At 59.0% G+C, this 57,671-nt stretch carries 50 protein-coding genes and 1 tRNA gene (2 of these 51 running past the window's edge); 25 read left to right on the top strand and 26 right to left on the bottom strand.

Features of this window, described 5'->3' with window-relative positions:
• On the bottom strand, positions 1-594 hold the beginning of the coding sequence (gene bglX / locus K3175_RS05035) for a beta-glucosidase BglX (protein ID WP_221542230.1). The gene continues 1,755 nt to the left of window position 1, outside the view; the window shows 594 of its 2,349 coding nt (coding positions 1-594); it begins with the start codon at positions 592-594; the stop codon falls past the left edge of the window.
• Positions 595-682: 88 nt separating this feature from the next.
• Positions 683-3,037 carry a TonB-dependent receptor gene (locus K3175_RS05040; protein WP_221542231.1) on the bottom strand — a complete coding sequence of 785 codons (2,355 nt, stop codon included), beginning with the start codon at positions 3,035-3,037 and terminating at the stop codon, positions 683-685.
• Positions 3,038-3,536: 499 nt separating this feature from the next.
• On the opposite strand from K3175_RS05040, the gene K3175_RS05045 reads away from it, so the two are divergent.
• Together K3175_RS05045 and K3175_RS05050 are read left to right on the top strand one after the other, a co-directional pair.
• A complete protein-coding gene (locus tag K3175_RS05045; protein WP_221542232.1) occupies positions 3,537-6,242 on the top strand; it encodes a glycoside hydrolase family 2 TIM barrel-domain containing protein in 2,706 nt (901 codons plus the stop codon).
• A gap of 51 nt (positions 6,243-6,293) precedes the next feature.
• Complete coding sequence (locus K3175_RS05050) at positions 6,294-6,788, top strand: hypothetical protein (protein ID WP_221542233.1); 495 nt, start codon at positions 6,294-6,296, stop codon at positions 6,786-6,788.
• A gap of 162 nt (positions 6,789-6,950) precedes the next feature.
• Here K3175_RS05050 and K3175_RS05055 read toward each other — a convergent pair whose 3' ends face one another.
• The gene (locus K3175_RS05055) at positions 6,951-7,724 is read right to left on the bottom strand and encodes a glucose 1-dehydrogenase (protein ID WP_221542234.1); all 774 of its coding nucleotides are present in this window, start codon (positions 7,722-7,724) and stop codon (positions 6,951-6,953) included.
• Between the two features lie 22 nt (positions 7,725-7,746).
• Complete coding sequence (locus tag K3175_RS05060; RefSeq protein WP_221542235.1) at positions 7,747-8,034, bottom strand: hypothetical protein; 288 nt, start codon at positions 8,032-8,034, stop codon at positions 7,747-7,749.
• A gap of 442 nt (positions 8,035-8,476) precedes the next feature.
• Here K3175_RS05060 and K3175_RS14270 point away from each other — a divergent pair, with 442 nt between their 5' ends.
• A complete protein-coding gene (locus K3175_RS14270; protein ID WP_221542236.1) occupies positions 8,477-9,118 on the top strand; it encodes a DUF421 domain-containing protein in 642 nt (213 codons plus the stop codon).
• Between the two features lie 178 nt (positions 9,119-9,296).
• Here the strand turns inward: K3175_RS14270 and K3175_RS05070 are convergent, their stop codons facing one another.
• The gene (locus tag K3175_RS05070; RefSeq protein ID WP_221542237.1) at positions 9,297-10,001 is read right to left on the bottom strand and encodes a hypothetical protein; all 705 of its coding nucleotides are present in this window, start codon (positions 9,999-10,001) and stop codon (positions 9,297-9,299) included.
• Between the two features lie 56 nt (positions 10,002-10,057).
• Here K3175_RS05070 and gntA point away from each other — a divergent pair, with 56 nt between their 5' ends.
• The 5 genes from gntA to K3175_RS05095 all read left to right on the top strand — a co-directional run bounded on the left by gntA (position 10,058) and on the right by K3175_RS05095 (position 13,285).
• Positions 10,058-10,822 (top strand): guanitoxin biosynthesis heme-dependent pre-guanitoxin N-hydroxylase GntA, encoded by a 765-nt coding sequence (gene gntA / locus K3175_RS05075; protein WP_247710654.1) that lies wholly within the window; start codon positions 10,058-10,060, stop codon positions 10,820-10,822.
• A complete protein-coding gene (locus K3175_RS05080) occupies positions 10,819-11,397 on the top strand; it encodes a DUF1989 domain-containing protein (RefSeq protein ID WP_221542238.1) in 579 nt (192 codons plus the stop codon). Before gntA ends, K3175_RS05080 begins: the two co-directional genes overlap by 4 nt.
• Positions 11,398-11,401: 4 nt before the next feature.
• Positions 11,402-11,683 (top strand): hypothetical protein, encoded by a 282-nt coding sequence (locus tag K3175_RS05085; protein ID WP_221542239.1) that lies wholly within the window; start codon positions 11,402-11,404, stop codon positions 11,681-11,683.
• Positions 11,680-12,171 (top strand): hypothetical protein, encoded by a 492-nt coding sequence (locus K3175_RS05090; protein ID WP_221542240.1) that lies wholly within the window; start codon positions 11,680-11,682, stop codon positions 12,169-12,171. The genes K3175_RS05085 and K3175_RS05090 overlap by 4 nt, the downstream gene beginning before the upstream one ends.
• A gap of 118 nt (positions 12,172-12,289) precedes the next feature.
• Positions 12,290-13,285: a glycosyltransferase gene (locus tag K3175_RS05095; protein ID WP_221542241.1), complete on the top strand. Its 996-nt coding sequence runs from the start codon at positions 12,290-12,292 to the stop codon at positions 13,283-13,285.
• Here the strand turns inward: K3175_RS05095 and K3175_RS05100 are convergent.
• Positions 13,278-14,165 carry a glycosyltransferase family 2 protein gene (locus K3175_RS05100; RefSeq protein ID WP_221542242.1) on the bottom strand — a complete coding sequence of 296 codons (888 nt, stop codon included), beginning with the start codon at positions 14,163-14,165 and terminating at the stop codon, positions 13,278-13,280. The genes K3175_RS05095 and K3175_RS05100 overlap by 8 nt on opposite strands.
• On the bottom strand, positions 14,162-16,204 hold the full coding sequence (locus K3175_RS05105) for an HAD-IIB family hydrolase (protein ID WP_221542243.1): 2,043 nt from the start codon (positions 16,202-16,204) through the stop codon (positions 14,162-14,164). Before K3175_RS05105 ends, K3175_RS05100 begins: the two co-directional genes overlap by 4 nt.
• 105 nt (positions 16,205-16,309) lie before the next feature.
• Here K3175_RS05105 and K3175_RS14325 point away from each other — a divergent pair, with 105 nt between their 5' ends.
• Positions 16,310-17,365: a glycosyltransferase family 4 protein gene (locus K3175_RS14325; protein WP_345719315.1), complete on the top strand. Its 1,056-nt coding sequence runs from the start codon at positions 16,310-16,312 to the stop codon at positions 17,363-17,365.
• On the opposite strand, the gene K3175_RS05115 is transcribed toward K3175_RS14325, so the two are convergent.
• Positions 17,302-18,066, bottom strand: coding sequence for a Crp/Fnr family transcriptional regulator (locus K3175_RS05115; RefSeq protein ID WP_221542245.1), 765 nt, complete (start codon positions 18,064-18,066; stop codon positions 17,302-17,304). The genes K3175_RS14325 and K3175_RS05115 overlap by 64 nt on opposite strands.
• A 295-nt stretch (positions 18,067-18,361) precedes the next feature.
• Here K3175_RS05115 and K3175_RS05120 point away from each other — a divergent pair, with 295 nt between their 5' ends.
• Positions 18,362-21,523 carry a helicase-related protein gene (locus K3175_RS05120; protein ID WP_221542246.1) on the top strand — a complete coding sequence of 1,054 codons (3,162 nt, stop codon included), beginning with the start codon at positions 18,362-18,364 and terminating at the stop codon, positions 21,521-21,523.
• A gap of 58 nt (positions 21,524-21,581) precedes the next feature.
• Here K3175_RS05120 and K3175_RS05125 read toward each other — a convergent pair whose 3' ends face one another.
• Positions 21,582-22,289 (bottom strand): helix-turn-helix transcriptional regulator, encoded by a 708-nt coding sequence (locus K3175_RS05125; RefSeq protein WP_221542247.1) that lies wholly within the window; start codon positions 22,287-22,289, stop codon positions 21,582-21,584.
• Positions 22,290-22,361: 72 nt separating this feature from the next.
• Between K3175_RS05125 and K3175_RS05130 the strand changes: the two genes are divergently transcribed.
• Positions 22,362-22,925, top strand: coding sequence for a glutathione S-transferase family protein (locus tag K3175_RS05130; protein ID WP_221542248.1), 564 nt, complete (start codon positions 22,362-22,364; stop codon positions 22,923-22,925).
• A 251-nt stretch (positions 22,926-23,176) separates the two neighbouring features.
• On the opposite strand, the gene K3175_RS05135 is transcribed toward K3175_RS05130, so the two are convergent.
• Complete coding sequence (locus K3175_RS05135; RefSeq protein ID WP_221542249.1) at positions 23,177-23,551, bottom strand: YidH family protein; 375 nt, start codon at positions 23,549-23,551, stop codon at positions 23,177-23,179.
• Between the two features lie 277 nt (positions 23,552-23,828).
• Here K3175_RS05135 and K3175_RS05140 point away from each other — a divergent pair, with 277 nt between their 5' ends.
• From K3175_RS05140 to K3175_RS05155, 4 genes are read left to right on the top strand one after another with little or no spacing between them, the layout of a single operon-like run.
• On the top strand, positions 23,829-25,922 hold the full coding sequence (locus tag K3175_RS05140; protein ID WP_221542250.1) for a catalase: 2,094 nt from the start codon (positions 23,829-23,831) through the stop codon (positions 25,920-25,922).
• A gap of 17 nt (positions 25,923-25,939) precedes the next feature.
• Positions 25,940-26,596: an SRPBCC family protein gene (locus tag K3175_RS05145; RefSeq protein WP_221542251.1), complete on the top strand. Its 657-nt coding sequence runs from the start codon at positions 25,940-25,942 to the stop codon at positions 26,594-26,596.
• On the top strand, positions 26,596-27,789 hold the full coding sequence (locus K3175_RS05150; protein WP_221542252.1) for a zinc-dependent alcohol dehydrogenase: 1,194 nt from the start codon (positions 26,596-26,598) through the stop codon (positions 27,787-27,789). Before K3175_RS05145 ends, K3175_RS05150 begins: the two co-directional genes overlap by 1 nt.
• Positions 27,786-28,574, top strand: coding sequence for an SDR family NAD(P)-dependent oxidoreductase (locus K3175_RS05155; protein ID WP_221542253.1), 789 nt, complete (start codon positions 27,786-27,788; stop codon positions 28,572-28,574). The genes K3175_RS05150 and K3175_RS05155 overlap by 4 nt, the downstream gene beginning before the upstream one ends.
• Before the next feature lie 296 nt (positions 28,575-28,870).
• Here the strand turns inward: K3175_RS05155 and K3175_RS05160 are convergent.
• Positions 28,871-28,947 (bottom strand) — tRNA-Arg (locus tag K3175_RS05160).
• 60 nt (positions 28,948-29,007) lie between these two features.
• On the opposite strand from K3175_RS05160, the gene K3175_RS05165 reads away from it, so the two are divergent.
• Positions 29,008-29,733 (top strand): queuosine precursor transporter, encoded by a 726-nt coding sequence (locus K3175_RS05165; protein WP_221542254.1) that lies wholly within the window; start codon positions 29,008-29,010, stop codon positions 29,731-29,733.
• A 17-nt stretch (positions 29,734-29,750) separates the two neighbouring features.
• Here K3175_RS05165 and virB11 read toward each other — a convergent pair whose 3' ends face one another.
• The 9 genes from virB11 to K3175_RS05210 form a co-directional block, all read right to left on the bottom strand.
• A complete protein-coding gene (virB11, locus tag K3175_RS05170) occupies positions 29,751-30,788 on the bottom strand; it encodes a P-type DNA transfer ATPase VirB11 (RefSeq protein WP_221542255.1) in 1,038 nt (345 codons plus the stop codon).
• Between the two features lie 7 nt (positions 30,789-30,795).
• Entirely contained in the window at positions 30,796-31,920 is a 1,125-nt protein-coding gene (locus K3175_RS05175; RefSeq protein WP_221542256.1) for a TrbI/VirB10 family protein, read from the bottom strand.
• 2 nt (positions 31,921-31,922) lie between these two features.
• A complete protein-coding gene (locus K3175_RS05180) occupies positions 31,923-32,687 on the bottom strand; it encodes a TrbG/VirB9 family P-type conjugative transfer protein (protein ID WP_221542257.1) in 765 nt (254 codons plus the stop codon).
• The gene (locus K3175_RS05185) at positions 32,684-33,856 is read right to left on the bottom strand and encodes a TrbL/VirB6 family protein (protein ID WP_221542258.1); all 1,173 of its coding nucleotides are present in this window, start codon (positions 33,854-33,856) and stop codon (positions 32,684-32,686) included. The genes K3175_RS05180 and K3175_RS05185 overlap by 4 nt, the downstream gene beginning before the upstream one ends.
• A complete protein-coding gene (locus K3175_RS05190; protein WP_221542259.1) occupies positions 33,853-36,285 on the bottom strand; it encodes a VirB4 family type IV secretion/conjugal transfer ATPase in 2,433 nt (810 codons plus the stop codon). The genes K3175_RS05185 and K3175_RS05190 overlap by 4 nt, the downstream gene beginning before the upstream one ends.
• Positions 36,275-36,559: a VirB3 family type IV secretion system protein gene (locus K3175_RS05195; protein ID WP_221542260.1), complete on the bottom strand. Its 285-nt coding sequence runs from the start codon at positions 36,557-36,559 to the stop codon at positions 36,275-36,277. Before K3175_RS05195 ends, K3175_RS05190 begins: the two co-directional genes overlap by 11 nt.
• A 1-nt stretch (position 36,560) precedes the next feature.
• The gene (locus tag K3175_RS05200; RefSeq protein WP_221542261.1) at positions 36,561-36,866 is read right to left on the bottom strand and encodes a TrbC/VirB2 family type IV secretion system protein; all 306 of its coding nucleotides are present in this window, start codon (positions 36,864-36,866) and stop codon (positions 36,561-36,563) included.
• A 4-nt stretch (positions 36,867-36,870) separates the two neighbouring features.
• Positions 36,871-37,503 carry a lytic transglycosylase domain-containing protein gene (locus K3175_RS05205; RefSeq protein WP_247710655.1) on the bottom strand — a complete coding sequence of 211 codons (633 nt, stop codon included), beginning with the start codon at positions 37,501-37,503 and terminating at the stop codon, positions 36,871-36,873.
• A gap of 158 nt (positions 37,504-37,661) precedes the next feature.
• Positions 37,662-37,994 (bottom strand): hypothetical protein, encoded by a 333-nt coding sequence (locus K3175_RS05210; protein ID WP_221542262.1) that lies wholly within the window; start codon positions 37,992-37,994, stop codon positions 37,662-37,664.
• A 291-nt stretch (positions 37,995-38,285) separates the two neighbouring features.
• Here K3175_RS05210 and K3175_RS05215 point away from each other — a divergent pair, with 291 nt between their 5' ends.
• Positions 38,286-39,863: a hypothetical protein gene (locus K3175_RS05215; RefSeq protein WP_221542263.1), complete on the top strand. Its 1,578-nt coding sequence runs from the start codon at positions 38,286-38,288 to the stop codon at positions 39,861-39,863.
• A gap of 91 nt (positions 39,864-39,954) precedes the next feature.
• Positions 39,955-42,705, top strand: coding sequence for a TonB-dependent receptor domain-containing protein (locus K3175_RS05220; protein WP_221542264.1), 2,751 nt, complete (start codon positions 39,955-39,957; stop codon positions 42,703-42,705).
• Between the two features lie 173 nt (positions 42,706-42,878).
• Here K3175_RS05220 and K3175_RS05225 read toward each other — a convergent pair whose 3' ends face one another.
• The 4 genes from K3175_RS05225 to K3175_RS05240 form a co-directional block, all read right to left on the bottom strand.
• Entirely contained in the window at positions 42,879-43,544 is a 666-nt protein-coding gene (locus K3175_RS05225) for a response regulator transcription factor (RefSeq protein WP_221542370.1), read from the bottom strand.
• A 98-nt stretch (positions 43,545-43,642) separates the two neighbouring features.
• Positions 43,643-44,668, bottom strand: coding sequence for an aldo/keto reductase (locus K3175_RS05230; RefSeq protein WP_221542265.1), 1,026 nt, complete (start codon positions 44,666-44,668; stop codon positions 43,643-43,645).
• 10 nt (positions 44,669-44,678) lie between these two features.
• A complete protein-coding gene (locus K3175_RS05235) occupies positions 44,679-45,656 on the bottom strand; it encodes an NAD(P)H-dependent flavin oxidoreductase (protein ID WP_221542266.1) in 978 nt (325 codons plus the stop codon).
• Positions 45,657-45,712: 56 nt separating this feature from the next.
• Positions 45,713-46,252, bottom strand: a complete 540-nt coding sequence (locus K3175_RS05240) for a flavin reductase family protein (protein ID WP_425594825.1) — start codon at positions 46,250-46,252, stop codon at positions 45,713-45,715.
• Positions 46,253-46,499: 247 nt separating this feature from the next.
• Between K3175_RS05240 and K3175_RS05245 the strand changes: the two genes are divergently transcribed.
• The 5 genes from K3175_RS05245 to K3175_RS05265 all read left to right on the top strand — a co-directional run bounded on the left by K3175_RS05245 (position 46,500) and on the right by K3175_RS05265 (position 54,470).
• Complete coding sequence (locus K3175_RS05245; RefSeq protein WP_345719317.1) at positions 46,500-49,550, top strand: TonB-dependent receptor; 3,051 nt, start codon at positions 46,500-46,502, stop codon at positions 49,548-49,550.
• 111 nt (positions 49,551-49,661) lie between these two features.
• A complete protein-coding gene (locus K3175_RS05250) occupies positions 49,662-51,224 on the top strand; it encodes a tryptophan halogenase family protein (protein WP_247710656.1) in 1,563 nt (520 codons plus the stop codon).
• A complete protein-coding gene (locus K3175_RS05255; RefSeq protein WP_221542268.1) occupies positions 51,225-51,944 on the top strand; it encodes a SapC family protein in 720 nt (239 codons plus the stop codon).
• A complete protein-coding gene (locus K3175_RS05260) occupies positions 51,937-52,968 on the top strand; it encodes a cupin-like domain-containing protein (RefSeq protein WP_221542269.1) in 1,032 nt (343 codons plus the stop codon). The genes K3175_RS05255 and K3175_RS05260 overlap by 8 nt, the downstream gene beginning before the upstream one ends.
• Positions 52,965-54,470 carry a tryptophan halogenase family protein gene (locus K3175_RS05265; RefSeq protein ID WP_221542270.1) on the top strand — a complete coding sequence of 502 codons (1,506 nt, stop codon included), beginning with the start codon at positions 52,965-52,967 and terminating at the stop codon, positions 54,468-54,470. The genes K3175_RS05260 and K3175_RS05265 overlap by 4 nt, the downstream gene beginning before the upstream one ends.
• A gap of 291 nt (positions 54,471-54,761) precedes the next feature.
• On the opposite strand, the gene K3175_RS14375 is transcribed toward K3175_RS05265, so the two are convergent.
• Positions 54,762-55,220 carry a T6SS immunity protein Tdi1 domain-containing protein gene (locus tag K3175_RS14375; RefSeq protein ID WP_221542271.1) on the bottom strand — a complete coding sequence of 153 codons (459 nt, stop codon included), beginning with the start codon at positions 55,218-55,220 and terminating at the stop codon, positions 54,762-54,764.
• A 323-nt stretch (positions 55,221-55,543) separates the two neighbouring features.
• Positions 55,544-55,723 (bottom strand): hypothetical protein, encoded by a 180-nt coding sequence (locus K3175_RS05275; RefSeq protein ID WP_221542272.1) that lies wholly within the window; start codon positions 55,721-55,723, stop codon positions 55,544-55,546.
• Positions 55,724-56,314: 591 nt separating this feature from the next.
• On the opposite strand from K3175_RS05275, the gene K3175_RS05280 reads away from it, so the two are divergent.
• Together K3175_RS05280 and K3175_RS05285 are read left to right on the top strand one after the other, a co-directional pair.
• Positions 56,315-57,376 (top strand): LacI family DNA-binding transcriptional regulator, encoded by a 1,062-nt coding sequence (locus K3175_RS05280; RefSeq protein WP_221542273.1) that lies wholly within the window; start codon positions 56,315-56,317, stop codon positions 57,374-57,376.
• A protein-coding gene (locus K3175_RS05285) for an MFS transporter (protein WP_221542274.1) crosses the window boundary here: on the top strand, positions 57,363-57,671 show its start. The gene runs 891 nt beyond the window's last position; the window shows 309 of its 1,200 coding nt (coding positions 1-309); the start codon lies at positions 57,363-57,365; its stop codon lies off the right edge, out of view. Before K3175_RS05280 ends, K3175_RS05285 begins: the two co-directional genes overlap by 14 nt.

Genomic DNA, 57,671 nt, shown 5'->3' on the forward strand with positions numbered 1-57,671 from the left:
CTGCGCACGGGCGAGTGCAGAGGCCAGGAACGGGTCCTCGCCGGGGCTCTCGACGATGCGGCCCCAGCGTGCGTCGCGTGCAATGTCGAGCATCGGCGCGAAAGTCCAGTGGACGCCGACCGCACGTGCTTCTGACGCCGCCACAGCCTGCGCGCGTTCGAGCCCGGCCGGATCCCAGGATGCGGCATTGGCAATCGGCACCGGGAAAATGGTGCGTAGTCCGTGCACGACGTCGTAGCCCACGATCAGGGGGATACCGAGCCGCGTTTCGTCCCTGGCCACCCTTTGCAGCCGGTTGATGATGGTCGGGTCGGTGACGAACAGCAGCGATCCAACCTGGCTGTCGCGAACCTCGGCCGCGAACTGTTCATACTCGCCGAACATGAATTGCTGAGAGACCTGGCCGGCCTTTTCTTCCAGTGTCATGGCCTGCAGCAAGGCTTCCGCCCTAGCCTCGGACGAGAGGGATTGGTCCATCCATGCCCGATCTTCAGTGACCTGCGCTTCCACAGGTTCGGTTGCCGAGACGGATGACGTGACCGCTATCGCGGACGCACCGGCGAGAACGCATGCGGCAAGTGATATCCGGACCATATCGTCGGTTTCCCTTTATTCATTGTTCGCTCAAGCAAGCATTTGTCGGGCGATGAGGCGAAAAGGCCGCAGCGCCCGCGCAATCGGCTCAGAAGCTAAAGCGTGCCCGGATCCCGGCGTAGCGGCGCGCATCGCGGGGCAATGTCTGGGCAACGAGGCCCGCGCTACCGCCCGCCGGCGTGCCGAGGGCCGAAGCGTAGGATTTGTCGAAGAGATTGCTCACGAACAGCGCTATCCGCATACCTCCACGTTCGTTCTGGTCGATCCCGATGCTCGCGTTTACCAGAGCATACGCGTCTTGCACCAGCAGAGGATTGGCGAGGAGGCTGTAACTGACATCGCTTTGATAGTTCACATCCGCCTGGACGAAGGCATCGAATGGCATCGAAGGCATGTAGATGTCATATTTGGCGCCCAGGTTGAACTTCCATTCGGGAGCATTGCTCAACCTCTCGCCGGCGAGATCCTGCAGTCCCGTAGGCGAGCCCGCCACCGGCAGGCAGCCCTCGGCTTCCGTCTGACCCGTGTAACATTGTGCATTGGGGAACTTTAGAATTTTGGCATCAGTGTAGCTGATACCGCCATCTATCCGCAGGGCCTCGATGGGCCGGGCCTCGAGCTCCACTTCGATGCCGCGGGTCCGTACCGAACCTACGTTGTTGAGCTGAAGCTGGATCGTCCCGTCCGGCAATTGGACACCCGACTGCGCCTGAAAGTTGCTGAAGTCCGTCCAGAACGCAGCAACGTTCAGCTGCACACGATTATCGAGGAAACGGCTCTTCAATCCGAGTTCGTAGGCGTCCGAGGTTTCAGGCTTGACTGGATCGGCGGCCCGGGCTGGAGTGAAGCCGGTCGAGATATCGTAGCCCTGCCCCTTATAACCGGTCGAATAGGACGCATAAGCCATCACGCCATCTGACAGGTCTTGACGAAGGGCGATCTTGCCAGTGACGACGCTGTCGGATGCCTCTCCGACGCACAGGCTGTTGCATCTGGCATTGTTGGCTGGCGGAACCGCTGGGGCGACATTGTTGATGTAAGTGACGTCGATCTTTTCATGGTTGGCGCGCAGGCCGACATCGACATGCGTGCTTTGTGCAAGATCAAAGCTGACCTGGCCGAAAGCGGCGTAACTTTTCGTGCCGTTTGACGAATTCCACTGCGCGACTGCCGGTCCTGAGGGGCCGCGATCGAACGTCCGATCGGTCTCACCGTTCGCGTAGAACAGCCCAGCCACGTAATTGACCGGACCGCCGCCATTCGACGCCAGCCGCAGTTCCTGCGCGAATTGGCTGGCCATATAGCTGCTCTCAGCCACAATGCCGTTGGGCAAACCGATGACGGTGCCGACGATATAATCAAAATCTTCGATGAAGCGGAAACGCCAGTCCTGATAACTGGTAATCGAAACCAGGTCGACAGAACCGAGATCGACTGTCACGCGTCCGCTCACCAAGGCCGATTTGCTTTTGTTGAACAGGGGGCCGTCGAAGGCAGTGTCGAAATTGTCCTCGCCGGGCGTAATACCGACCAGCGTATTGCTAAGCGGCGAACCATAGATCGCAGAGCCCGCAGGAACGGTCCGGTAAGTTCGTGCGGTGCCGTCGCTTTCCGAAACGGAGTACGTGCCGGTCAGGTCGATCTCCACGATCGGCGACGGCTCGATCGCAAGCCGCCCTCGCACGCCGTAACTCTTGTCGTTGTTCAGGCGCCGCCCATCGTAAACATTATCGATGTAACCCGCGCGATCGCCATAGAAGCCATTGAGACGGAAGCCGACGCTGTCGCCAATCGGACCGGAAACAACGCCATCGATGCGGTATTGTTCATCCGTCGTCACCGTGCCGGTTACCGCACCGGTTAGATAGCGGGTCGGACCTTCAGATACGATGTTGAGCGCCCCGGCAGATGCGTTCTTACCGAAAAGAGTGCCCTGCGGCCCGCGAAGAACCTCGATTCGGGCGACGTCGCTCAATCCGGAAAACGCTTGCGCCTGCTGCAGCAGCGCAACGTCATCGACAATGACGGCAACCGACGGCTCGATCGCCGTCGAAAATGCGATTGTGCCGATCCCGCGCAGATTGATCGAGTTGTTGGTTGGAACGTTACCTTGGGTCACGGTCAGGCTCGGCGCGAGCCGGGGCAGATCGGAGACTGTGGCGACATTTCGATTCACAAGAGCGTCGGCGCTGATGGCGGTGACCGCGACCGGGACGTCTTGAAGATTCTGCGAACGCTTTTGCGCGGTGACAACGATGACATCCAGCGTGCCTTCAGGGGCAGTCCGGTCATTAATGACCGACTGTTCGCCCGCCTGATCGGACGCGTCTTTGTCGCTGGCCTCATCCGGCGTTTGCGACGGAACGATGGCGCCGCTTTGCGCCGCGACCGGAACGGCACTCATAAGTGCGGAACTAGCCAGAAGTGCCGATAGAATTCGCATCGAATCTCTCCCAAGGATCGTCGCGTATCTCGCGATCTGGTCTTACCGATTATTTCTTTTGGTAGACCATGTCAAGCGCATGACCGAAGCGGCCTGATAAATGGGAGCCGGCTGACAGCGCCTTGGGCCGTGGGGGCGAGGAGAGCGCCCACGAGTTTTCCAACTCCCGCCTCATCATCTAACCATTGGGACTCCTGTTTTCCGGGTTCCACTCAAAGGGTAACGCAATAGGAGAACGAAGCTCTCGACCTCCCGCCATTTCCTACAGACCCAAACTGGATCGCGCACCTCAGGGCCATATGGGGCGCATGGTTTCAACCCCATCCCGGCTGTCACAGCAGTCGTAATCGGTAAGGCGTAATCACAGAACCGCCCTGCAGTGCAGGGATTGCGATCGTCTACTCGAAGTAAAGGTCCACACGGACCACCCAAATCTTGATACCACTGGCCAGACCGATTCTGAAATGCTAGCGGAGTGGTATTGGGGAAAGGAAGCCGTATGCGTAGCACCTTGATGATATTGCTAATGGCGGGCATCGCCTGTCCGGGCGTTGCCGCGCCGCCGCAATCGACGGAAACAGAGATCGTCTCGCCAGCTCCTCGCGCTCTGACAGTGCTTACCGATGGCTGGGTATTCAAGCAGGGCGATCTCGTCGGCGACCCGTCGTCCCCATCCTTCGACGACAGCGCGTGGGAGGATGTAACGATCCCCCACACCTGGAATCGTGTAGGTTATTACAAACCCGATCCGCAGGCGCATATTCATCGCCCCGAGACGATCGACAAGTCGCAAGGCGTCGGTTGGTATCGCCTGGAGTTCAGAACCCCACCCCATGCATCAGAAAAGCGTGTGTGGCTTGAATTCGATGCGGCCAGCCGGGTGGCAAGTGTCTGGGTGAATGGAAAGAAGCTCGGCGAGCATCGCGGCGGATTTTCCCGGTTTCGTTTCGATGCGACCGAGGCCCTCGATGCCTCGGGGGTGAATGTCCTTACCGTTCGCACCGACAACAGCCCACCCGACGGCCAGACCGAAGCGACGGCGGATGTGTTGCCGCTCGCCGGCGACTTCTTCGTCCATGGCGGGCTGTATCGTCCTGTTCGACTGGTAGTCGTAGACCCGGTGCACATCGATCTTTCGGATTACGGCAGCGCCGGATTCTCCGCAACCACGATCGCTGCGAGCGATACGGAGGCGAAAGTCGCGGTTGTTGCGAAGGTCGCGAACCAATCGGCCAAAGCTGCGCGGGTACAGGTTTCTGTGCGGTTGATCGACACCGACGGCCGCGCTGCGGCGCACTCTGTCAACGCGCTCTCCATCGGTCCGAACGCCAAGGGTGATGTGAAGACGATGCTCTCCGTCGCCGACCCGCGGCTGTGGCAGGGAACAGAAGACCCTCATCTTTACGATCTGGTCATCGAGGTGGCAGATCATCGCGGTCGCGTGCTCGACCGGATCAGAAAACCCTTCGGTATCCGCACAATCTCTATCGATCCCGACAAGGGCCTCTTCCTGAACGGTCGTCATGTGACCGTGCGCGGAGTCGGATATCATCAGGATCGCGAGGGCAAAGGTTGGGCAGTCGGTGCCGCCGACACCGAACAGGATGTCGCCATCCTGCGTGAAATGGGTGTGAATGCCATCCGCCTCTCGCATTATCAGCATGGCCAGGTCATCCACGATCTTGCGGATCGCTACGGACTGTTGCTCTGGGACGAAATTCCGCTCGTATCCGTATGGACCCGGCGCGGCGAACTGGTTCCGCGTCCAGCCTTGGTTGAAAATGCGGCGCAGCAGCTACGCGAGCTGATCCGCCAGAACCGCAATCATCCCTCAGTGGTCACATGGGGCATCGCCAACGAGGTGGATTTCGGAAATTCCTTCCCAGCTTTTCTGACCGGATTCCCCGAGGGGCAGGCTCCCGATCCAATGCCGCTGCTCGAAATGTTGCAGTCCGTGGCACAAGAAGAGGATGCGAGTCGCCCCACAGTACTTGCCACCTGCTGCGAAGGGCGATTGTTCGATGACGGCGTTGATATTCCGACAACCGCTGCGGCGGCCGATCTCGGAGGCGCCAACCGCTACTTCGGCTGGTATTTCGGCAAGCCCGGAGACTTGGGCCCACATCTCGACCAGCTGCGCGCCTTGCGCCCCGAGCAGCCGCTATCCGTAAGCGAATACGGCGCGGGCGGTGCGACCACGATCCATACCGACGATGTCCTTGGCGGGCCGATCGATTCGCGTGGGATCAGGCAGCCGGAGGAATATCTGGGCTATATTCACGAGGAAGCGTGGAAGGCGATCGACGCTCGACCCTATCTGTGGGCCACATGGCTGTGGAATGCATTCGACTTCGCCACCACGATCCGCACCGAAGGCGATGCGCAGGACATCAATACCAAGGGTCTCGTCACTTACGACCGCGAGATCCGTAAGGATGCCTATTATTTCTACAGGGCCAATTGGTCGGATGCGCCGACCGTCCATATCAACGGCCGCCGCTATGTCGACCGCGCCTATCGCGTCACCGACATACGTGTGTACAGCAATGCTCTGGAAACGCAGCTAACGCTCAACGGTCGCTCGCTCGGAAGCAAGCGTGATTGTCCGCAGCGCATCTGCGTTTGGTCTGATGTCACGCTCAGCCCCGGCAAGAATATGGTGGTCGCGCGTGGAGATTTCTCAACTGGCGCAATCGCGGACGAAGTGAGCTGGTCGCTATCGCAAGACTCGGCGCTGGCTTTCCGTATCGATTCCGGCGCCATCGTCGCAGCACCCGCCAAGGTTCGATACGGATCGGATGCCTTCTTTAACGGGGGTGCGACTGGTTCGCTCGATCAACCGGCAGATTATGGCAAGCCTGCCGTACCTGCGACGATTTCGGGGACAGAGGAAACGGCCATCGCGGCGACTTACCGCAGCGGGCAATTCGAATACACAATCCCTCTCACGCCCGGCCGGTATCGCGTCCTGCTGACATTCGTCGAGCCTGCCGCCGGGCCGGGGGAGCGGATCTTCGATGTGCGAGCGAACGGCGAGACTATTGTCAAAGCGCTGGACATTGCGCGCGTGGCAGGCGGTACGAGTATCGCGATCAAGCGGTCGGTGGAAGTGTCTGTCGCGAACGACACTCTGACGCTTGGATTTGAGCCGTCAAAAGGTGAAGCGATCGTGTCGGCGATCGAAGTCATTCCAGCAGATCTGTGAACAGAGCTTTCGCATGAAGAACATTGGGACGCTCGGCGAGAAAAGTTCCGCTTGGACTTAGAAAACGAGTTTGGTCTCCAGTTTGAAGATGCCGACGTTGGTCCGAGTGCAAGCCTGCCGGCGTTTGTTATGTTCATCACTGCCAATTGGGAATGGGTCGGCCCAAGTGCACTCGCCATATTCTTCGGCGGCAAACGCGTCGAGGATAGTTGGAATTGGTGGGTTGCCAAAGCCAAGATAATTAAGAGAGTAGCGGATAAGAAGCAGATAAAGCTTAATCGCAATGGCGCGGCTATACTCGCTGTAAACGCAGTGATGCGTGACTTCTCCGATACGCCTTTGGAAATAAAGCTACTTCGATATGGGGTCGCTCACATGGGCGAACCAGACAATCTCAAAGCCTTCGAGATAGAGAACGAAATAAAGGGGTCGACTGACACGCTTTACCTTGGCTTTATCAAACATATCTTCGAGATCGAGGCCGACGGTAATGTGTTTCGGGCCCAAGTAGATGGCGCTGAGGTGGAAATCAGTCGTGTCGACTGATGAGCCGTTTCCAGACCGGCGACTTATGCGAGAAGCTGCCATTCGCGCTTCGGTGCCAGTGCGGACCTTTCTCACTCGCCGCGCGCACCACACTCGGGCGCGAGGGCCCAGGCGTGTGATCATTCAAGAAGGCGCGCACCTGAAGGTACGCGCCTTGCTCGATTAATATTTGTAGGACTGCCCACCATCGATCGTGATGACAGCCCCGTTAATGAAACCGCTCTCTCCCGACAGAAGAAACGCAACGAGCGCGGCGACCTCTTCCGGTTTGCCGAACCGCTTCATCGGGTTGGGCTCCACGAACTCCTTGCCCGCCTCTTCCCAGTTATCGCCGGCCATCTGCCTAAGCGATCCTTCGACCATCGGGGTCATAATCGCACCGGGGGCGATGGCATTGATCTGGATACCGTACTGACCATACTCGATCGCACTGTTGCGGGTCAGGCCAACGACGCCGTGCTTGCTCGCGGCGTAGCCTGACTGGTTGCCGACCCCGCGAATACCGCCAACCGATGCGGTGTTGACGATCGTTCCGCTGCCCTGGTCGCGCATAACTTTCAGCACTTCAGCCATTCCGTAGAACACGCCATTGAGGTTAATCCCGACGACCTTCGCGAATTCGTTGTTCCCGAAGTCCTCGGTGAGGTTCTGCCGCCCCTCGATCCCGGCATTGTTGAAAAAGCCGTCGATCCGGCCGAACCGGTCCAGCGTTTTCTTTACGTATTCGCTCACCTTGTGGGCGTCGGACACATCGGCGGCTACGGTCAGCACCTCTGTTCCGTCCGGCAACCCGGCCGCTGCATCTTTTAGGCTGTCCTCCTGCAGGTCCACCAGAACAAGCTTGGCGCCTTCCTCCGCAAGACGATGGGCGGTCGCCAGGCCGAGGCCCGAAGCACCACCGGTTATGATCACGACCTTGTCGGTAAAACGTTGCATGTCAGTTCCTTTCTCGAATGCATCAAAAGTAGATGTAATGGGCCGGCACGTTCGCAGAAAGAGCAGCCGCTTCTGCTGCCTCAGCGCAGGCCGAGAGTTCGGCATCGGACCCTAACCAGGTTATGGAGAGCGAAGTCTTGAAGTGGGTGAGTCTCAGCGATTTCAGGCTTTGGCAGCCTAACGGAGCCGCCCCGGCGAGATACAGCAGTGGCACGATCTGCATAAGGGTCGGTGCCACCCGGGCGTACTCAAGGTTTTCGAGCAAACGCAGCGCGGAAATCGAACTGATAGCCCAAGGGGTGGAGGGCATCGATCGAGAGCTATAGCACCGGGGTGTCGGCATCGGCATATAGATGCGCGAGCATCAACGAGGTTCCGTCCTGCGTCGTCAAACCGCGAGGAAAGAGCCGCGAGATACCGACGGCCACCAGCGAAATGGTAGCGGAGGAGGAACTCGAACCCCCGACACGCGGATTATGATCCCAAGGACAACGCTAGATAGACGCGTCAATGTAGTCGGTTCACTACACGCAAGCTCCGGCAGCCAGTGGGCCGATCGCGGGTGTCCGTTGATGAGCCAGCGGAGCGAGCGATAGCGGGCGCAATTGCGCGAACAATCTATTCTTGCCGGTCCGCTACCCAGTTAATCAATTAGGCGCGGCCTCCGTCAATTCCTATCACTCGCGGTATTCAGAAGCACCCAGCGGTGACGGTGGGACCTAGGGCGCTAGACCTTCCGATGCGAAGGTAAGGTGAGCGAAAAGCGGAACTTCGAGGTGTTTTGCTATTTGCCGGGCCAAGCAGGTGTTTTCGAAAATAGCAGCGAAGGAAATCAACGTAGGTTTGGATTAACAGATTACCCCGATGCAATCCTGCGCGGGTCAGCGCTCGGCATTCTAACGCTGATTTGGGTAATCCTTGTGGTGCGGGTAATCGGTCTTCGAACGTTTTCTAAGATGACCGCTTTCGACTTTGTTATTACGCTTGCTACCGGTTCGCTCCTGGCATCTGCTGCTTCCGTCACGGAGTGGACTGCGCTTGTCCAAGCGTGCAGCGCGATCTTGGCGTTGCTTACTGCTCAAGTGGTTTTGGCAATTCTTCGGCGTGATTCGCGAACCTTCCAGCTCCTCATCGAAAACGATCCCGTCATGTTGATGCACGATGGCAAGATCCTCGAAGGTGCGCTCGCGAAAACGCGTGTTAGCGAAAGCGACGTTCTCTACGAGATACGCTTGCAAGGTATCCAAGACATATCCGATGTACGAGCCATGGTTTTGGAGAGTACCGGCGCTATCTCGATCATATCGGGCAAGGCTGACCCAACTGAGGAAGTCATGAAAGAAGTCGATCGCTGCTATAGTCCGGAAAAGCGTCATACCGCTCGCCGGGATTAATACTCGCGGCAGCGGATGGCACTTAGAGGTGCTGCCTTGGCCAATTGGATGTACGTAAGTCGCGGAGAATCTGACCAGACTAGGCTGATCTAAGCAGTCACCGCTAGATGCCCTACGATCCGCCAACCGTCTCTCGGCTGTAGTTTCGAGAAACAAATCTTCCGGGCCCGCAGATTCCTCACGCAATTATGGTATTATATTGAAATCGTTCTTCGATGTCCTCATCGAGGTGTCGCGATAAATGCCAGTGGTCTTTTGCATTCAGCGTCTCGTAGGAGGAAGCAGTGAAGGCCTTTTTCCCCTGCCCTTTGTATGAGGTCACCGGCTTGAACGTGCCTCTAATGCTGGTTCTCGAAGCGGAGCCAATGCGTGAAATCAAGCTGGCCGGATCCGCCACTAGCTCGGCGTGACTGACCAAGAGATGGCCGCGTGCGCGCGACGCGGCGCGAATCCAATTTTGTAATTTGGCAGTTCGCATTGCGATGGCATTGGCGAATGGGCCGCCGGATTCGGGACACAGTTCCTCCAAGATCGGGGAGCCGAATTTCGGATGCTCCCTATCGATACCCCAAAAGTCTTGATCCCAAACAGTGCGCCATTCCGCGCGTATGAATTGGCCGAAGGTCATGGCCTTGAGGTCCGGATGTACATGCCAAGGAGTCGCGTACAAGCTGCGAAGCCAATGGTCGACGCGCCGCGCAATAACGATGACAAAGACATCGTCCGGAATGGTGATCTCGGGTGAAACAAGCCAATGCTTGAAACCGTATTCCTCGGTAAACTGGAGTTCTTTAAGGTTCTGTTCGAGTAACTTTATCAGCGCGTTAGTACCGCTACAGCGCTGACCGTAAACTTGAAAACGCCTGAATTTTCCCTTCTGCAATCTTGATCTCCGTAGTTGCAGGATGCGCCTTAGCCTTCGGCTGCACAGGGTTCTGCTTGATCGATGTTGTATGGCCGAAACGAATTGGCCGGAGGATCGTCGGGCAGGCGATGATAGGCCATACAGAAATTCAAAACGCCGCGATTGGGGCTGACGAAAAGCCTGCACTGGTCGATACATTGCGCGAGCACATCTCCGAGGATGGATTTCCATGTGTCGGGGCCAAGTCCGCTCTCGCGACGGGGCGACTGAAGGTATTGACCGCCCGGACGCTTACCAGTGCATGGAACGACCTGGAAATCCACGAAGCGTTGCTCGATTGGAGCAGCGCCTATGCTGAAGATCCTAGCGGCCTTCGCAGTCTGGCCGTGGTCTTTTCTGGCCCCAAAGACCTGAGCGAAGTGCAGTTCGAAAAAGCGATGTGGGAACGGCTCAATTCGCTTGCTGCAAAAGACGGCTGGCGCGGACAGCGCTACGATCCTCAAGTCAGCAGCGATCCAGCGGATCCTCACTTCTCTATGAGTTTCGGGGGGAAGGCTTATTTTGTGGTCGGAATGCATCCAGGCGCGTCTCGAAAAGCGCGCCGCACGCCGCATCCAACGCTTGTCTTCAATCTGCATGATCAGTTCGAGGCGCTACGGGCATCGCAGCGCTACGAACGTATGCGAGAAACCATTCTGAAGCGGGATATAAAGCTGGATGGGTCGCTGAACCCCATGCTTTCGCGTCATGGCACTGTTAGCGAAGCACGTCAGTATAGCGGCCGTGCAGTTTCAAAAGATTGGGCCTGCCCTTTTTCGGATCCAAGGACCAAATCATGACTCGCATTCCACCACGTACAGGCACTGCGATCGAAATCGCAAAGGGGCAGGTCCTCACTGTGACGGATCCGGAGGGTGGCCAGGTCAGCGACCTGCTGGCGGTGTCGCGTTCTGATCCACTGGAAATCTTATCGAACGGCCGGACCTTTGACTACGAGGAGCGGATCATGCTCACCACGGGTGCGCGCCTTTGGTCGAACAGGTCGAACCCGATGCTCACCATCGTGGAAGATACCGCCCCGGCCCATGATTTCCTGCTTACGCCGTGTTCCGAAGACACTTTTCGGCATTTCTATCCGGACAAGCCGATCCATCGAGGTTGTTTCGGAAATCTGGCGCACGCGCTCGCTCCCTACGGCGTGGCTAGGGACGCCATTCCCACGGCTTTCAACGTATTCATGAACGTGCCGGTCGCTGGCGATGGTACAATTTCGGTCGACCCGCCCCGGTCCACGCCAGGCACATTTACCCGCTTCCGAGCCGAGATGGACCTTGTGATCGGGCTCACCGCTTGCGCCGCATATGCATCGAACGGGGGGACATTCAAACCCATCGACTTCACCGTGAGCAGCTGACGCGATGCTCGATATTCTCGAATGGTACGGCGCGATTGCGGCCGTCATTGCTGCCTTGATCGTCGCATCGAATGTGAGCAAACGTGTTACAGGATGGGCCTTTGTTCTGTTCGTTTCATCGTCGCTCGCACTCACGGCATGGGGCTTCTTGAGCGAAGATGCCGAAGGAATCGGTTGGCAGAACATTGCGTTGCTGCTGATCAACCTATGGGGTGTTTATCGCTACCTCGGCCCAAGGAAACACCCCCGCCGAGGGACTGACGCAAAGACCGGGGACGTAGCATGAAAAGGATTGCGACGACCCTTGGACCAGCAATCGGAATCCTTCTGGTGGGATTGGCTGGCCATTTCGCGTCCGGCGCAATCTATTCCTCTTTGGAAGCGCGGAAGATGATCGCCGCGTTATCCAGCCCAGCGCTTTATCTCGGCAGTGCGATCGCTTCGAGCGCTGCTACAACGCTTGCTCTCATGCTGACCCTGCTGGGGCTGGTGCGCCGTGCTAACGCCGAATTCGATCCCCTGATGTACAGGCAGATTTACCGGATCGCCGCTCTTTCGACGGTGCTTCTGGCCGGGGCTGTCGTGATGCTGCTGCTGATGACAATGCCGATTGGCGAATTCGAGGATGTTCCGGCTCGTTGGTTTCCGATGCTCTACAAAGTGCTGTACTGGATAGTCGTGATCCTTAGCGCCGGTTTGGTGGCGATGGTCTCGATGCTGTTTGGCACTGTGCGTTCGCTGATCGCCAAGCTCACCCCGCATGACGATGTCTGACGGAGTTCTACCTTTGCTGAAGCCTATCGTATTCTTCGCACACCATCAGGGTCGCGGTCATGCAAATCGGATAATGGCAATTCTCGAGCACTTGCCTGAGGAACGGCCTGTTATCATCATGACCGCCGACCCGGCACAGTTCGACGACCGGCCACGCAAAGCGACGATGGTCGAACTCCCAAACATGATCGGCGCGCCTTCGCGCAGCCCGGCGCTGCACGATCAGCCGACGCCCGAAACGATGCACTGCGTCCCGCTTGGCGTGGAAGAAATGCGCCGCCACATGGGTGTGATTGCGCAGACCCTGTGCGAGCATGACCCCGCATTGTTCGTCATCGACGTTTCGGCAGAAATCGCGATGTTGTCCAGAATCATGAGCGTGCCAGCGGTGACCATCAGGATGCACGGGGAAAGAGACGACAAGGGCCATGTTGCTGGTTACGAAGCCTGTGTGGGGATGCTCGCTCCGTTCGACGAGCGGATCGAGCAGGCGAATTACACCCACCGCCTACGCGAACGGACGTTCTATACCGGTGGCCTTTGCACGACGAAGGCGCCGCTGCGCGGGCGGCAAGAAGCGCGCGAAACGCTCGGCTTGCCGGAAGACAGGCGCATCACCTTGGTGATTGCGGGCGGCGGTGGCTCCGGCACGCCTTACGCGCCGCTGACCGTAGCCGCGAGAGCCGAGCCGGACACGCAGTGGCTGATCGCCGGTCCCGTTCACCGCGAAGGGCACGAAACCGATTTCGGAAATTTGCGCGAATTGGGGTGGATCGACAATCTAACTGACTATCTTTGCGCCGCTGACCGCGTGATTGCGTCGGCGGGCGATAACACGGTCCATGAAATCGCGCGCGCAGGAAAGCCGTTTTTATGCATTCCCGAGTGGCGCTATTTCGATGAACAGCAGGCCAAGGCGCGCGAACTGGCGCGGTTGGGTGCGGCAACTTACCGCGAGACTTGGCCAGCCTCCATTCCCGAATGGCAACGCGCGCTCAACGAAACGGACGCGCTCGACACCGCAATCCTCAGTTCACTGCATCACGATGATGCCGCACTGAAAGCTGCGGAATGGCTGGAGACTCTCGCGACCGACCTTTGGAGGGTTAGCTGAACAACACGTCGTCGCCTTGCCGGGAGGCGGCTATTTCGGCAGTCGTTGGGGATCGCATGATTTCAAGCCGGTCTGCGGTTCGCGTTACCAGACCGCGCCGTTCGAAATCGTCCAACCAGTAGCCCATGCACCATTTGCCCCACCGGCTATGGTACAGTCGCGCATTGCGCACAATTGCATCGAAGTGCTGCATCGGTGGCCGGTGGACGTAATGATGCTGATGGAAACAGACGGTGCCGCCGATCCAATACATGTTCGCGCCACTTAGCCTAAGGCGTTGGCCCAGATCGGTTTCTTCAGCGCCGTAGCCGACGTAATCTTCGTCCATGCCACCTGCTGACCGCCAGACGGAGGCTCCCATGATGAACGCCAGACCCCATAATTCGCCGAAATCAGCTATTGCGACAAAACTGGTATCGTTTAGCGGGCGCTTGCTGGGGTGGCGAACACCCCTCTCGGCCAGAAGATTGTAATCCGGCGCCCCGTTGTTCTTACGCCAGCCCTCCGAGTTCCCGGGAAGATATCGCACTTCAGGGAGGAATACGCCCTGTGGGTCGAAAGCATGACCTTCTGCAGCCCGGCGGACAAAGTCCGGATCGGGAATGCAATCGACATCGAGGAATGCCAGTACATTGCCATCCGCCATATTCGCAGCTCGATTACGCGCTGCCGCGAGCGGCATCGGCTCGCCTTCCACCCGCACATACCGAACCGGAAAGGCGCCCTTCGTTTCGATATTGGGCGCGTCATCCTGCATATAAGCGACAACAAGTTCGTCCGGCGGAAACCGCTGCGCGTCCAGACCGGCCACCAAATGGTCCAAGTGCTGCTGGCGCCCGCGTACTAACGTCAGCACCGAAACGGATCGATAGGTGCTCACCAGCTGCCCTGTGCCTGATAGTGACGCACACCCTCAAGCACGCCTGCGGCGAAATGGCCCTTTGCCAGATAGGCGTGGGATAGTGACGGTTCCTGCGCGAGGCCGTCGCTTGAATTGCCAACCAGGATCGGGAAGGGGCAGGCCCGCAACATCGTCAGATCGTTGCCACTGTCTCCGGCAACCACCACCCGCGACTGGGTAAGGTTCAACCGGTCGGCTACATAGGCGACGGCGTGCCCCTTACTCGAGCCCTCGGCCAAGATATCGAGATATCGTCCGTGACTCGCTACGATCTCAACCGCTATTCCGGCAGTCCGAAAAGCACGCTCGATTGCTTGCGGATCACGTCCGTCCAGGAAGTAGCTTGCCTTTCCGGGATGCTGTTCCAGCAAGGCCTGTGGCCGCAATTCCAAATCCCGCGCAAGGGCCCGCACCTGTTCATCCCTCCAGCTGCTTTCGGTCTGTCGACGCCAGTCGCAATCCTCGCGAAACTGTCGGGCTTCACGGTCATACCAATGAATACGCGTACCGACGCTGCTGATGATGACATCGGGCGTCGGCACACCTTCTGATGCCAGGATAGCTTGCGCACTGTGAAAACTGCGACCCGTGGCAATGCCGAGCGCAATTGTGCCTGCATTGTCAGCCTGCCAGTGGAGAAACTCGTGCAAGGCGTCGCGATCGCCCAGCAGCGTATTGTCGATGTCGCAGCACAGGATGCGCTCCCACCGGGGCATTGGCGCGCTTGGTTCGATAAGCTCGGCAATGAGGTGGTGGTAAAGATCACGGTGCGCTTCCCAGTCATAGGCGCTGACAGCGTCGAGCCCGGCTGAGGCATAGCGGATCCATTTTCGCTTATCCGTCACGATTCCGAGGCAGGCGTCGGCGATTGCGGCCGGATCGCGTGGACAAACAAGCTCGCCGTTACGGCACCGTTCGATTATGTCGTTCGGGCCCCCGCTATCGGTTGCGACCACCGGAAGCCGGGACGCGGCTGCTTCCAACAATGTAAGACCGAAAGGCTCGTTGAGCGCCGGGTTAACGAAGACGCCGCCACTTTCGCGCGCCAAAGCGTAATAAGCAGGAATGTCTGTCTGTTCGTGGTTCTTGGGATAAGCGACTTTACCATACAGATCGAAGCGGTCCACGGCCTCGATCAGCTCCTGCATGACCTCGCGGCATTCTTGCTCCAAATCGCCGATAAGTGATCGGCAACCAGCCACGATCACCAGATTAGCGGTTTCGCGAAGCTCTTTGTCGGCACCAAAGGCCTCGATCAATGCCAGCAGGTTTTTCTTTCGCACCGGTCGAGCGATAGCGAGAAGCATGGGCTTTGCGGGATGGCGCAGGAAATGGTCGAGATCTGCCCGCACCTTCTCGCTTGGAACGGCGGATTGGAAGCGGGTCAGATCGCAGCCGGGAGGGATAACCCGGATGCGTCCCGCCTCGATAGTATCGTAATGCGCATATTGTGCCTCGGCCTCGTCGCGCGAGCTTGCAATGACAGCGTCGGCCAGCTCCAGCGCTTGTGATTCTATTTTGATCCGCTGCCGAAGTGATGCATCAGCGCCTCCGTTCACCTCGCGTTTCACCGCTCCAAGAGAGTGGCCCGTGAAAATATACGGTATTCCGCGCTGCTCCTTCGCGTGGCGCGCGAGGACACCCGCATCGGCATAATGCGCGTGAATGATGTCCGGGACACTGCCCGTTTCATCCAGATATCTAAGAAAGGCAGCGCATAGTGCGTCATGGCGTTCGTGCAGACGCTCCTTGGGAAGATAATCAGGATCGTGATCGTCCAGACGGATAAGACGTATTTTCCCGCGGCTCTCCGCGCATTGCGCTTCGAACCGCCTACCCAGCTGGGCGTCTGTGAAGCCGCGCGTGACGATATCAATGCGGTCGATGGACGGATCGCGTGCGCTCGCGCAGGCCAGCTCCAAGAGGTAAGTAATGTGCCCCCCGGTGTCGGCGTTGATCCCGTAGGGAACATCCGACAATGTGAGGCAGCCCTGCAGGGCGATATGACAGACAAACATCGACGAACTCCAGGTATGTTATTACCGAGTGGTTCGAAGCCTCCCAAGTTCCTGGCAAACAGGGTGATAAATGTTGTCTAAGTGCGAATAGCCCACGTCGCTCCCGTGATACATCCGGTCCCGCCGCAAACCTATGGCGGAACGGAGCGCGTCATCGCTGACCTCGCCGATGCTCAGGTTGCGCAAGGGCATGACGTAACGGTGTTTTGTCCCGCGGACTCTGCATTGGATGGCCTGACTAAAGTCGGAGATTACCATTCGCTGAGCTGGCATGAACGACATGCCAGCAATGTTCCGGCGGGTTTGCCAGCGGTGCTCGAAGCGCAGCTACTCAGAGATCTGCTGGAGCATGGCGGCGATCACGACGTGCTACACCTGCATGGGTCGGCCCATGCGAGTGCGATCGCCGGAAAACTTGGCCTTCCGGTCTTCCGCACGATCCATTGGCGTGCGGACGAGCTTGACCATCATGAGCACTTCCGGGCCTTCCCCGATGAACGCATTATCGCCATTTCGCATTCGCAAGCGAAGTCTGTGCCATCGGCCAGTCTCGCCGGTGTGGCGCATCACGGCATGCCCTCATCCCGCTACCGGCTTGGCGATGGTCGGGGCGGCTATCTTGCATTTCTGGGCCGCATGACCGACCAGAAGCGGCCCGACCGCGCAATCGAACTGGCCCGTTCCAGTGGCCGAGTGCTGAAACTTGCCGGGCCGATCGATCCTGGCAATCCCGCTTATTTCGAAACAGTGGTCAGACCGAAGCTGGACGATGCCACCCATCATCTTGGCAATGTCAACGACGAACAGAAGCAGGACCTTCTGGGCAATGCCGGGGCCTTGATTTTCCCGATCGATTGGCCCGAACCCTTCGGCTTGGTGATGATCGAAGCGATGGCTTGCGGAACACCTGTCATCGCCTGGCGCGAGGGTAGCGTAGCCGAAGTGGTGGAAGATGGGCTGACCGGCATTGTGGTCGGCAGTCTCAAAGAAGCGACCGAGCGTTTGGATGAAGTGTTTACCCTTGATCGGCAGCGTATCCGCGACAGGTTCGAAGAGCGTTTTTCAAGCGCGCGGATGGCCCGACAAATTCTGGATATTTACCGCGCCGCCCCGCCGTCGCGATCTTCGAAGGAATCGAGCGCGAGATCGCCTTCTCCATAAAGGTAATCTCCGCGAAACTCGCCCAAGCGCTTCAGCTCTGCCTCATTAAGTATTTCGATCCGGCCGTCACCGCCAAGTTCCAAAATACCGCGATCCTTCAGATTGCGGAAACTCCGATTGGCATGAACTGGGGTTATGCCGCAGGCCTCGGCATAGTCGCGCTGCAGCAATTGGACGGGTAGATTGTGGCCGTCGTAAAGACCCACGAATTTATGCCTTTCGACGATTTCGCAGATCAAATGGGCAATTCGGCCCTCGGCATTTAGCCTTCCGAGCCGGAAGATCCACTCACGGTGCATGGCAGCATCGAGTAGCGTGGAAAACCAGAGTGCGCGTGCAAGATGCCCCGACCTGTCAACCAGTTCGGCGATGGCGGAATGCGGCACCTCTGCCAAATGCACATGGCCGAGGGCCGCCGTGCTATGATCCAGCCGTTTCATCGGAAAACCGTGAAGGTCCACGAAATCGCCCGGAAAATTGAGACCGACTAGCTGCCTCTCCCCATTTCGGTCATCAAGATGGCGAAGTACCGTGCCTTCGATGATGTAATAGGAATGCTCCACCCGCGTGCCGCGTTCGACCAGTGTTTCGCGCGGTTTGAGCCGGATGGTGCGCTTGATTGCTTCTTCGAGCCAGACCTTTTCTCGAGTGCCCAATTCGTGGCGGAGTCGACCTTGCAGGAAAAGCTTCGTGTGCAACATTTAATTCCTGTAACTTTTGGAGCGTGATCGTGCGGCTAACCGAGGCGGTTAAGGGTGTCAAAGCGCTATTCTGCCCAGCCCGCGACATAAGTCGAGAGGCAAAAGCGGCGGACCCGGGAGCCGTACGATACGGGCGAGTGCCGCTCTTACCTAGACACCCGCAGACGCCACTTGGCGCGAATAAATCGCACATTCTTTCTGTCCAACCCAACGACACGCGCAACGAATAGTCGCATCCGGTCGTTGTTGGCGAGCCGGAAACTTTTGCGCAGCCATTAAGAACAGGAAAAACAGCGTGCACAAGCCACTTGATGCGCAAACGGGCCTCGAAATAGATGGGCTCTGCGCCAAGGTTTTACGGGTCCTTCGCGTGGTAGGCGACGACACCGTGCTTTATCTTGCCGATGATGAAACCGAGGCGGAAGGACTGGCGCTCCTCCTTAAGCGATTGCTTCCGGATACACCGGTCATCCACCTCCCTGCCAGTGACACTTTGCCCGGCGAGGATGCCCCTGCTTCGCCCTCTAACGTTGGTCGCCGCGTTACTGCGCTGCGCCGACTGCGGGCGCTCTCGGCGGACCTAAGGTCTTCAGGCGCGATTGTGGTGAGCAGCGGCGAGGCGGCTGCGCGACGCTACGCTCGTCCGGAAGCTTTCGATGCCGAGCCCCCGGTAGTCCGCGTAGGCGATAGCATCGATGTGGACGCCTTCCTCGCCGAGGCGGTCACAAACGGTTATTTCGCCGACGATCGTATCGACGAGCCAGGCGAGATAGCCGTGCGCGGCGAAGTAATCGACCTGTACCCTGCCGATGCAGGCGGGCCGGTGCGCATCGATATTGTCGACAGCCATATCGGTGCAATCCACCATTTCGATCCGGTCACGCAGCGCCGTGGTCAAGCCTGCGATGCAATAGAGATTGGCCGCGCCGCAGAGCCCGAAGAGGCATTGGAGGCGACCATGCTCGCCCACCTTTCTACAGGAACCGTGTTGCTGTCCCGCCGCGCCGAGAAGCGGCGCAAGCGGTTCGTGCAATTGGCTGAGCGGACGGCCCAAGAGATGAAGACCGAGGTCGACGCCGTTTCGGACGAGCGCTGGGCAGCGGCGCTCGAGGATTGGCGAACCGAAAGTGATCTGGACGAAGCGGGTGGCAACGCCATCGCATCGGTACCGCGCTTCGCGGAGAAAAAATCGATAGCCCGGGCGTTTACCCGTTTTCTCGCCGCCGAACGGGAAGAAGGGCGCGCCATCGCTTTGATCGGGAGTGAACGCGATTTGCGCTTCCTGCGTATCCGGCTGCAAGGAGCGCTGTCCGACGCTTGCGAGATTGGCGACATTCGCAAATTGGAAGAGCGGGACGCAGGGGACGTCGTGACCCTCTGCGCGCCGCTAGACCGCGGAGCCAGTGATGGGCGGATGACCCTGATTGCTGCCGCGGATATTCTAGGCACGCGCGCCCTGATCCAAGAGAATTCCACTCCGGTGCAACCTGTGGGGCTTGGCGGTGCAGAAATACGCATCGGTGATCTCGTCATTCACGAAAGTCATGGTTTCGCCAAGGTGTTGGGCCTTGAACCGGCTCCCGATGGAGATGGCGAGATGATCGCTCTGGAATATGCCGATGAGGCCCGACGCCTCGTGCCAGTGCGCGACGCCGGATTGCTATGGCGCTACGGCGGCGACAGTGACAGCGTCACGCTCGACAAGCTTGAAGGCAAAAGCTGGAACAAGCGCCGCGCGGAGATCGACAAAGCGATTGCCGAGACTGCGACTTCCCTGATCGATCTTGCAGAGGAACGCGCAAAGCTTGAGGCGCCGGTGATGGAGCCTGACGGTGCCGCTTACGAGCGCTTTGTCGCCGGCTTTCCCTACAGCGAGACTGCGGATCAGGCGCGAGCAATCCGCGAGGTGCGCGATGATCTGGCGGCCGGCAAACCCATGGAACGCCTTGTCGTCGGGGATGTCGGTTACGGTAAGACCGAGGTCGCATTGCGCGCGGCGGCCATCGCTGCCCTTTCGGGTTATCAAGTCATCGTGGCGGCGCCGACCACTGTGTTGGCGCGCCAGCATCTGGAAGAGTTCACTCGCCGCTTCTCCGATACCGGCGTGAAGGTTGCAGGTTTGTCGCGACTATCGAGTGCTGGCGAGAGGAAGAAGGTCCAGACAGGGTTGGCCGACGGATCGATCGGCGTGGTTGTCGGCACCGCAGCGGTGGTTGGCAAGGCCATTAGTTACGCCAAGCTCGGTCTGGTTGTAATTGACGAGGAACAACGCTTCGGTGCGGCGGACAAGGCGAAGCTGCGCGGTCACAAGGGCATCCACCTGCTTGTGATGAGCGCAACACCGATACCGCGCACGCTGCACCGCGCCATGATCGGCCTGCAACAGGTTTCCGTCATCGCAACCCCGCCTGCCCGTCGGCAACCTATCCGCACCACGGTGAGCGAAGTCGACGATACAGCGATACGCCTCGCGCTGCGCCGCGAAAAGGCCCGCCGGGGGCAGAGCTTCGTGGTCGTGCCGCGTATTGCCGATCTCGCCGATATGCGGACGATGCTCGAACGACTAGTGCCTGACCTCACGCTGATCGAAGCGCATGGAAAAATGCCGGGCGCTGCACTCGACGAGGCCATGATCGACTTCGCAGGCGGAAAGGGCGATATCCTGCTTGCAACCAACATCATTGAAACCGGGCTCGACGTTCCGCGGGCGAATACGATGATCATCTGGCGCTCGGACCGCTTCGGCTTGGCTCAGCTGCATCAGTTGCGAGGGCGCGTGGGCCGCGGGCGGCGGCGTGGCCAGGTCATCCTTGCGACCGAGGGAGATGAGATCGGTGAGGCAACGGAGAAACGTCTGCGCACACTTTCCACCTTCGACCAGCTCGGCTCGGGCTTTGCCATCGCTGGAGCGGATCTCGATCAACGCGGAGGCGGCGACGTTCTGAGCAATGCGCAGTCCGGGCATATGAAGCTGATCGGCGTCGAACTTTACCAGCACCTGCTCGAAGGGGCGCTTCGCAGCGCACAGGGCGAGGAGCAACGCCAGTGGCAGCCCGATATCCGCACTGGCGAAGCCGGCGGTTTCCCGCCAGAATGGATCCCGGAAGAGGAAGTTCGTCTCAATCTCTACGTCCGTCTCGCGCGGCTTCGGGATCGTACGGAACTCGAAGCGTTTGAAGACGAATTGCTTGATCGGTTCGGACCGCTGCCCGAGCCCGCTTCAGCGCTTGTCGATCGCGCGCGCCTGACGATGCTGGCATTCGAAATGGATATTCGCGCTATTAATGCTGGTCCGGCTGCGATCGCGCTCACACCTGCCGATGAAAAATCACCTGCGTTTCACGCCGAAGGGCTAGTTCTGAGCGACGGACGCTGGCTGGCCAAGGATGACGCACCCTACGCCAATCCGACAAAGGCCGCAGTGACGGTGTTAGAAGCTCTCGCCGAAAGCGGCTAGTATTAGGCTGGAAGTCTCTCTTCCAGAGCCATTCAGTTCTCTTCGGATCGAAGAGTTTCTATGCCGCCTGCTCCGCTTCCCATTCCGCCATACGCAGGGCAACGTACCGTCTAAGCATCTCGACCCGGCGTGGACGGAAGCTCGTGGTACCCTTGGCAAGGGCGGTCATACGAGCAACTTCGAAAGTGCGATAATCCTCGCGCAGCAAACACCAGCCTACGATCATGAGCGTGGTCGGACTATAGGACAGCCCGAGCGGCAGAATTTCCCGCTCGGTGAGGCGGTTCTGCTTGTCGCGATAAGCGAAATGGACGCTCATTTCGTCCCAACAGGCTTCGCGTAACAGCTCTATGTCGATGGTAATGTCGGGTCGGTACACTGCGGGTCGCCACGATCTCATGATGGCGTGCATGGATTGACGTGACTGGCGGTCAGGCAGGCTGGCGATGATCCGGGCCAGCGCATCCTTTCCCGCTCTGGTAAGCCGCTCGTCACCCAACTGATCGAGACTTCCCACCGCAAGCATGAGCGCTTCGGTTTCGAGGCGGGAGAAGCTTTGAGGGGGCAGCGCGGGGTCTTCCGTCAGCGTGTAGCCATATCCAGCAGCGCCATCGATCAGCACACCGCCAGCGCGCAAGGTGGCGATATCGCGGTAGAGTTGACGTGTCGAAATTTCAGTCTCGACTGCCAGCCGGTCGGCGGTGACGGGAGCGGGCAATCGCCTCAGTGCGGCGAGCAGACGCATCAGCCTGTCCTGTCTGGCCATATCTGTTCCTGCCTCAATCTGTCAGGAGGCTGAGCCTATCGCTTCGTCTCCATCAACGAAAGGAGTATTCCGATGACCACCCTCTATCATTCGCCTCAATCGCGATCCGACACCGTCGTAGATCTCGTCCGCCTGCTCGGCGCCAAGATCGAAATTCGCGAAGTGACGATCGCGCGGCAGGACGGCACCGGAGGCCCCGATCCAGATAATCCGCATCCGGAGAAGAAGGTGCCCTATCTCGTCGATGGGAGCGAGCACATTCGCGAGCGCGGGGCGATTGTGCTGTATCTCACCGATGCCTACCCCGCAGCGAAACTGGGGCCGACCGTCGGCGAAGAGGGGCGCGGAAGCTATCTGTCGTGGCTGGCATGGTATCAGGGCGTGATGGAACCGCTGCTGATCCTGAAATGGGCCGGCGTATCGCATCCCGCCATCGAGTCTGGCCTGCGTGACGAGGCCACCATGCTGGAGCGTCTGGCCGAGCCGCTCCGCTCAGGACCTTGGCTTCTAGGGGAGCGGTTCAGTGCAGCGGATATGCTCTGTTCGTCGCCGTTCCAATGGTTCAAGGAATTGCTGCCAGCCGATCCCACCATCCGTGACTGGGCTGAGCGATGTGCTGCGCGCGTAACGCGGTAGCGGCTCTCAGGTAAAAGAACGCAACTTCTTTCAAACATACGGCAAGGGCAGCAAGGCTTGAATCTTTTGACAGCCTGCCATGCGAGATCGCGCGGATTTCTGGAGGAAGTTCAAGCGCTGCCTTTGTCGATGTTGAAAACATCCCCGCGTCTTAAATTACTGAGCGCAGCCGCCTCGAATCGCCGTGTAAGCGCTGCTTTCCAGTTTGTGTGCAACTTGGATTACTTCGGCCGCTAAATTTCCAGTCAGCGCTAAATTAAGAACCAGATGCCGAAGAGCAAAACCAAAGAGCCGAACCCCATCAGGGAAGCGACCAAGCGCAAATTAATTCGCTTGAGAGGTTGGACCGAGTGAGCATCCAATCTTTTGAGCACGCTGCAGGAACTTCGTTCGGCAAGATAGAAGACAACCATACCGGACAATATGAAACAGGTGGCTATTGCTCTGGGAAGCCACGCAGGTTCCATTTTGCCGAACAGAGCGTTGAACCCCAGACCGATGCCCACCGCTGCGAGGCCAGTGCGCATCCAGCCCGCGAATGTGCGTTCGTTGGCTAGGACCGTACGATCTTCCGCGAGATCGGTTCGTTGACCAGCAAGATCATTAGAACTGGCAACGTCATTCATTGGGGAAAGCCTCGATACCGAAGCGACGAACCTATAAGCCACTTGGCAACAAGGCAATCGCCATATGTTAAGTGTGGATCCTGGAAAATGAAACACGAATAGATCAGTGCAGAAAAAATTCCTGCTGGTGATGAGAGTCATTATTTATTTCAAAAAAGCGGTTAACATATGTTAATTAGTAATGAGAATTGGTTTTAATCAAATTTAATATTTCAAACTTGGCAACTTAATTTAGCCGACTTCGTTTGGGAGCCATACCCGTAACGGAGCGTCGCGTATGACCAAAGATTTCGAATTGTCCAAAGGGGGCGCCAACCATCAGAAGCCTCGAGGCGACGACGATGTAATGACGACGGCACAAGGCCATCCGATCGCGGATGATCAGAATTGGCTAACTGCAGGCCCGCGCGGACCGCAGCTGCTCGAAGACCAGATCGCGCGTGAGAAAATCTTTCATTTCGATCATGAGCGTATCCCCGAGCGTGTGGTTCACGCCCGCGGCTATGGTGTGCACGGCCATTTCGAGCTGAAGAAAGCGATCCCGCAGTATTCGCGTGCGCGGATTTTTAATGAAGAGGGCGTCAAGGTGCCCACCTTCACGCGCTTCTCGACGGTGGCGGGCAACAAGGGTTCGCCCGATCTGGCGCGCGACGTGCGCGGGTTCGCTACCAAGTTCTATACGCAGGAGGGCAACTGGGACCTCGTCGGCAACAATATCCCTGTGTTCTTCATCCAAGATGCGATCAAGTTTCCCGATCTGATCCATGCCGCCAAGCCCGCGCCCGATCGCGGCTTCCCGCAGGCGCAGACCGCGCACGACAATTTCTGGGACTTCATCAGCCTTAGCCCCGAAGCGATGAACATGGTCATGTGGATCATGTCCGACCGCACGATCCCGCGCTCGTTCCAGTTCATGGAAGGCTTCGGCGTCCATACCTTCAGGCTGGTGAACGAAAAGGGCGAAAGCCACTTCGTCAAGTTCCATTGGAAGCCCAAGTTAGGCCTCCAGTCGGTGGTCTGGAACGAGGCGCTCAAGGTCAACGGGATGGATCCCGACTTCCATCGCCGCGACATGTGGGATGCCATCGACGCGGGGGACTTCCCGCAGTGGGACCTCGGCATTCAGGTGTTTGACGAGGAATTCGCCGAAAAGTTCGAATTCGACGTCCTCGACGCGACCAAGATCATTCCCGAGGAACGAGTCCCGGTGGAGATCATCGGCACACTGACGCTCGACGCGAATGTCGACAATTTCTTCGCCGAGACCGAGCAGGTGGCATTCTGCACGCAGAACCTGGTGCCCGGCATCGACCATTCGGACGATCCGCTGCTGCAGGGGCGCAATTTCAGCTATCTCGACACGCAGTTGAAGCGGCTGGGCGGCCCCAACTTTACGCATCTGCCGATCAACGCGCCCAAGTGCCCGGTGCGCCACTTTCAGCAGGACGGCCATATGGCGATGACCAACCCCAAGGGTCGGGTGAATTACGAGCCCAACAGCTGGGGCGATGGCGACGGTGCCGGGGAGGATCGCGGCCCGCGCGCCTGCCCGATGAAAGGCTTCCAGAGCTATGAGGCTCCGGTCGCAGGCCCCAAGATGCGCGTGCGCAGCAAAACCTTCGCCGATCACTACAGCCAGGCGCGTCAGTTCTACGTCAGCCAGACCCCGGTCGAGCAGACGCACATGGCCAACGCGCTGACCTTCGAGCTTTCCAAGGTTGGCCGCATGAGCATTCGCAAGCGGATGATCGGCCACCTGCGGCACATCGACGAAGGACTGGCGCAGGAGGTAGCCGACGGGATCGGCCTTCCCGAACTGCCCGAGAAGGTACCGGCGGCGCGCGACCCGATCACCGATCTGGCCGAAAGCCCCGCGCTCTCGATCCTCAAGAACGGCCCCGGCAATTTCAAGGGCCGCAAGCTGGGCATCTATATTGCCGAGGGAGCAGATGCGAATGTGGTCAAGGCGCTGAAGGATGCCGCGACCAGCGCAGGCGGCATGGTCGAGATCGTTGCGCCGCACGTGGCCGGCGCCAAGCTTTCCGATGGCACCATGATGGAAGCCGACGAGAAGATCGATGGCGGTCCTTCGGTGACCTACGATGCGGTGGCCGTCGTGATGAGCGAGGCTTCGGCCAAGCGCTACAACACCGACAAGCCGAGCATCGACTTCGTCAATGACGCCTTCGCCCATGCGAAATTCGTCGCCTACGTCCCCGCGGTCCAACCGCTCTTCGAGACGGCAGGCGTGTGGAACTGGATGGACGACGGGTTCGTCGATGTCTCCTCCGGCAAGGACGCGGCCAGCGCCTTCATCGAGAAGTGCGGCGAACTGCGCTTCTGGGACCGCGAGAGCGTGAAGCAGGACTAAGTGGGAAGGACACCGACATGAAAAACAATCGAGAAATCGGCATTGCGGGCAGTGTAGCCGCCGCGGGTGTGGCGCTGGGCGCCGTGGCCTTTGGCGCCTTCCTCTCCCGCCGGCATGACGGTGGCAACGACGATGCGCCGAAAATCGCCCGCCGAAAAAACCAGGGCGAACACACGCTGGTTGGCCGCACAGTCACCATCCGCAAGCCTGCCGCCGAGTTGTATGCCTATTGGCGAGACTTCGGAAACCTGCCCGAGTTCATGGAGAACGTCGAGCAGATCACCAAGCAAGGCGGGACGAAGGGCCGCGCGAACTGGACGATCAAAGCACCCGCCGGGACGACGGTCGATCTGAAAACCGAGATCACGGATGATGTCGAGAACGAGCGGATCGCATGGGCATCCCTTGAAGGCTCGGATATCGAGACCACCGGCGAGGTGACTTTTACGGAAGCTCCCGGCGATCGCGGCACCCGCGTCTCGCTGCGGATCGAATACGACGCACGGGGCGGCGCCATCGGGCGCGGGATTGCCAAGGCCTTCCTTCGCGAACCCGAAGTGCAGGCCCGCCACGACCTCAAGCGTTTCAAGATGCTGATGGAAACGGGCGAGATCGCCACGTCCGCCCATCGCAAGAGCGAAACGCGTAAAGCAAAACAGCAGGAGAACGGATAATGCGTGCACTCACATGGCACGGAACGCACGACGTCCGCGTGGACACAGTTCCCGATCCCGAAATCATCAATCCGCGCGACGCAATCCTCAAGATTACCTCGACGGCGATCTGCGGCTCGGACCTGCACCTGTATGACGGCGTCATCCCCGGCGTGGTCCCAGGCGACGTGCTTGGTCATGAATTTATGGGCGAGGTTGTCGAGACCGGGAAGGACAGCACTCTGAAGAAGGGCCAGCGCGTAGTGGTGCCCTTCACGATCAGCTGCGGCGGCTGCTTCCATTGTCAGATCAAGCAATATTCCGCGTGTGAGAATTCAAACCCTGCCGAAAAGCAGGACATGTCCGCAACGCTCTACGGTCATCCGATGGCTGCGCTGTTCGGCTATTCGCACCTTACGGGGGGCTATTCGGGCGGTCAGGCGGAATATGTCCGGGTGCCGTTCTCAGATGTCGGGCCGATCGTGATCCCCGACCATTTGGAAGACGAGCAGGTGCTGTTTCTGTCCGATATCCTGCCGACCGGCTGGATGGGAGCGGAGAATGCGGATATCCAGCCTGATGACACGGTCGCCGTCTGGGGCTGCGGCCCGGTTGGGCTGTTCGCGATCCAGTCTGCAATCATCATGGGCGCGAGCAAGGTGATCGCGATTGATCACTATCCGCACCGGCTGGAACTGGCGAAGCAACTCGGCGCGGAAGTGATCAACTTCAAGACAACCGACGTGCGCGAAGCTTTGATGGAAATGTCAGGGGGGATCGGTGTCGACGCAGTCATAGACGCAGTCGGCATGGAAGCACACGGCTTCGCGGTCGATAATATGCTCGACATGGTGAAGCAGACCATAGGTATCGGGGCAGACCGAGCCGCTGCGCTGAAGCAGGCGATATTGGCAGTGCGTCCTGGCGGACGCGTCTCGATCCCCGGCGTCTATGGCGGCATGACCGACAAGTTTCCGCTCGGCGCGCTTATGGAAAAGGGTCTTCAGGTCAAGTCGGGCCAGACCCACGTGCAGCGTTATACCAAGCCGTTGCTCGAAAAGATCGAGGACGGGACAATCGACACCACTTTCCTGATCTCGCATCGCCTCCCGCTGGAAGATGCCGCTCGCGGTTACAAGAACTTCCGCGAGGAACAGGACAGCTGGACCAAAGTGGTCCTCAAGCCCGAAGTGGAAAAGGGAGAAACAGTATGAGCAAGAATCCGATCGCCAAACTTTCGGGCTTCGTAGTGGTGACTGGCGCGTCAAGCGGGATCGGTTTGGAACTGGCTAAACTTGCCGCCAAGGACGGTTGCGATCTCTTGCTGGTAGCAGACCGTGATCTCGCGCCTGCAGAGGCGTCGGCTCGCGAATCCGGGGCAAAGTCCATAGAGACCCTCGAGGTTGATTTGGGAACAGCGGCTGGCATCGACGAGCTGATTGAGAAGATCGGCGATCGTAATGTCGACACGTTGATTGCCAATGCCGGGCACGGGCTCGGCGATGCGTTTCTTCTTCAGCGGTGGGACGATATCGCACATGTGATCGATACCAATATCAAAGGCACCATCTCCTTGATCCACAAGGTTGGCTCGCGGATGGTGCTTCGGGATAAGGGGCGGATCCTCGTCACCGGGTCGATCGCGGGGGACATGCCAGGCGCGTATCAGCTGGTCTACAACTCGACCAAGGCTTTCGTGAACGACTTCTGCGTGGGTCTCGCGAACGAACTTAAAAACACGCCCATAGTAATTTCCTGCCTCATGCCTGGAGTGACCGACACGCAATTCTTCAAGCGCGCAGGAATGGAAACGACGAACGCAGGGCAGATGGAAAACAAGGCAGACCCGGCCAAGGTCGCCCAAGATGGCTACCAGGCGGTGCTCAAGGGCGAAACGCAGGAAGTCAGCGGGTTCCTCAACAAGGTGCAAGACCTTTTTGCTGATATCCTGCCCGGCGAACTGGTGGCCAAGATGCACGAACGCTTGGCTAAGCCCTAACCTTGAACGAAAAAACAAGTCCGCTTCGGGCCGTGAAAAATCCGGGAGATCAAGATGCGGCAACTTTCGCTATGCTTACGAGATAAGGTGCGGCTGTTATCGACGCTAGTCTGAACCAACGACAGCTTTCGAGCGAAAGTTGCGACCACTGAATGACCGAAATGGGGCGCAGAGCGGTCATTTGACCTCGGTCACTCAACGAACAATCGCTCAGGCTCTACGCATTTCTGGGAAAAGGCCACACCAAGGTTATAGCTGGGTCACGGTCAGCTTGTCCAAGGGGATCGAACGGAAAGTGGCGCGCCCGGCAGGACTCGAACCTGCTGCCTCAAGATTAGAAGTCTCGCGCTCTATCCAGATGAGCTACGGGCGCGCTGCGCTGTTCCCATAACGTGGGTTTTCCGATGCGCCAATCGGCGATATCCGCTTAGCTATGGAAAATCGCGCCATCACCGTCGGGCAGGAGCAGCTGTCGTTCCGATACTACGACCTCGTCATGGCGGCATTCGTAACCATCCTGCTGCTTTCCAATCTGATCGGCGCATCAAAGCCAAGCTACATAACCCTGCCCCTCATCGGGCAATGGTCCTTGGGTGCCGGGGTGCTCTTCTTTCCCGTTAGCTACATCATTGGCGACGTGCTGACCGAGGTCTACGGCTATGCCCGTGCCAGGCGCGTCATCTGGACAGGTTTTGCGGCCCTGCTGTTCATGGCCTTCATGGCATGGATCGTGGTCCTGCTTCCGGCTGCAGAAGGCTGGCCGGGTCAGGAAGCCTATGAATTCGTGTTCGGGAACAGCTGGCGCATCGTGCTGGCCTCGATGGTCGCGTTCTGGGCCGGCGAGTTTGCCAACAGCTTCGTCCTGGCCAAGATGAAAGTCTGGACAGCGGGCCGTCATCTCTGGATGCGGACGATCGGCTCGACAATCGTCGGCCAAGGCCTCGACAGCCTGATCTTCTATCCTCTGGCTTTCTGGGGGCTTGCAGGGTGGCCGGTGGACCTTCTCTGGCAGGTCATTCTATCGCAATGGCTCATCAAGACGCTGTGGGAAGCGCTGCTGACGCCCGTAACCTATCTCGTCGTGAGCAAGCTCAAGCGGGCAGAGCGCGTCGAGATTTTCGACGAGCACACCAATTTCTCTCCTTTCGCGTCACGCTGATCGACAGCGCACCGCTCTCAGAAGCCTTGGGCGAGCAACTCCGCGCTTTCCGCGATGTGGGCGATGCCGCGTTTCCCGTTCGCATCGCGGCTCAACTGCACCACGACATCGATCACGCTGGCGGCATAGGCAATGGTGTCCGAGCGGGTGAGTCCGATACCAGTCTGCATCACCATCAGCGAAAGCTGTTCGAGCGCGCCGCGCAGCGAATTGGCATGGATCGTCGAAAAGCTGCCCGGATGGCCCGTGTTGATCGCGCGCAGGAAGCTGACGCTTTCCGCGCCGCGCAATTCACCTAGCACGATCCGATCGGGCCTGAGGCGCAGCGCGGCCTGCAGCAGTTCATTGGCGGTAACCTTCGCTTCGCCCAGCTCCCCTTTGACGGCGACCAGCCCTACCCCGTTCTCGCCCGGCAGCTTGAGCTCGGGCGTGTCCTCGACAAGCACGACCCGTTCCTGCCGCGGGATTTCCCCCAGCATGGCGTTGAGGAAAGTGGTCTTCCCGGTGCTGGTGCCCCCCGATACGAGAATAGTGCGACGCTGCCTGACGGCTTCGCGCAGAAAGGCGATGGGCTGTGCCTGCGGGTCGGGCATCTCGCCGCGACTATGGGGGGTTAGTGGCCCGGTGTCATAGGCATCGAGCGGCAGATCCAGCTGGCGGTGCCGGCGAATTGCCATGGCCCAATGCTTGCGCGCAGCGGGCGGCCCGCAGAACTGGACGCGGGCACCGTCGGGCAAGGTCGCACCCAGAAGCGGGTGTTCGCGATTGATACCCTGATGGCTGACCCGGGCGACCTGTTCGGCCAGCCGCTGGATCAGGCGGTCATCGATATCGGGCCGGGAGATTTTCTGCATCCCACCAGCCGCGGCATCTTCCACCCAAACTTCACCCGGGCGGTTGACCAGTATTTCGGTGACGGTGTCGCGTTCAAGCCATTCGGCGAAGGGCTTGAGATAGGCGTCGAGATAGACGCTGCGTTCGCCATGCAGGTCCACATTCGGCGCGTCTTCGTCCGGGAAATCATCCGGATGAAAAGGATGGATATCGGCGCCCATGGCCAGATCAGCTGACCCGGCTGAAATCGAGATCGCGCGCGGTGAAGATGCGGATCGGCTCGCCTTGGCGCACGCGCACGGTAGGCCCACGTTTCCCGTCCTGCTCGGCAGCCGAAGCCGCGGCCGAAGAGCTCGCACCGCCCAGCACCACGCCCCCTGCCCCGCCCGTCGCCAGCGAGCCCAGCCCGCCGACAACCGACAGCAGCATTGCCGACCCGAAGCGTTTGAAGAAGCCGCCTCCGGTGACCTTGCCTTCTAGACCGGTGGTGCCATCGAAGCCGATGGCCGGCGAAGCGAGGTTCACCGAAGCACCATCGGGGCGAATCAGGCGCGTCCAGATCACGTAAGCACGCTTCTGGCCGTTCTGCATTCCGGACTGGTATTGGCCGATCAGGCGGCTTGAGCGCGGGACAAGCGTTTTCGTGCCATCGAAGCTGCGGACGTCCTGACTGACGACCGCCCGGACATAGCCTGGGACATTGGTGTCGATGGCCGTTTCGAGAATGGCCGGAATGAGCGTGCCTTGCGTCACCGTGGTGGACGGATTGCTCATGGCCTTGGCCTGCGCCGGGGCGCCGCCCACGCCGCCCACGCGGCTTGCAAAATCGGTCGCCGACCCGGCAGGTGCCGCTGTTGCGGTGCCGGCAGCGGCTTCGGCAGCCTCCATCGGTCCTGCGGCCGCGCTGCTGGAACCGGCATCGAATACCACGGTCGGGCTATTGTAAGGATTGCCCATTGGCTGGGTCTGTGCCTGAGGCGGCGCTGCATATACGGGCGATGGCGCCGGATCGCGCATGGCTGTCTGCTGCGCCGCGGTCGGCGGATCGACCTTGACCGGCTGCGGCGCGGCAACCTGCGCCGGAGCAGGAACCACGGCCTGCTGCTGACCGCCGACGCCCTCCTGATCCGGCAGGCGGGCGGAACTCATGCTCCAGAGCGTGATCGCCCCCAGCCCGGCAACAATCGCAATTCCTGCCACCATGCCCATGGCATCGCTCTTGCCGCCGGGCCGTGCCACCGCGGGGAATGCATTGCGCTGCGCAAGATCGATGATTTCGGCATCGCTGTCATCGCGAGGATCGATATCGTTAGCGACTGTCGTCGATTGCGGGATTCGATTGGCAAGACGCATGATCAGTTACCCCTCTGGGCGAGATTGCTGCTGGTGGTCGTGGAGGCGGAAGCGCGTTCGGGCCCGGCGTTGATCAGCAAGGCGCTGTCCTCGCCGGATCGCAGGACGATGGTGCGCGGCACGCCTTCGATCACTATGGTATCACCGCGCACAGTGTAATTGACGGGACCTTCGTCACCCTTGGAATTGGTTACGAGTATGGCAGGCACCTCGCGTCCCGCCGGCCAGGTAAGGAAAGTCGCTTCGCCATCGTCGAAAGCGCGCTCGGGCAAGAGCGCAGGCGCGCCGTCCCCATTCCACGCGAAATTCAGATCCGCAGGATCGACGGATGAAAATGGGTCGATAGGGGTTTCAGGTTCTGCCGCCTGCGCCAGTTCGGCCTTTCGTGCCTCTTCTTCAGGGTCGACCGGATAATCGAAGCGCAGCACATAGATCGGCTTCGTATTTGGGCTGGCCACCAGATCAAAGAGATAGGTGCGCTTGCTGGTGACTACCGTCAGATTGGTAGCGGCACGCGCTTCGAGTGGCTTCACGAAAAGAATATTGGCCCGCTTGTTGGGAGTGACCTGCCAGGTTTGCGAATTGCCGATCGCGACATTCTCGATCGTCTCGTCGTCGCCGAAGACGATGCTGGCCTGCACATTGACCCGGCCGGGCAATGTAAAAACCTGCATCTCATCATACATGACCTGCTTCAACCGCGTGTCGGCAAGGGCCGGCGTCGCGAGCAGCGAAAGGGAGAGCGCGGCAAGCGCTACGCGTTTCATGAGCTTTTCTCCGTAGAACCGAGACTGCGGGGAGCTGCCGCTTTGAAGCGACTGCCGATTCCCATCGTTCGGCTTGGGCTGGTACCGGCAGCGCTCTCCTGAGCGCGACCCGGGGCCGTGGCATAAATCTTGGTCGTGCGCGCCGCTTCACTGGCGCCGCGGTCGTTCGCCGCTGTTCCCGTCGCCACCGCCGATACGTCGATGCGGCGGGCATGATCGCTCGCCTGTGTGGCGGCCTGGGCCTGAACGAGGGGTTGGTAGGCCGCAGCTACCGCGGGCGCAGCAGCGGGTGACGCGGCCTCGCCTTTTTCGCCTGATGGAACAAGCCCGAAAACAGTCCAGCCCGAAACCATCGCCCCGGCGACTTTGAACACCATGATCATCAGCGCGACATGGACTGCCCCGATCATGAAGAATGCCATACCTGCTTGTGCGGGGACTGTACCCGGATTGGCGGTCAGGGCACCAAGAACTGGCACGGACAGCTCCAGCATGATCGAGCCGCCGAGAACGGCGAAGAGCGGCGCGAGAGCGCACATCACAACGCCCTTCAGCCAGCCGGTAAAGAGCCCGCGCGTGCCGTTGAACAGCGCGAGGACAACGAATATTGGCCCTAGCGCGACAAGAATACCGAGCGCGATCTTCGTGGTAACCAGCAGGCCCACGGTACCGAGCATGAACAGCATCGCTCCCAGCCACATCATGCCTTGCGGGGAAAAAGCGGAAAAGTCGCTTTGGCTGCCGCTGGCTTCCTGGATCGCCATGAAAACCACGTCGATCTTCTGCGCGAAAACATCGGTTGCCGATCCCTGAGTTCCGGTCAGAATTCCAGCCAAATAGTCCGGTGTTCCGATCGCCAGGTTCCAGACCACGCTCTGGTAGGCGACCCAGCTCGTCGCAAAAGTCAGGACCAGACCCAAGGTCATCATTCGCGGGACCAGGGCCCGCACCCCGATATTCGTGCGACCGGTCAGAAGGAGGAAACCGAAGATGGCGATATAGAGCGTAAGGACGATCGTCAGCGTAGTCCCCAAGGCGCCCCCCGGGGCGAAAAGCTTGCCGAAGGCCTGAGCGCTCGCTTCACCCGCTACACAATCAACGCCGCGCAGAGCTGCTGCGACGCCGTTACCGACCTCCTGGGCCGCTTGCTGGCATCCTTGACTGGTCATTCGGCAGCCTGCCCGATCTGAATGTCTTCACCACGCGCATCGTCGGGTCCACCCGGCCACGCCGTGCCTGTGAGCGCAGGATACCAGTCGGCCGGAGCGTCTCCCATTGCATTCCGCAGCAGGTCGAGGCGGCGGACCGAGCTTTCCCGGCCCGAAAGCAAGGTGAGTACTTCCGGAGCACCGGAAAGGTCGAGCCTTACGACCACGCTTGCATCGGGCTGCCGCACCAGGAAGCACCGGCTATGTGCAGGCAATGTCCGGATCAGCGCGAGTTCGTGGCTGGTCAGGCCGAACCCGTCGCAGTAATCTTCCGGTCTCGCCCGGCTGTTTGGCATGAAAACCATGGTGGCAGTCTGTTCGACCAATGCGGTGGAAATACGGCTTTCCAGCGCATCGCGGGCGCTTTGCGTGGCAAATCCGACCAGCGCATTGCGCTTGCGCAGCGTCTTCAGCCAGTCGCGGATACGAGCGGCAAAGATTTCATCGTCGAGCGCTTTCCACCCTTCGTCGATGAGGATCATGGTCGGCTTGCCGTCCAGACGCTCCTCGATCCGGTGGAAAAGATACATCATGGTCGGCGTGCGCAGCTTGGGATTCTCGAGCAGCGCCGTCATGTCGAAGCCGAGAACGCGTGCGGTCAGATCGAGCCGGTCGTCCGCATTGTCGAAAAGCCAGGCGTTCTCCCCCTCTCCGATCCATGCGGCAAGGCGGTCCGCCAGGTCTCCCGGTTGCGGCCGGCGCGTGCCCGAAAGCAATTCCTTGAAATGACGCAGGCGGCGGAGCGACGCATCATTGGCATAGGCTGCATCGACTGCTGCGGCGATGGTGGCGTGTTCTTCCGGACCGTCGGCCTTCAGCAGGACGGACAGCCAGTCGCGCAGGAATGCCTTGTTGCCAGGCGTGTCCGGCAGCGCCATGGGATTGAAGCCCGTGGGTTCCCCCGCGCGAATACTGTCGTACCGGCCGCCGATCCCACGAACGAAAAGCTCCGCCCCGCGGTCCTTGTCAAACAGGATCGTCCTCGGACTGAACTTCTGGGCCTGAGCCGCCAGGAAGTTCATTACCACCGTCTTACCCGACCCGCTCGGCCCAATGACCGAAAAATTGCCGAGGTCCCCATGATGGAAGTTGAAGAAGAACGGGGTGGCGCTGGTGGTCTCGAGCAGCGTCACCGCCTCGCCCCAATGGTTGCCCTGCGCTTGTCCAAGTGCGAAACCGTGCAGTGAACCGAAACTCGCCATATTTGCCGACGAGATCAGCGCTCGCCGCACGAGATAGCCCTCGTTGCCCGGAAACTGCCCCCAGAAAGCGGGTTCGAGATTGGTGTCTTCGCGCACTGCGATCGCCCCGGTATCGGCGATGGCGGCAGCGCAGGCAGCGGTCGCATCGTCCAATCTGCCGAGGCTGCTTTCCTTTACCATCACGGTGAGGTGATGATCGCCGAAGCCGACCGCACCGTTACCGAGCGCATCACGTGCCGCCATCATGTCGGAGCGCTCTGCGGCGGCTTCTTCGTCGGCACTCTTCAGGCGGCGAATAGCCAGATCCATCCGCTCGCGCGCAGTCTGGCGTTCTGCCGGCGCATAGCTTTCGCAAACGACCATTTCAAAAGGGAGGCGCAACAGCCCGTCGAGCAATCCCGGGCTCGTGGCCTCCGGATAATCCTTCAATCCCAGGATCGCACCGAAATCGGCCGAGCCGGAACCGCGCATTTCGATCGCATCGAGACCGAAGCTTACGCGCCGGTAAGGTAGCATCATGCCTAGGTCGACGGTGTCGGAAGGCCTGCGAACGGGCCGCATCTCGCCATTGTACAGCGCCGAGAGCAATTCCAGCATCTCAGAATTCACGTTGCCTTGCGGTCCGACATAGTCGCCCAAGACTGTCGCTCCGTAAGCGGTCAGCGAAGCGACAAGGCCCTGCGAGGCCGCACGCAAACTCCGGAGGTCCTTGGGATCGGCTTCCAAGCGGTCCTTACGACCTTTAGTCTTCTTCGAAATCCGCTCGACCAGTCCCGCCTTTCCGCGTGCCGGACGTCGGATCAAGGTGATGAATTGGTCGTTGACGAAAAGCTGACCGGACCCAAGCCGTTCTTTCCATCGCGCATCGATATGGCGACTGATAGGATCAGGAAATTCGGCATCCAGTTCGACCGAAACGCGGCGCCGAATGACGTGGTGATACATGACGAAGCGAGCATCGAGAGTGCTTCGAAGCATGACTTCCCGGGTGGCCGCATGTGCGTTGAGAGCATCGCTATCTTCGGTCTCGAAAAGCAATCCGGGCACTTGGATCGCAGTCATGAGGCTGCCGTCGCGCATGAGGACCGTGTTTTCGTCTACGAGCTGCGAATAGGGCAGCCGATCCCCCGCACGGGCTTCTTTCGAACCCCACGCCGCGGGACCGAGCCACTTGGTCTTACGCGGCATAGGAATTGCACCCCCAGCGCTTGTAATTCTTGACCCGCGGACATTTCGACACCTTGGTCATCCAAAGATCAAAGATCCGTGGCTCGCGCAGGCATGCAAAATAACCGATGCCGTGCATTACGAGCGCGGCGAACAGCGCCCAGAAACTGCCGGTGATCAGAAAAATCTCTGTCGTCACCACCCCGTTGATGATGAAGTAGTTGAACGTGACGCCCGCAAACATCTGCGGTCGCGTCAGCGCTCTATGAACGGGATGGCGAACAAGGGCAGTCATGTCAGGCTGCCACTCCCTGGATGCCCGCGACGATGGAAGCTGCACCAAACAGGATAAACACACCGATGATGACGGTCGCGCCGAAGCGCCAGTTTAGCCTTCCTGTCAGCATCATGAAGCCAACTGCAGCAACTGCCATCACGGCGACTGCTGTTGCGACATTGCCCAGCAATGTGCCCTGCAACCAGCCAAGTGCATTCACTATCGGCCCGGATCCCGCCGGATCTTGCTGGACGGCCTGAGCCATCGCAGTTGACGGACTGACGAGGGCAACAACAATAGCCAGCTTGGCAAGGTACGATTTCAAACTTCTACTCCCGTGAGTGATCTGCGAGGCGACCCAGAATGGAAGCCACGTAAAGCTGTGTTTCGCGAATGCGCGGAATGCCGTTGGCACGCTCGACACGCCCAGGCCCAGCGTTGTAAGCCGCGAGTGCCTTTTCAAGATCGCCATCAAAGCGATCAAGCTGCTGACGCAGGTAACGGGCTCCTCCCTCAAGGTTGGCGAACGGATCGCTTGGGTCCACTCCCAGTTCGCGTGCAGTTCCCGGCATCAATTGAGCAAGACCCTGCGCCCCTGCCGGAGAGCGGGCATCGTGTCTCCACCGGCTTTCCTGCCAAACCATTGCCTCGATCAGCAATGGTGACAGATCGAACCGCGCGGAAAGTTCGGCGACTTTGACCCGATAAGCGTCAGGTACGCGGGCCGCGTGGCGGGAGGGATCGCCAACGATATTGTCAGGAACATAGATTTCTGCCGGCACATCCGCGATTGCAGCCGTATCGCGTGACATTGAATTTGGGAAAGCAGCATCGGTCGCGTGCGCTCCGGCGATCCAGCGCGCACCTTCCGAATTTATCTCCATGACATCCGCCTTCACTGGGAAAGCGGTGAGCGCCATGCAAGCAGCAAAAGCCAGCAGCGCCCAGTGTGCGCGAATCATTTCGTACACCCTCCGTACGGCCCCACTGGCTATTCTACATGACAACGGGGTGACAAAAAGCTGAATATACGAAGTTATCGTTCTCCAAAAAAGAAATTGGCCCGCAACCTCTCAATAGAGCGCGGGCCAAGGCGGAGTAAGCTCTTAGAGCTTGAGAACTAGCGTACGGCCAGTGTCTCCATCGATCCAAATTTTCCAACTTCAAGCATAGCCAATCCGCGGCGCGCCAGAACCCGGGAATCCACCCAATCCCCGCTCGCTGTTTCCAGTTCATAGCGCTCTGCATTTCTCGCAGCAGCGTCGAACCGCTCCTTTGCCGCCTCATACTCCCCTACCCGGGCCAGAGCCACAGCGAGATTTATCTGCCTCGCGGGATCGGTAGAAGGCAATTCATCACATTTTTGAATGGCTTCGATGGCCGCGCGGTTTTCACCGACAACCAATTCTCGGTAACCGATGTCGTAATCGGTAGCGGGCGCGGAAACCACCATAACGGGCCCCTCCGCCAAAACGAAAAACGCCGCTGCAGCTACGATGGACATTGTCATTCTCCCAAACTTCTGAGCCCTTTCTATCCACAGCAGCACCTCGACTGCAATAAAAACGTAACATTGTCATATTTCTGCAATGTCCGGGAGTCGCGCCATTCACCTTGCGAAAGTGCAACATAACGGTCACGAAACGACACAAACTGTCACACAGGCGTCCTAGCTGGCGAGTCGCGATCAACGAATTCGCACTTCGAATTTCGACTCATCCGGTTTTTTGAGGGGACCGAACCCGTGAAGACACTCCACCGTTCGCTTATCATCGGCACATCCGCCTTGGCTCTTGCTGGCTGCGGCGCCGACGAAATCGTTTCGCCGGGCACAGGCGGCGACGTGATCATCAATCCCGGCAACGGTGGTGGATCGCCGACCCCGACCCCGACTCCGCCAACCACGGAAAAAGTAACTCCGGCAGCTGGCTGCCCGACGATCAGTGATCCGAAGGGTCTTAAGGACGACAAAACCATTTCGGGTCCGACAGGCGAGTATCGCGTCTGCACCATGCCGGAACGTTTCACCGCTAGTTCCACACTGCCCTACATCAAGGGGGTACTTTATCGCATCAACGGCCGCGTTGATGTCGGCACAGATGGCGGCCCCGCAGCCGATGACAGCGATGGTGTCGCTGATACAAATGTCGAGCTGACCATCGAGCCTGGCGTGATCGTTTTTGCATCCGGATCGAGCTTCCTGAACGTCAACCGCGGAAACACGATCGAAGCCAACGGCACCGCCGATCGCCCGATCATCTTCACAAGCCGCGACAATGTTCAAGGGCTCAACACCGACAGTTCTTCAGGTCAGTGGGGCGGCGTTGTCCTTTCAGGCCGCGCGCCTGTCACTGATTGCATCGCGTCTGGCGCAACTCCCGGGACCGTGAATTGTCAGCGTCAGGTGGAAGGCGCAGCTGACCCCGCGATCTTTGGCGGCGAGACAGTCGATGACAGTTCGGGCAGCATGTCTTACGTCCAGATCCGTTATTCGGGCTTCGTACTTTCGGGCGATAGCGAGCTTCAATCGCTTACGACCGGCGGCACTGGCACCGGCACCGAACTTGATCACATCATGAGCTTCAACAGCTCGGACGATGGGGTCGAATTCTTCGGCGGGTTCGTCAATCTGAAGAATCTGATTGTTGTTGGTGCAGAAGACGACGGTCTCGATACTGACACGGGCGTGAAAGCGAATATGCAGTACGTGCTGGTGGTTCAGCGGCCAGGCGCCGGTGACACGATCATCGAAGCTGACAGCGACAACGCTTTCAACGACAGCACACCCCGTCAGCAAACTCGTATTTCGAACGCGACGTTCGTTCACCAGAACGCTCTCGATCAGGCGATCCGAATTCGTGGCTTTGCCGACTATTCAATCGCCAACTCGGTCCTCGTTTCGAATCAAGGCACGGCCTGCCTCCGCGTCGACGGGCAGGAAGAGCTTTTCCGTGCCGCAAACGGATCGATCGATGAAGCCGGCCCTGTCACCTTCGACAGCTTCGCGCTGGATTGCGATACACCGTTCCGCGATAGTTCGGGTGCAACTGCTGCCGAGATCGAGAGCGTTTTCGACAATGGCGCGAACAACAACTCGAACTTCACCAACACTCTTCAAGCTCTCTTCGTCAACGGCAGCAACGAAAACGGCGTTCCGGTATTCGATGTGACGACCTGGAGCGACTTCTTCGAAAACCCTGCACACATCGGTGCAGTCTACGATGAAAACCGCGACTGGGTGAATGGCTGGACCTGTAATTCCAGCACGATCTCCTTCGATAACAGCGTTACGGCCTGCACGAGCCTGCCCGTCTACGATTGATCTCGATTGCATTCGCCGGGGGCGCGCTATTTCGCGCCCCCGGCATTTCAACATTTCCAAGCTTTTGACCTGATCTGAGGGGGTCGTTCACATGTCATCCGGCAAGCAGCTTTCTGCACTGCTCCTGCTCTCCACCGCCCTGACTTTCCCCGCCGCTGCGCTTGCGCAGAGCACGGGCGCCGAGGGCCCTCCTCCAACCGAGGAAGAGGTCCCCGACGAAGCACTCGCACAGGGTGTCGATGCAGCGAACGAAGGCGTCCCCGGCGAGATTGCCGATCAGCAAGCTGCGCCGGATATTTCCATTCCTGGCGGGACAATCGTCGTAACAGGGCGACGCAACCGGGATATTACCCGCGCTTCGCCTCAGGTCGTGACGGTGCTTGATACAGCCACCATTGCCCGGACCGGCGAAGGAGATATTGCCGGTGCGCTTGGTCGCACTACTGGCCTGTCCCAGCAAGGGAACGGGCTGGTCTACGTCCGCGGCCTGGGCGATCGCTATTCGCTGGCCTTGCTCAATGGCCTACCGCTTCCTTCCCCCCAGCCTCTATCTCGTGTCGTGCCGCTCGACATCTTTCCTACCAGTGTCGTAGCCTCAAGCCTCGTACAAAAGACGTATTCTGCCAATTTTCAGGGTGAGTTCGGTGGTGGCGTCATCAACCTGACAACGCGCGCAATCCCAACCGAGAGCTTTCTAACTGTGAGCGGCTCGCTGTCAGGCGATACCGAGACGACCTTCAGTCCCGGCTATACATACTACGGTGGCGATTATGATTGGACCGGCTTCGACCAAGGGCGCCGCAGCGTAGAAAATTACGGTGCACTGCAGGGCTTTCTCGATAGCGGCGCACGGATCAATGATGAAGGCGTCGACACTCGCGCGATCCTGCGCGACATCAATGATCCCAACCTCTATCTGGTGCAGAAAGTCGGAGATTTGCCAGCCAATTTCTCCGCTGGCCTTACAGCGGGTACGGCATTCGACGTCTTCTCGGACGGCCGGTTTGGGATCATCGCGACCGCTTCCCTCAGCAACAAATGGCGGAATCGCTTCATCACCAGGCAAACGGCAGTGAACGAAGAGCTGGAACTCGATACCGATTTCCGAGAACTCGCCACGGACAATCGCATGCTCTTCAATGGCATGCTTGGCTTCGGGCTGGAGGTCGGAGAACACAAGTTCCGGTTCACCAATCTCTTCATCCGGGATACTCTTAAACGCACGTCGCTTGAGCAAGGAACCGATTTCCAGGACGGTGACGACGAACTTATCCAGAATACAGCGTGGTTCGAACGGCAACTACTGAACAGCCAGTTCGTCGGCGAGCTCGAGTTCGGCAAGCTGTCGATCGATCTACGAGGCGGATACGCACAGACCCAGCGAGAAGCGCCATTCGAATGGAAATTCGAATATGTGCGGACGAACAATGCGAACGATCCCTTTGGCGACACCTATCTAAACACCCTTGATCCGCAGCGCGGAGGCGCAATCGTAAGCTTCTCCGACCTTACCGAAGACCTTTGGTATGGCGGTATCGATGTGGGCTACGAAGTAACCGACTGGCTGAACGCCACTGTTGGCTACGCTTATACGGACACCGAGCGTTTCTCGACCCGGCGCGAGTTTGATATCCGTGCGTCCTCCGCATTTCCCGATGCCTTCGGAGCCTTGCGTCCCGATAACCTGCTGGGGGACGCACTGATCGACTTCGGATTTGATCGTGAAGCGCAGCTTGCGGGCGGCCTCAGCCCCTATGAATTGAATATTTTCGAAACCACCCAGTCCGATCCGGCATTCGAAGCCGCGCTCCGTATCCACGCAGGGTATGGCAAAATAAACATCCGGCCGCTGGATCGGCTCTCACTCGATATCGGTGTGCGCTACGAGGACGCCGTACAATCGGTGGATCCGGTGGAAGTTTTTGCCGAACCACTCAATTCAGGTAGCGGAACCCTTCTCAAAAATGACTATTGGCTGCCCGGCGCAACACTGACGTGGGAGTTGACGGATAACCTGCAGTTCCGCGCAAGTGCATCGAAGACCATCGCTCGGCCGCAGTTCCGCGAGTTGGTTTACCAGACCTATTTCGATCCTGAATCCAATCGCCAGTTCAACGGCAACCCGCGCCTCGTGGACAGCCGCCTGAAAAATTACGAAGCACGCCTCGAATATTATACCGGCGGCGGCGGTCGTGCCAGCGTGGCGGGGTTCTACAAGGAAATCGAGAATCCGATCGAGATTTTCACAAGCTTTTCGGATAACGACATCATAAGCGGCTTTGCCAATGCACCCAAGGCGGAGCTGTACGGCGGTGAAGCCGAACTGCAGTATAATTTCGATCTCTCGGACATGGGTGACTGGCTCGCCAGTCAGCAGCTCGTCGCGGTGGCGAACTATACGTACACCCAGTCGAATATCGAAGTCGGTTCCGATGACATAGCGCAGGTGTTCCCTTTCGCGGATCAGCCGGCGAGCAATTTCTTTGATGACGGAGTGCCGCTCACGGGACAATCCGATCATCTTGTGAACTTGCAACTGGGCCTCGACGATCTCGACCGTCTCAGCCAATTTACGTTTCTCCTCAAATATGCGAGCGAGAGAGTAAGCAGCCGCGGCGCCGGCCCTCTCCCAGACATCATCGAAGAGCCTGGCCTGTCACTCGATTTCGTCGTGCGGCAGGGGGTCGAACTGGGTGGCAATGAAATCGAATTGAAATTCGAAGCACGCAATCTGACGGGTCAGGATCACGAAGAGTTCCAGACCAACGGCGAGCGGCGTATCGAAATCAACAGCTACGATGTCGGCCAGAGCTTCTCTATCGGTGCGTCACTGAAATTTTGAGATCCTGCAAGGGTAGCCTTGGACGGGGGCCGCTGAGAGGCGGCCCCCTTTTTTCGTCAGGAAGAAGTCTTGCAGACGCATCATCTCGCGCGCCCACGAGAGTGACCATCCTCACGGTAAGTTTATGTAGGGGGCTCGCGCCGGGCGCCGCCCGCTTGAGCAATCCGCAGTCTCTAATGGCTGTCGTAGACATAGCCTAGGGAGCGCACAGTACGAATAGGGTCGCCCGCGCCCACCTGTCGAAGCGCACGGCGAAGCCGCCCAATCCAGACATCGACCGTTCTTTCATCGATCGGTGGATCCTGTTTCCCCAGGCCGTCGATCAGTTCGGACCGTCCCAATACGCGGTCCGCGTTTTCTGCGAAAAAGCGCAGGAGTCTGAATTCGTTCGGGCGCAGCGGGATAGGTTTTGTTTTCCATCGAGCCTGCAACGCAGGCAGATCGATTTCCAATTCGCCAAGGACGAATGGCTGCGCGCTGGCCTGGGCAACTCTTCCCGTCCCCAGCGCGAGCACACGATCGAGAACTGCAGTGCGATCAACAGGGCCCACGACATAATCGTCGGCCCCCGCAGCCAGAGCGCGCCGCTTGTCATCTGCGTCGCAGCTTTCGAGAACCATCGTGATATGAGCATCGCTTGTCCGCGGGTCTGCGCGCAACCGGCGGCACATCTCAAGTCCGGACAGTTCTTCGAGAACCCAGTCGACGAATGCGCAAACCGGTCCTTCGATAAGTCGCTGTGGCCCTCGCGAAGTCAAATGATCGAAGACGTACCGTATCTCTCCGTTGTCAAAGGAATCGTACGCACCAGCCTCTTCGGCAGTCATTAGAATATTCATCACGCCACGCACACGTTTCACGCCCCCTAATTCGGGGGGCAGAAATGGCGCATTCATGTGACTGGTTTGTGACCGCAGGTGGCCGTTTGTAACTTTGTCTACGAACTGGATTTCAGCGTAACTTGGCCGAAGTCCGGAGCAGTTGAAACCACACCTACCGGCACCTTGGGAAGATAAGGTTTCTCCAGCCTGTTCACTTCATCGTTTCTCAAAGTCACGCTAAGCGCTTCGACAGCGGCATCTATATGACCCGGCTTGGTAGCGCCAATGATAGGTGCGGTCATGCCTTTCGCGAAATGCCAGGCCAAGGCTATGGTTGCGCGCGAAACCCCACGCGCATCCGCAATCTCTCCCACGGCCTCGATCACCTCACGATCAGCTTCGATATTCTGGGTGTACAGCGTTTTACCGAAACCATCCGTTTCGCTGCGCACGGTGCTTTCATCCCACGCCCGCGCGAGCCGGCCACGCGCAAGTGGTGACCACGGGATCAAACTTACTCCCTGATCCCTGCACAAGGGGATCATCTCGCGGTCTTCCTCTCGGTAGAGCAGGTTCACATGGTTCTGCATTGACACGAATGTGGTCCATCCGCGAATGCGCGCTACCTCCTGCGCTTTGGCAAATTGCCATGCTGCCATGGACGATGCGCCAATATAGCGCGCCTTGCCCGCCTTCACGATGTCGTGCAGCGCCTCCATTGTTTCCTCGATCGGCGTGCTTTCGTCCCAGCGATGGATCTGGAACAGGTCGACATACTCCATGTCGAGCCGGGTGAGGCTGTCATCGATGGCCTGCAGCAGGCTCTTACGTGACAGACCTCCCGCATTGGGCGTGTTGCGCCACGGCAGGTAAGCCTTGGTCGCGACGACGATCTCATCGCGATGAGTGAATTCGGGCAGCAGCTTGCCGATGACCTCCTCGGAAGCACCTTTTGAGTACATGTTAGCGGTGTCGAAGAAGTTGATGCCCGCTTCCACCGCTTCGCGAATGAATGGTCGGCTTTCATCCTCGCTCAAGACCCAGTCGCCGTGCCATCCCTTGCTCGTATCACCATAGCTCATGCATCCGAGGCAAAGCCGCGAGACCTTGAGACCGCTCGGCCCCAAATTGACATACTCCATACTGCGCTTCCTATCCGGCTTGAAAACTTGAAAGTCGCTGGGTGATGATTTCATCAGCTTCCGACATAACGCGGTCGATCAGTTCCTGACAGGTGGGAATGTCATCGATGAGGCCCGCCACCATGCCGCAGGACCACGCCCCGGCATCCATTTCGCCCTCGGTCATGATACGCGGATAAACGCCCGCCACCTGCTCGATGATGTCCTCGAATTTCAGGTCGGCGCCCTTTTCCTCCTCGATCTTGAGCAGCTCCTCCACAGCGCTGTTTGTCATCACCCGCTCGGTGTTGCGCAGCGGCCGCATGACCAAGCGGGTGTCGAGCTCGCTTGCAGCGACGATAGCCTGCTTGACGTTCTCATGAACTGGCGCTTCTTTCGTGGCGATAAAGCGTGTTCCCATGTTCATTCCGTCGGCACCCATAGCCAGAGCCGCGACCAAGCTGCGTCCATCGGCCATGCCGCCACTGGCGACGAAGGGGATTTCCAGCTCGTCCGCTGCTCGCGGAAGGAGTATCATGTTGGGTATGTCGTCCTCACCCGGATGACCGCCGCATTCGAAGCCATCGACCGACACCGCATCGCAGCCGATCGACTGTGCCTTCAGGCTATGTCGAACGCTGGTGCATTTGTGGATGACCTTGACGCCAGCGTCTTTGAAATAAGGCAGCACCTGAGCGGGATTATTGCCTGCCGTCTCGACGATTTTCACCCCGCCTTCAATGATGGTTCGGACCAGGCCCGGATAATCCGGCGCATTCACAGTCGGCAAAAACGTCAGGTTCACGCCAAACGGCTTATCGGTCATGTCCTTACAGCGGGCGATCTCGTCAGCCAGTTTCTGAGGAGTGCCTTGAGTAAGGCCGGTTATGATGCCCAGGCCTCCCGCGTTACTCACCGCGGCGGCCATCTCGGCGAAACCGACGTAATGCATGCCACCTTGAATGATCGGATGCTGGATACCGAACATTTCGGTTACGCGGGTCTTCATCTGTGGCTCTCCCAAATTACTGTGGTGAACCGGGTATCTGGCAGCGCAGTTCGAGTCTAGCGGCCCGCTACGCCTTTCAGAGCTTCCAGCAGTTGAGAGCCCCGCTCCGTCAGAACGAGATTCCCGTCTTCTTGTTCAGCCAATCCGTCCCGCTCCAGATCGGCGCCGGATTGGTCGCGCATTATCCGTCCATAGCGCCCGCCGTGATAAATGAGTGGCTCTGCCTCACGGCGGCCGAAATCGATCACCTCGCCCAAGAAAATAGCATGGTCACCGCCTTCGTACTCGAACTGCGCACGGCAGCCGAACCGAGCCGCGCAACCCTCTATAAGGGGAGCGCCTTCCGGACCGTCGGAGAGATCGAGCCCGGCAAATTTATCGACCCCGGGAGTCGCAAAGCGATCGGACATCCCCTTTTGGTCGGCCGCAAGGACGTGGACGGCCCAACTGGCTGCATCGCGAAAGACCGGGAGGCTGCTGGATTGCAGTGACAGGCTCCAAAGCACCATCGGCGGATCGAGGCTGACAGAATTGAAGCTATTTGCCGTCAGTCCAACCGGCCTACCATCGGCGTCACGCGCAGTGACAATGGTCACGCCAGTGGCAAACGAACCTAGCGCGCTGCGAAATGATACTGGATCGAACATGCTGCACGCAGCGCTAAACGCCGAGGCGAGCAAGAGCAATCCGCAAGCTCGTCGTTATTATGATCTCGCGACCAATGCACGAATACACTTGGGCACTAATGCAACACTCCGGCCGCGATATGTTACGGTCATGTTTCGGACGCGTTGACCGAGTGAACGTTATCAATTAGGTGAACGTTCACAAAAGGGGTTCTGGGTGAGCCAGATCCTTGTGTTGGGAGGAGAATCACTGATGGCTTTTGGACGTACACGCACGTTCGCCAAGTATTTCGCGAGCGCCTCGGTCATGGCACTGGGTATCAGCTCTACCGCTGCGATCGCGCAGACAGATGCAACAGCAGATGAGAGTGCTCAGGAAGCAGCCACTGAGAACGATGATGTTATCGTCGTCACCGGGATCCGGGCTTCGTTGCGCGACGCAATGAATATCAAACGCCAGGGCCAAGGTGTTGTCGATGCAATCTCTGCCGAAGACATCGGAAAATTTCCCGACACCAACCTCGCGGAATCGCTTCAGCGCATCACCGGTGTGTCGATTGATCGTGAAAATGGCGAAGGTGCGCGTGTCACGGTCCGTGGCTTTGGGCCGGAATACAATCTCGTCCTGCTCAATGGTCGGCAAATGCCTACCTCGACGCTTGGCGATGGTGCAAGTGCACCATCTTCACGTTCGTTTGACTTCGGCAACCTGGCCTCCGAAGCGGTGGCTGCGGTCGAAGTGTATAAAACTGGCCGAGCCACCGTCCCTTCGGGCGGTATTGGCTCGACCATCAACATTCGCACGCCTCGCCCGCTAGATGACCCAGGCTTTGCTGGCAGCATTGGCATCAAGGGGGTCTATGACGATTCTCAGAATGGCGATGTAGACATCACGCCGGAGATTTCCGGCATCATTCGCTCGACATTCATGGACGATCGCATCGGCGTCGCCATCAGTGGCAGCTACCAAAAGCGCAAGTCAGGCTTTAACCAGTTTTCGAGCGAATTCCGCGATGGTTATCTCGGCTGCGGTGCACCGGATAACCCTAGCGGTTACGAGAACGAGTGGGGTGCAGTTTGTAATAAAAACACTGAAAACACGCCCGGTCCGGACGACGTTTACGCAGTTCCGCAGAACGGATCTTACAACGTCACGGACATCGATCGTGAGCGGATAAATGGGCAGGCTGTGCTCCAGTTCCGCCCCGCCGACAGTGTTACAGCGACAGTCGATTACACTTTCTCACAGAATACCACCGAAGCTCGGCAGAGCTCAGTCGGTATCTGGTTCAATCACGGCAACGTGAGCAGTGCCTGGGGTGATGGTCCCGTTTCCGACATCCTCTTCTATTCGGAAAACTTCGGCGATGCCCCGTCAGACCTCGCGTATAGCGGTTCCCTAACGGCAAACCGCTCGACCAACCATTCGATCGGCGCGAACATCGAATGGGAAGGCCCCGGTGGCCTGACGTTCGTTCTGGACGGCCACACCTCAAGCGCGGAATCTAAGCCAACTCTTCCATATGGCTCCAGTGTTTCGGTGGGCACGGCTGTGTTCGGCCTCCAAGAACAGCGGATCGATTTCGGTTCATACCTTCCTGTAATATCCTACGTGAATGCGCCTGGTGTCGATTCCAACGACATCTCTCAGCGATTTGCGACCGGTAATGCGTTCCGAAACGCCTATTTCCGCGACGAAATCGATCAGATCCAGCTGTCAGGCAATTACGAACCCGACACCGGTTTTCTGAACAGCCTCGACTTCGGAGTGACCTACACCGACAATCGCGTTCGTTCTGCTTACGGATTTCTTCAGAACGAAACTTGGGGCGGCTTGGGTACGCCGGACGATTTGCCCGACGATGTCTTCTTCCCGATCGATGTGCGCGATGCGTTCCGGGGCTTGGACGGGGTAGATAATCCTAACATCATCCAAGAATTTTATGGCTTCGATGTCGAGCGTGTTGTTGGGATCCTAGAAAATCAGTTCAATATCTGCAGCCAGTCTGCCGTGGGAACTGCGCTCTCAGGCACTTGCCTTGCTGAACCGACGACCGATCGGCGGATCAACGAAACGACGCTGGCCCCCTTCGTCGAAGCAAGCTTCTCGTTCGATATCGGCTCCACCCAGGCCAATTTGATAACCGGTCTCCGCTACGAGGACACGATCGTGGAATCGGAAGCGTTGGTACCGAGCGTAACCGGGTCGTACTGGGCGGCGGCGAACGAATTCTATCTAGAGATCGACGAAGAAAATCGTATTTTTACGAGCTCGAAGGATTCGTATGACTTCTGGTTGCCGAATGTAGACTTCGACATCGAGCCTGTGCGCGATGTAAAGCTGAGGGCATCCTACAGCCACACCATCACGCGGCCGACATACGACAACCTCCAAGGTGGTCTGACGTACAACCCGCTATTCCGGCAGGATGGCGCGACGGGCAATCAGGGCAACCCCGGATTGCTGCCGTTCAAGTCGGAGAATTTCGACGTCTCGGCTGAATGGTATTATGGCAATGCCAGCTATCTTTCGGTCGGCTATTTCCGCAAAAATGTAGAAAACTACATTTCCTTCAACGGTAGCTATCAGGGCACCATCGATGGGATTACCAATCCCTATGACGGGCCGCGAGCTGACGAAGCGCGTGCTGCGCTGGGAGCTGGCGCCAATAACGAGTCTATTCGCGAATACATCATCGCCAACTATCCGGAAACGACCGTGGTTGTCGGTGGGGTGACACGAATTCTCGGCTTGCCGGAGGACGCGGCACTTGATGTCGATGTTACCGTACCGACGAACTCTGATCAGACGGCGACGATCGATGGATGGGAATTTGCTCTTCAGCACAACTTCTGGGACACCGGTTTCGGCGCGATCCTGAATTACACCATCGTCAACGGCGACGCGAAATTCGACAATACGCAGCCGTATAAGGTTGACCAGTTCGCCCTGGTTGGCCTTTCGGATAGCGCGAACGCGGTTCTTTTCTACGACAAGGGCCCGTTCCAGACACGTGTCGCCTGGAACTGGAGAGATGACTTCCTTGCTGGAGCGAGCTCCAATCCCAGCAACCCATTCTACCGTGACGAATACTGGCAGATCGATGCCAGCGCCTCTTACGAATTCGATATGGGCGTGACGGTATTCGCGGAAGCCATCAACCTGACCGGAGAAAACCTCAAGGGCTATCGACGGAGCGAAAACAATGCCTTCTTTGCATATCGCGGTGCTCCGCGTTACGCTGCGGGCCTTCGCTTCAGCTGGTAATTGGCATCAGGAGCGGTCAGTGTTCTATCGCTCCTTGCCTTAGAAACGGAGAGGGCCACGCTGCGGTGTCGCGGCGTGGCCCTTTTCTTTGGTGTTGGCTGCCAAGCCTGTATGGAATGTCGAACTGAGATGGCGAGAGATTTCGAAAAGCTGGTGATCGTGGGCGGAGGAACCGCAGGATGGCTGTCGGCCGCCTATCTCGCCGCTCGCCTTCCCGAGCTTCGGATTACATTGGTGGAGGCGCCGGATATTCCCACGATCGGGGTCGGCGAGGGAAGCTGGCCGACCCTGCGCGAAACTCTTCGGATAATCGGTATCCCCGAAAGCCGGTTCCTGCTCGAATGCGATGCAAGTTTCAAACAGGGCTCCCGTTTCGATGGCTGGCGAACGGGCGGGCAAGACGACAGCTATTTGCACCCCTTCACTCCTCCCCTTTCCGGCAGCATCTCCGACCTGCTTGCCCTTGGTGCTGAAGGTGAGTTGGGGAGCTTCGCCGATGTAGTTTCTCCGCAAGCCGCCATTTGCGCGCGTGATCTGGTCCCGCGCCAGCGAAGCATGCCTGATTATGCCGGCGCACTGAATTATGGCTACCATTTCGATGCCGGGAAATTCGCCAAACTTCTGTCGCGCCACGCGGTTCAACAGCTTGGCGTCACCCACATCAAAGACGAAGTAACGGGAATTCGTGCTGCCTCCGCCGAATGCATCGAAGCGGTGTCGCTTCGTGGAGGCGACCATCTCGACGGCGATTTCTTTCTGGATTGCACTGGGATGGCGGCGCGTCTGATCGGTGAGCATTGCGGTTCGGCCTGGATCGACCGGTGCGATGTCCTTTTCAATGACAGCGCACTGGCCGTTCAGGTAGACACCCTGCCCGCCAGCCCGGTGGCCTCGCAAACCGTCGGCACAGCGCATGAAGCTGGGTGGCTTTGGGATATTGCCCTGCCTACCCGGAGAGGGATTGGGTGCATTTACTCTTCCCGGTTCACCGATGAAGATGCAGCCAGGCGAACGCTCCTGGACTATGTCTCCGCCTGTGTACCCGAACAGGATGTCGAAGCGCTCCAGCCGCGCATGATCAGCTTCAGGACAGGTTATCGAGAGAGCTTCTGGCGGGGCAATTGCCTGGCCATCGGACTGTCTGCAGGCTTCATCGAACCCCTAGAAGCGTCCGCAATCGTTTTGGTGGAACTCTCGCTAAAAGCCCTCGCCGACAGCTTTCCTGCAACCCGCGAAACGCTGCCGGCTTATTCGGAGCGGTTCGACAGGCTCTTCCACTACAGGTGGGAGCGGATCGTCGATTTCCTCAAGCTGCACTATGTCCTCAGCGAGCGCGACGAGCCCTATTGGCAGGCGCAACGACATCTTGAAACCATTCCCGCCTCGCTCGCTCGTCAATTGCGGCTTTGGCGTGACCATCCGCCGACGCAATTGGACTTTCCGCATTCGGACGAGCTGTTTTCCGCTGCTAGCCAGCAATATGTGCTTTACGGAATGGGCTTCCCGGCACCGCGCAGCGGATCCAGCGGCGATCTCGGAATGGTACAGGGAGAAGTCGCAAGAGTACGGGAGAAGGCACGCGCCCTCACGGCGGCTTTGCCGACGAACCGCACTTATCTAGATGCTCTGAGAGCAACGCAACCCGCCGATCCGCGGGAGGGAGAATTCGCTTAAATGGCAAACCACCAGACTTTGACCCCCGAAGAACATCGGGACCTTCGCATCCTTACCGAACCTGGCGTCGAGCTTGGCGACGGAGTGATGGCGACGTTGATCATTCCCGAAGAATTCCGCCGTGTTCAAAGCGAATTCCCCATCGTATTTCGCCGCACTCAGGAGGGCGAGACCTTCGTGCCTCTGGCGCTGTTCGGATTTGAAAACGGAGAAAACCTCTTTCTGAGTGATGGCCGATGGCAGGCGCGCTACCGCCCGCTCTCGCTGGCGATCCAGCCATTCCTGATCGGCGCCCCGACAGACGAGGGCAGCGAAGGGCAGGTTCACATCAACATGGATCACCCTCGCATCTCCACCTCTGGCGAGGGCGTCCGCGTGTTCGACGAGGATGGTGGTACAACTCCCTACCTCGAACAGATCGCCGGGCAACTGGGGGAGCTTCATGTGGGCTATCAGGGGACGGCAGTCTTCATTGAGGCCTTGGAGCGCTACGAACTGCTCGAAGCCTTCACGCTCGAGGTACCGCTGTCTGACGGTTCGAAGCAATCGCTCGTCGGGTTCCACATCATCAAGGAAGACAGGCTCCAGCAGCTCGATAGTGATGCGCTGGGAGACCTTCACGGCCAGGGCTTTCTGCTACCCATATTCATGGCAGTGGCCTCGCTCTCGCACTTCTCCACCTTGGTCGAGCGCAAGGATACCGCATTGAGCAATGGCTGACGCGGGCACTTCTATCTTTTCCAAGCTCACCCATATCGCGGACCGCGAGGTGGCGGATTTCGGCGGTCTGGCGGAGCTGATCGAGGGGACGCGCGAGCCGTTCGTGGTGCGGGGGCTGGTGGCGGACTGGCCGCTGGTGCGCGCGGGGCTGGAGTCAGCTGCCAAGGCGCGCGAGCATCTGCTGGCCCATGCGCGGGCCATGCCCTTCACCGTGGCCATCGGCCCACCGGGGCACGGCGGGCGCATGTTCTATGCCGACGACATGCAGATGAACTTCCGCGAGGGGACCGGCAAGCTGGCCGACATCTTCGGCGGCTTCGAGCGATACGAGGGCGAGGACAATCCCCCCACCGCTTATGTCCCGTCGGTCGATATGAACAGATATTTCAACGGCTTGACCGAGGCCAACCCCAGCCCTGTCGCCCAGCACAAGCCGCGCGAGAGCATCTGGATCGGCACTCCCACCAGGATCGCCGCGCATAACGATTTTCCCGACAATCTCGCCTGCTGCGCGGTCGGGCGCCGCCGCTTCACCCTGTTCCCGCCCGAGCAGTTCGAGAACCTCTATCTCGGCCCGATCGACAATACCCCTGCCGGCCGCGCGGTGAGCATGGTCGACTTCCACCAGCCTGATTTCGCCGCCCACCCCCGCTTCGAAGCCGCGCTGGAAACCGCCCTCACCACCGAGCTGGAGCCCGGCGACGCGGTCTTCATCCCGTCCATGTGGTGGCACCATGTCGAAGGACTGGCGCCGTTCAACGTGCTGGTGAACTACTGGTGGCGCGAGACGCCGAAATGGCTCGGCCAGCCGCAGGACGCGCTCAACCACGCCATCCTCGCCATTCGCGACCTGCCTCCGGAAGACCGGGCGATCTGGAAGCAGATGTTCGACCATTACGTGTTCGAACACGGCCCGAACGTGACCGAACATATCCCCGAAGGCAAACGCGGCGTTCTGGATCCGCTGACCCCCGAGGCGGCGAACCGCATCCGATCCTTTCTGCTGAGGGCACTCAACCAATGAGAACCGCGACCACACCCCGCCGCATCGTCATCGCCGGTGGCGGCACATCGGGCTGGATGGCCGCCGCCGCCCTGGCCCGGACCATGGGCGACACGATCGAGCTGACGCTGGTGGAATCGGATGCGATCGGTACGGTAGGCGTGGGCGAAAGCACCATCCCGCCGCTGGTCAAATACAACCAGCTGACCGGCATCGACGAAGCCGAATTCATGCGCGAGACCAATGCGACCTTCAAGCTGGGCATCGAGTTCGAGAACTGGAAGAGCGACGGCGAGAGCTATTTCCATTCCTTCGGCGCGACGGGCAAGGATCACTGGTCGGCCGGCTTCCAGCATTTCTGGATGCACGGCCTCACGCAGGGGCACGAGCACAGCTATGGCGATTACTGCCTGGAGCTTGCCGCCGCGCATGCGGGCAAGTTCGCCATCCTGCCCGACAACCGCATCAACTATGCCTACCAGCTCGACGCGACGGCCTATGCCCGCTTCCTGCGCCGCAAGGCGGAAAGCTTCGGTGCCACGCGCCGCGAGGGCAAGATCGCGGCGGTCGAACTCGACAGCGAAAGCGGCGATATCGCGGCCCTGACGCTGGAAAGCGGGGATCGGATCGAAGGCGATCTGTTCCTCGATTGCACAGGCTTTCGCGCGCTGCTGATCGAAGGCGCGCTGCATGTCGGTTACGACGACTGGAGCCATTACCTGCCCAACGACCGCGCCATCGCTGTCCAGACCGAAAGCGTCCGCGATCCGGTGCCGTTCACCCGTGCCATCGCGCATGAGGCGGGCTGGCAATGGCGCATCCCGCTGCAGCACCGGCAGGGCAACGGCATCGTCTATTGCAGCCGCTACATGTCGGACGACGAGGCCGAGGCGCGGCTGCTTTCCACGGTCGAAGGCGCCACCTGCTCCACCCCCAACCGCCTGCGCTTCACCACCGGCGCGCGGCGAAAGCAGTGGTATCGCAACTGCGTTGCGGTGGGCCTGTCGAGCGGGTTCATGGAGCCGCTGGAATCGACCAGCATCCACCTGATCCAGCGCGCCATCCTGCGGTTGATCCGCATGCTGCCTTCGGCCGAGCGGGTGAGCCAGCGGGATATCGACGAGTTTAACGACCAGCAGCTGACCGACATGGACCAGATCCGGGATTTCCTAATCCTGCACTACAAGGTCACCCAGCGGCGGGATTCGCCCTTCTGGCGCCAATGTGCCGACATGGAGATCCCCGACAGCCTGACGCAGAAGATCGAGCTCTTCCGCGAAACAGGCCGCGTGTTCCGCAGGAACGAGGAATTGTTCGCGGAAAACAGCTGGGTCCAGGTGATGATGGGACAAGGGCTGATGCCCGAAACCTATCACCCCGTCGCCACCAAGATGAGCAGCGAAGAACTCGACCGCTTCCTCGGCACGCTGCGCAGTAATGTAAGCCGGACCGTGGCGGGCCTGCCCGAACACCATGCCTTCGTGAAACGCTATTGCGGTGCGAGACAGGCCGAGGCCGCGTAGGTGGGACGGATGAGTCGGTCACTTCGTCAGGATTGAAAGCCGGTCCATGCGCTAAGTCTGCGATGGCGATTTGCGGGAATAGGCCAGCCTGTCGGGATGGGCTGGCTCGGGGGCATTCAGGCACTGACGAGTTTTCTAGAAAATGGGACAGTTAAAGATACACCGACATGTCAGCTACGCGCCCCAATTCAGGACGTTCTTTTTCCTTCAGATGCCTGGAAGCGGACCGGCAGCTTTGCTCCGATAATGAACATCGCGAATGTCCGATTTTGGGTGGAAAGCGGACGTCGGCTAATCAACCACTTTGAACAAGACTTTCGCTCCATCCGGCAGGTCCTTCACCTGCGCGAATAGGTCTCCAGTGACAGAGAACCACTCTTTCCATGGTGCTACCCAAACGTTTTGCGGAGTATACTCGCCACCTAAAATGGGCGGGACGGTAAACGCATAACATTGGCCATGTCGGAGGGTGAGACCGCTCGAACGGCAGTCATCTGCCAGTTGGGTCATCAGCCAGCCCTGATCGTCGTTACTTACGCGATGCCAGAATGTATCCTCGCTGTCGGCTATGGGTTCCGCGCAGCATCCGGCCCTTTCGAGCAAATGGACGTAGCCATCTGCGCCAACGATAAAGGCGTCACCGAAAAGGTTAGTCCGAAGAATGCGAGGCTGGTCGGGCAGTATGGACGCCCATGCACCGAGGTCAGCTAGATCAGCCGCTCTCGGTAAGAAGTATCCGTTCACGTCCACGTTGACGGAATGAAGCAATTACCCGACGTCCGCAATCGGGTCGTTAGCAGACAAACCGCTTTTCGCGATCTTTGGTCGATAGCGGACGGCCCGCTAGCGGACCGACAAAATTCCCAGTCGACCCTCAGCGTCAGTTTTAAGGATCGGGGCTCGCGATGTGCGGGTACGCCAGATGGGAAAACGCATCGCTGCGGCCCTCTTTGATGAGTTAGACGACGATTAGCGCAGTGTCGCGCGAACGAGTTCAGACCTATCGAGAGACTAAAAACCTGAAACGTGGGGTTGGAGAAGTATCTGCTATTGCGATCGCCGCGGATATTTTTTCAGCGCTCTTTCGTGCGACGCCACATTTCGGCCAGAATGATCCCGGCACAACCACAGATTATCATGATCAAGGCCCGACGCAATTCGAAGGGCTCTCCTCTCGCGGTGTTAAGAAGCCACATAGCTAGCAACACCAATCCGCAAAGGAAGCCCATCTCGCGCAACATCTTCTTAGTCATCTTTGGCTCCTGCGTTGCGCTAACAATCGAAGTTTAATCTCACCCTGGTTGCCAAGTTCTCGTCGGGAACGGGTTGGTAGCAGAAAGTCTGCTTTCCGGCATGGCGATGAGGTGAGAACTGGTTTGCTAGTGTGGGAAATTACCAATTAAGTTTTCTTATTGGCCGGGGCGAGGGACGCGTAGACTATTGAGGCAGCCGTCCAACCGACCAAAAACGAAGTCTCGATTCTCGTTCCCTGTAAGCAATTGACCACGCTATAGAATCCTGCCCCCAGTCCCCAAAATAAAAGTGCGGAGAAAAATCGATTCTTCATTCGCCGATGATCTATCATAGATGTCGAACTTATACATTGGCGCTCAGTTGCGAAGGTCCGCAATTGGGACGTTTCCATTGCCGGCTTTCATTATGGTGGCACCCGCGAGCAGACTGACCGCTTCCAGCCCAAACCAGGTCATTCCACCACGGTACTGAGCCACACTTATCCGCGCCGAAAAGACAAACCGACTGGAAACTCGAGCGAAGCGGTTTCAATGTACTGGCGAAGACGGTTTTGCTGCGTTAGCGAGAGATACGATTAGGGGGATGTCTTAATGGGTCGGCGGCGCCAGTCGGTGACGATCAAGCATGTTGCTGCCGATGCGGGGGTTTCCCTGCAGACCGTCAGCCGCGTCATCAATAATGAGCCCAATGTGCGGCCCGCGATGAAAGAGCGCGTGCAGGCCAGCATCGACAAGCTTGGTTATGTGCCCAGTATCGCCGCGCAGCGCATGAGCGGTTCGCGCTCCTACATCATTCTGGCCATCAACGATCGCGACCGCACAATTGCGGACTGGCGTGCGCGCGAGGGGCGCGACTGGATCGACCAGATGCTGCTGGGCGGCATGCTGACCTGTGCCGAGCATGGGTACCGGATGATGATCGAGCTGGTCGATACGCATAACGACCACGTCGAACGCGAACTTAGCGCAGCCATCGCCGCGCTCCAGCCCGACGGCGTGATCCTCACCCCGCCACATTCGGAAAACGACCTGATCACCGGCCTGCTGGCCACGCGTGGCATTCCGTTCGCGCGGATCGGATCCACGCAAGCCGGGCCGGGCATCGCGGTCACCATGGGCGACAAGTTCAACGCCGGGCTGGCCACCGATCACCTGATCGAACTGGGGCACGAACGGATCGGCTTCATCGCCGGGCCTGAGGAATTCAGCCTGGCCAATCGCCGTATCGCCGGGTGGGAAGCGGCCATGGAACGCGCCGGCCTGTCCACCGAGGACCTGTGCCAGCGCGGGGATTTCGGCTTCGAAAGCGGCGCTGCCGCGGCGGAGAAACTGCTGTCTCTCGTACCCGCGCCCACGGCCATCATCGCCAGCAGCGACCAGATGACGCTGGCGGCGCTGGCCGTCGCCCGCAAACGCGGGCTTCGCGTGCCCGAGGACCTGTCGCTGGTCAGCTTCGACAATTCGCCCATCGTGCGCTTCACCCAGCCGGCCCTGACTGCCGTCGACCAGCCGATTGCAGCAACCATATCGCGGGTGGTCGAACTGCTGATCGAGGCACAGTCCGGGAAACTGCCCGATGGCCCGACCGCCGTACCCGGCGAAGTGATCGTCCGCAGCTCGACCGCGCGCGCGCCGAAGCATGACGCAGGCTGAGGGGCCGGACCACGGGCGGCAATCGCTGCGCTTCATGTGGCTGTACGCGCTGGCGGTGGCGGGGGGCGCGGTGTCTTATGTGCCGTTCCTCACCCTTTTGCTGCCGCTGCGCGCCACCGAAATGGCGGGCGAGGCGCGGATCGACCTGCTCGCCTATATCGCCTTTTCCGGCGCGATCGCGGCCAGCGCTGGCAATGTCCTGTTCGGCTGGCTGAGCGATCTCACCCGGGCCCGCAAGCCCTGGATCGCGGCCGGACTGGTGCTGTCCTGCACGCTGCTGGTGAGTGTCCGCGCC

Source organism: Qipengyuania aestuarii, from assembly GCF_019711535.1.
Lineage (GTDB): Bacteria > Pseudomonadota > Alphaproteobacteria > Sphingomonadales > Sphingomonadaceae > Qipengyuania > Qipengyuania aestuarii.

What these genes read in the sequence shown, in the direction of transcription:
- K3175_RS05265 (WP_221542270.1), top strand. Translation starts at nt 52,965, where the DNA reads ATGAGAACCGCGACCACACCCCGCCGCATCGTCATCGCCGGTGGCGGC.
- K3175_RS05230 (WP_221542265.1), bottom strand. Translation starts at nt 44,668, where the DNA reads ATGGAGTATGTCAATTTGGGGCCGAGCGGTCTCAAGGTCTCGCGGCTT.
- K3175_RS05135 (WP_221542249.1), bottom strand. Translation starts at nt 23,551, where the DNA reads ATGAATGACGTTGCCAGTTCTAATGATCTTGCTGGTCAACGAACCGAT.
- K3175_RS05185 (WP_221542258.1), bottom strand. Translation starts at nt 33,856, where the DNA reads ATGACCAGTCAAGGATGCCAGCAAGCGGCCCAGGAGGTCGGTAACGGC.
- K3175_RS05040 (WP_221542231.1), bottom strand. Translation starts at nt 3,037, where the DNA reads ATGCGAATTCTATCGGCACTTCTGGCTAGTTCCGCACTTATGAGTGCC.
- K3175_RS05155 (WP_221542253.1), top strand. Translation starts at nt 27,786, where the DNA reads ATGAGCAAGAATCCGATCGCCAAACTTTCGGGCTTCGTAGTGGTGACT.
- K3175_RS05175 (WP_221542256.1), bottom strand. Translation starts at nt 31,920, where the DNA reads ATGCGTCTTGCCAATCGAATCCCGCAATCGACGACAGTCGCTAACGAT.
- virB11 (WP_221542255.1), bottom strand. Translation starts at nt 30,788, where the DNA reads ATGGGCGCCGATATCCATCCTTTTCATCCGGATGATTTCCCGGACGAA.
- K3175_RS05260 (WP_221542269.1), top strand. Translation starts at nt 51,937, where the DNA reads ATGGCTGACGCGGGCACTTCTATCTTTTCCAAGCTCACCCATATCGCG.
- K3175_RS05125 (WP_221542247.1), bottom strand. Translation starts at nt 22,289, where the DNA reads ATGGCCAGACAGGACAGGCTGATGCGTCTGCTCGCCGCACTGAGGCGA.
- K3175_RS05130 (WP_221542248.1), top strand. Translation starts at nt 22,362, where the DNA reads ATGACCACCCTCTATCATTCGCCTCAATCGCGATCCGACACCGTCGTA.
- K3175_RS05195 (WP_221542260.1), bottom strand. Translation starts at nt 36,559, where the DNA reads ATGACTGCCCTTGTTCGCCATCCCGTTCATAGAGCGCTGACGCGACCG.
- K3175_RS05205 (WP_247710655.1), bottom strand. Translation starts at nt 37,503, where the DNA reads ATGATTCGCGCACACTGGGCGCTGCTGGCTTTTGCTGCTTGCATGGCG.
- K3175_RS05140 (WP_221542250.1), top strand. Translation starts at nt 23,829, where the DNA reads ATGACCAAAGATTTCGAATTGTCCAAAGGGGGCGCCAACCATCAGAAG.
- K3175_RS05220 (WP_221542264.1), top strand. Translation starts at nt 39,955, where the DNA reads ATGTCATCCGGCAAGCAGCTTTCTGCACTGCTCCTGCTCTCCACCGCC.
- K3175_RS05115 (WP_221542245.1), bottom strand. Translation starts at nt 18,066, where the DNA reads ATGTTGCACACGAAGCTTTTCCTGCAAGGTCGACTCCGCCACGAATTG.
- K3175_RS05190 (WP_221542259.1), bottom strand. Translation starts at nt 36,285, where the DNA reads ATGCCGCGTAAGACCAAGTGGCTCGGTCCCGCGGCGTGGGGTTCGAAA.
- K3175_RS05280 (WP_221542273.1), top strand. Translation starts at nt 56,315, where the DNA reads ATGGGTCGGCGGCGCCAGTCGGTGACGATCAAGCATGTTGCTGCCGAT.
- K3175_RS05275 (WP_221542272.1), bottom strand. Translation starts at nt 55,723, where the DNA reads ATGACTAAGAAGATGTTGCGCGAGATGGGCTTCCTTTGCGGATTGGTG.
- K3175_RS05095 (WP_221542241.1), top strand. Translation starts at nt 12,290, where the DNA reads ATGACCGCCGACCCGGCACAGTTCGACGACCGGCCACGCAAAGCGACG.
- K3175_RS05090 (WP_221542240.1), top strand. Translation starts at nt 11,680, where the DNA reads ATGAAAAGGATTGCGACGACCCTTGGACCAGCAATCGGAATCCTTCTG.
- K3175_RS05165 (WP_221542254.1), top strand. Translation starts at nt 29,008, where the DNA reads ATGGAAAATCGCGCCATCACCGTCGGGCAGGAGCAGCTGTCGTTCCGA.
- K3175_RS05055 (WP_221542234.1), bottom strand. Translation starts at nt 7,724, where the DNA reads ATGCAACGTTTTACCGACAAGGTCGTGATCATAACCGGTGGTGCTTCG.
- K3175_RS05255 (WP_221542268.1), top strand. Translation starts at nt 51,225, where the DNA reads ATGGCAAACCACCAGACTTTGACCCCCGAAGAACATCGGGACCTTCGC.
- K3175_RS05210 (WP_221542262.1), bottom strand. Translation starts at nt 37,994, where the DNA reads ATGGTGGTTTCCGCGCCCGCTACCGATTACGACATCGGTTACCGAGAA.
- K3175_RS05080 (WP_221542238.1), top strand. Translation starts at nt 10,819, where the DNA reads ATGACTCGCATTCCACCACGTACAGGCACTGCGATCGAAATCGCAAAG.
- K3175_RS05180 (WP_221542257.1), bottom strand. Translation starts at nt 32,687, where the DNA reads ATGAAACGCGTAGCGCTTGCCGCGCTCTCCCTTTCGCTGCTCGCGACG.
- K3175_RS05150 (WP_221542252.1), top strand. Translation starts at nt 26,596, where the DNA reads ATGCGTGCACTCACATGGCACGGAACGCACGACGTCCGCGTGGACACA.
- K3175_RS05085 (WP_221542239.1), top strand. Translation starts at nt 11,402, where the DNA reads ATGCTCGATATTCTCGAATGGTACGGCGCGATTGCGGCCGTCATTGCT.
- K3175_RS05225 (WP_221542370.1), bottom strand. Translation starts at nt 43,544, where the DNA reads ATGAATATTCTAATGACTGCCGAAGAGGCTGGTGCGTACGATTCCTTT.
- K3175_RS05105 (WP_221542243.1), bottom strand. Translation starts at nt 16,204, where the DNA reads ATGTTTGTCTGTCATATCGCCCTGCAGGGCTGCCTCACATTGTCGGAT.
- K3175_RS05045 (WP_221542232.1), top strand. Translation starts at nt 3,537, where the DNA reads ATGCGTAGCACCTTGATGATATTGCTAATGGCGGGCATCGCCTGTCCG.
- K3175_RS05235 (WP_221542266.1), bottom strand. Translation starts at nt 45,656, where the DNA reads ATGAAGACCCGCGTAACCGAAATGTTCGGTATCCAGCATCCGATCATT.
- K3175_RS05250 (WP_247710656.1), top strand. Translation starts at nt 49,662, where the DNA reads ATGGAATGTCGAACTGAGATGGCGAGAGATTTCGAAAAGCTGGTGATC.
- K3175_RS05060 (WP_221542235.1), bottom strand. Translation starts at nt 8,034, where the DNA reads ATGCCCTCCACCCCTTGGGCTATCAGTTCGATTTCCGCGCTGCGTTTG.
- K3175_RS05145 (WP_221542251.1), top strand. Translation starts at nt 25,940, where the DNA reads ATGAAAAACAATCGAGAAATCGGCATTGCGGGCAGTGTAGCCGCCGCG.